This window comes from Aeromonas sp. Lyrl_2 (genome assembly GCF_051948815.1).
Classification (GTDB): domain Bacteria; phylum Pseudomonadota; class Gammaproteobacteria; order Enterobacterales; family Aeromonadaceae; genus Aeromonas; species Aeromonas veronii.
The window spans coordinates 1-57,671 of sequence record NZ_JAYJLJ010000022.1 but is presented as its reverse complement, the minus strand read 5'-3'; the positions used below and the strand labels follow the sequence as shown (position 1 = coordinate 57,671).

The following is a 57,671-nucleotide window of genomic DNA, read 5'->3' as shown; positions in this document are numbered from 1 at the left end:
ATTGAAAAGGGGGAGTGGCTCTATCTGGCGGCCCTGCTGCCCGCCCCCTACATGACCCTCGACGATACCGTGATGCCGAGCAACCAGGTGCGCTTCATCGCCCTGATGACGGTGTTCCTCTGCTTCTTCACCTTTATGCTGGTGCGCTGGCAGACCCGGCCGCTGCGCCGTCTCGCCAAGGCGGCGGTGAATCTGGGCAAGGATATTGATCAGCCTTCGCTCAAGGAGGAAGGAGCGTCGGAAATCGTGGCGGCGACCCGCGCCTTCAACATCATGCAGCACCGCATTCGTCGCTATATCGACGATAGAGAGCGGCTGTTCAGCTCGATTTCCCACGACCTCAAGACCCCCATCACCCGGCTGCGGCTACGGGTCGAACTGCTCGATGACGAGGTACAGATCGCCAAGTTCAACAAGGATCTCGACGAGCTGGAGCTGATGGTGAAAGGGGCGCTGCAGACGGTCAAAGAGACCGACATTCACGAGAATATCGAGGAGATCGACATCAACGCCCTGCTTGAGCAGATGGCGGAGTCGATGAACCTGCACGACGAGCGGCTGACCATCGAAGGCCATTGCAAGTGGCCCTATCGCGGCAAGCTGCTGGCGCTCAAGCGCTGCATCGGCAATCTGGTGGACAACGGCATCAAGTACGGCCAGCGGGTTCGCATCATCATCATGGATGACGAGGAGATGCTGATCCTCTTTATCATGGATGAGGGCCCCGGCCTGCCGGACGATCAGTTCGAGCGCATTTTCGAACCCTATTACCGGCTCAGCACGGATCAGGCTGGCACCGGCCTCGGCCTTGGCATCGCCCGCAACATAGCCCACGCCCACGGCGGCGATCTGGTGCTGGAAAATCGTCCGCAAGGTGGCCTGCAGGCCACGCTCTCCCTACCAAGGCAGTAACCTTATGAAGTGGTTGTCTTTTTCTGTCATCGCCCTGCTCTCTGCTCCCGTTGCCGCCTCCCAGGTGGAAGTGCTGCACTGGTGGACATCCGGCGGCGAAGCAAAAGCGGTCGAAGTGCTCAAATCCGAGTGGACCAAACAGGGCAACCAGTGGAACGACTTTGCAGTGCAGGGCGGCGGCGGCAAGAGCGCCATGACGGTATTGAAGAGCCGGGCACTGGCCGCCAACCCGCCCGAAGCGGCCCACCTCAAGGGTTACGAGCTCAAGGAGTGGGCCGGGCTCGGCTTCCTGCGCGATCTCACCCCCATGGCCGAACACCTCGGCTGGTACAGTCAGATGCCGCCCATGGTGCGTGCCACCCTCAGCCAGAATGGTGCCCTGATGGCGGTGCCCACCGGCATCCACCGGGTCAACTGGCTGTGGCTCAACCGCAAGATCTTCGAGCGCAACAAGCTGACTCCGCCCACCAGCTGGGCCCAGTTTGTCACCGTCGCCGACCAGCTTAAAAAACGGGGCATCACCCCGCTCGCCATCGGCAACGAGCCCTGGCAGCTGGCGGTACTGTTTGAAACGGTGGCGCTCGGTGAGGGGGGCAAGGAGTTCTACCGCAAGGCGTTCCTCGAGCAGGACAGCGCCACCCTGACCGGCCCCGACATGGTGCGGGTGCTGACCCGTTTCCAGCAGCTGCGTACCTATGTGCCGCAAAAATACGCCGGTCTGAAGTGGCATCAGGCCACCAATCTGCTGGAGAGCGGTGGCGCCGCCATGCAGGTGATGGGGGACTGGGTGAAGGGTGAACTGAGTGCCGGTAACTACCGGCCGGGTGAGGATATCGCCTGTCTGCCGAGCCCGGGCAGCGCCGGACTGTTCAGCTACAACCTCGACTCCATCGCCATGTTCAAACAGCGGGATCCGGCCCAGCTGCAGGCGCAGGGCGATCTGGCCCAACTGCTGATGACGCCGCAATTCCAGGAGGAGTTCAATCGGGTGAAGGGGTCTATTCCGGCTCTGACCAATCCCGACATGAGCAAGTTCGACCGCTGCGCCGTCCGCTCCTATCAGGATTTCCTGCTGGCGGAAAAGCAGGACAACCTGCTGCCCAGCATGGCGGAAGGGATGGCAACGCCGACCAATATGCGGCAGGCGATCCTCGATGTGCTGAGCAACTTCTTCAACGACCCCAAGGCCAACCCAGAGCAGACGGCGCTGCATCTGGAGCGGGCGATGCGCTCGACCCGCTGATCCGGGTACATTGCCAAACGGCAGAAATGACAAAGGCGGAATTGCTCCGCCTTTGTTGTTGAATCGCCATCCGATTCAGGATTGATCGTTCTCGTCCTCATCCTCGTCATAGTAATCGCTGAGCTCGATCCAGAGCCCCAACCCGACCATCACCATGGAGCCGAACCAGGTACCGGTATTCCCGATCGGGCTGCCCATCACTATCATGGCGAAGGACAAGAACCCCATGCCTGCATAGGCTTGTAATCTGCCGTAGGAGACCTGCATATTCACCTCCTTGTTGAATATGGTTCAATTTTTATATTACTCGTCCGGCGCAAGCTGGATAGGGTTGAATAACATTTCGGTTACATATGCTGGTTAATGGGTCGTTTGTTTGATTATTTTTTAGCCCTGAGTATCATTGGCAGCCGAATAGGTTGAAGGTTGATAATAGATGAGTGATTTATTCTGCGGCGCAACTCATGAGTTGGACGCAATCGGGCTTCGTTGCCCGGAACCCGTTATGATGGTTCGCAAGAAAGTGCGGCTGATGGCGGATGGCGAGACCCTGCTGGTCAGCGCCGACGATCCTTCAACCACCCGCGACATCCCCAGTTTCTGCCGCTTTATGGATCACACCCTGGTCGCCAGCGAGACAGAGCAGGCCCCCTACCGCTATCTGATCCGCAAGGGTCAATAAGCCCCCGTACCGGAGCACTCCATGACAACCATTACCCGAATCGGCACCACCCAGCGTTGGTCAGACGTGGTCATCCACAATGGCACCCTCTACGTGGTGGAAGTACCCGTCAGCGAAGAGGCCGACATCCACCAGCAGACCCGCGAAGTGCTGGCAAGCCTGCAACGCCTGCTGGAAGCCAACGGCTCCGGCGTCGACAAGATCCTGATGGCCAATATCTATCTCAAAGACATTGGTGACATCGCGGCCTTCAACGAACAGTGGGATGCCTGGATTCCGGCAGGCACCGCCCCCGTGCGCGCCTGTGTACAAGCCCGCTTAGCCCATGAAGGCTACAAGGTGGAAGTGCAGCTGACTGCGGCAGTCTAAGAGGCGCTTATCCCCCTCATCCCCGCCCCTTCTCCCACGAGGGGAGAAGGGAGCAAGCAACAAGGGGCCATTGCTCGCAACGGCTCCAATAGAAAGGCCCCGCCATTACTGGCGGGGCCTTTTCGTTACCGAAACCTGAGCGACTTAGGCGGTCGGGGTCAGGGTAATGGTCACGCGGCGGTTCTGGGCTTTGCCAGCGGCGGTGCTGTTGGTAGCAACCGGCTGATCCGGGCCTACGCCGGTGGTGGAGATGCGGCTGCCTGCTACGCCCTGACCAATCAATTGGGCAGCAACGGCATCGGCACGATCGCGGGAGAGCTTCATGTTCAGATCGCGGGAACCGGTGCTGTCGGTGTGACCGACCACGTTCAGACGGGTCTTGTCGAACTCGGCAACCACCATGGCCACGCCGGAGAGGGTGTTGGCACCGGCCGCTTTCAGCTGGGAGCTGGAGCTGTCGAAGGTCACGTTGTTCGGCATGTTGAGGATCAGCTCATTGCCATTGCGGGTCACGCTGACGCCGGTGCCCTGCAGCTTCTCGCGCAGCTTGGCTTCCTGCACGTCCATGTAGTAGCCGATACCGCCACCCAGCGCCGCGCCGGCAGCAACGCCGGTCAGGATGCCCTTCTTGCGGTCACCCTTGCTGGAAGAGAGCGCACCTACGGCCGCACCGGCAGCGGCGCCAGCCAGCGCGCCCCAGGCACCTTTGGAGGTCTGGGATTCACCTGTGTAGGGATTGGTGGTACAGCCGCTCAGGGCAACGGTCAGTGCCAGAGCTGGCACCAGGATCTTGGCTCGCATGAAAAAACCTCTGTGAAAACAATCCGGCACCATGCCGGGGGCCGGATTGTAACGCGCTGGCACGCCATTGTCTGACGCAAGCCTGAACAGATGGCGAGAGTGGTGTTTTTTTGGCCAATCGGCGGATGGTCAGCGCGGTAACTGACACTCGGCGTGGCAAGGACAGCTGACCAGATGATCATTCACCATCCCCACCGCCTGCATAAAGGCGTAACAGATGGTGCTGCCAACGAAGTTGAAGCCGAGCTTCTTGAGCGCTTTCGACATGGCATCCGACTCCGGCGAAGTCGCCGGAATATCGCCGTTGCCCTGGCGCTGGTGGACGATGGGGGCGCCGCCAACAAAGCCCCACAGGTAGTCGGCGAAGTCGATGCCTTCAGCCTCCAGCGCCAGATAGGCGCGGGCGTTTTTGATGATCGACTGCACCTTGAGCCGGTTGCGGATGATGCCGGTGTCCTGCATCAGCCGCTCTACATCCTGCTCGTCGAACCGGGCAATCTGCACCGGATCAAAGTCCGCATAGGCGCGGTAATAGCTCTCGGTACGCTTGAGGATGGTGATCCACGACAGCCCCGCCTGCTGGCCGTCGAGGCAGAGCTTGGCAAACAGCTCGCGGGCGTCATAGACCGGCCTGCCCCACTGTTTGTCATGGTATTCAATGTATTCCGGGTCCTTGGTCACCCAGGCGCAGCGCAGTTCCATTTCCTCTCCCTCGTTATTTCAGCGGTTTGCCCGACCCTGCCCACTCTGCAGGCGGCACTGCTCACATCATATACCGGACATCCCGCCCGACCAGCCAGGGCGCAGCACCATCCCGCGAATCCGCTGCAATTTCGCCTATTATCCGACCATGCCAGACGGTATACTCCCTCGGTTCACATTCAGCAAATCTTGCTCTGATTTTCACTTCGCGCGAAAAAAATTATGCAAAAATTCGATGTCAAAACCTTTCAGGGCCTGATCCTGCAGCTGCAGGACTATTGGTCCCGCCAGGGCTGTACCATCATTCAGCCGCTGGATATGGAAGTGGGTGCCGGTACTTCCCACCCCATGACCTGTCTGCGTGCCCTGGGCCCGGAGCCCATCGCCTGCGCTTACGTGCAACCGTCCCGCCGTCCGACCGACGGCCGCTACGGTGAAAACCCGAACCGCCTGCAGCACTACTACCAGTTCCAGGTGATCATCAAGCCTTCCCCCGACAACATTCAGGAACTCTATCTGGGCTCCCTGAAAGAGCTGGGCATGGATCCTGAAATCCACGACATCCGCTTCGTGGAAGACAACTGGGAAAACCCGACTCTGGGTGCCTGGGGTCTGGGTTGGGAAGTGTGGCTGAACGGCATGGAAGTGACCCAGTTCACCTACTTCCAGCAGGTCGGCGGCCTCGAGTGCAAGCCGGTCACCGGCGAGATCACCTACGGTCTCGAGCGTCTGGCCATGTACATTCAGGGCGTGGACAGCGTCTACGATCTGGTCTGGTCTGACGGCCCGCTGGGCAAGACCACCTACGGCGACGTGTTCCACCAGAACGAAGTGGAGCAATCCACCTACAACTTCGAACACGCCGATGTGGAGTTCCTGTTCCACTGCTTCGAGCAGTACGAGAAGGAAGCCCAGAACCTGCTGGCACTGGAAAAACCGCTGCCGCTGCCTGCCTACGAGCGCATCCTCAAAGCCGCTCACTCCTTCAACCTGCTGGATGCCCGCAAGGCCATCTCGGTCACCGAGCGTCAGCGCTACATCCTGCGCATTCGCACCCTGACCAAGGCCGTGGCAGAGGCATACTATGCCTCCCGCGAAGCGCTGGGCTTCCCGATGTGTCAGCGCAGTGAGAACAAGCAAGGTTAAGGAACGGACATGGCACAACATACATTTCTGGTAGAGATCGGTACTGCTGAGCTGCCGCCCAAAGCCCTGCGCTCCCTGGCCGAAGCCTTTGCCGACAACTTCAAAGCCGAACTGACCAAGGCCGATCTGGCCTTCGGCGACGTCGAGTGGTTTGCCTCACCGCGCCGTCTGGCGCTGAAGGTAAGCGAGCTGGCTGGCGAACAGCCGAGCAAGAGCGTCGAGAAGCGCGGCCCGGCCGTAGCGCAGGCGTTCGATGCCGAAGGCAAGCCGACCAAGGCTGCTGAAGGCTGGGCCCGTGGCAACGGCATCACCGTTGAGCAGGCCGAGCGTCTGGTCACCGACAAGGGCGAGTGGCTGGTTCACACCGCCAAGGTTGAAGGGCGTCCGGCCAAAGAATTGCTGGGCGAACTGGTCGCCTCCGCACTGGCCAAGCTGCCGATCCCGAAAATGATGCGCTGGGGCGACAAGACCATCCAGTTCGTGCGTCCGGTCTTCACCGTGACCCTGCTGCTGGATGGCGAGCTGGTTCCCGCCCACATTCTGGGTATCAACTCTGCCCGCACCATCCGCGGTCACCGCTTTATGGGCGAGAGCGAGTTCACCATCGACAACGCCAGCCAGTACCCGCAGATCCTGCAGGAGCGCGGCATGGTGATTGCCGACTTTATGGCGCGCAAGGCCAAGATCAAGGCTGACGTCGAAGCGGCCGCTGCCGCCTTCGGTGGCGTGGCCGATCTGGACGACGCCCTGCTGGAAGAAGTGACCGCACTGGTCGAGTGGCCTGTGGTGCTGACCGCCAACTTCGAAGAGAAGTTCCTGGCCGTTCCGGCTGAAGCGCTGGTGCACACCATGAAGGGTGACCAGAAGTACTTCCCGGTCTACGACAAGAACGGCAAGCTGCTGCCGAAGTTTATCTTCGTCACCAACATCGAGTCCAAAGACCCGAGCCAGATCATCAGCGGCAACGAAAAGGTGGTTCGCCCCCGTCTCTCTGACGCCGAGTTCTTCTTCAAGACCGACCTCAAGCAGACCCTGGCCTCTCGCCTGCCGCGCCTTGAAACCGTGCTGTTCCAGCAACAGCTGGGCACCGTCAAGGCCAAGGTCGAGCGTATCGAGACCGTCGCCGGCTTTATCGCCGAGCGTATCGGCGCCGATGTGGCTCAGGCCAAGCGTGCCGGTCTGCTCTCCAAGTGTGACCTGATGACCAACATGGTCGGCGAGTTCACCGACACCCAGGGTGTCATGGGGATGCACTACGCCCGTCACGATGGCGAAGACGAAGCAGTTGCCGTGGCCCTCAACGAGCAGTACATGCCGCGCTTTGCCGGTGATGCCCTGCCGTCCGGTCTGGTTGCCTGCGCCGTCGCGCTGGCCGACAAGTTCGACACCCTGGCCGGTATCTTCGGCATCGGCATGCTGCCGAAGGGTGACAAGGACCCGTTCGCCCTGCGTCGCGCCGCCATCGGTGCCCTGCGCATCATGACCGAGAAGCAGCTGGATCTGGATCTGGTTGAACTGGTTGAAGAAGCGGTACGCGTCTACGGCGACAAGCTGACCAACAAAACCGTCGTTACCGACGTGGTCGACTTTATGCTGGGCCGCTTCCGCGCCGCCTATCAGGACGAAGGCATCGGTGCCGACGTAGTGCTGGCCGTACTGGCCCGCCGCCCGACCCGTCCGCTCGACTTCGATCGTCGCGTCAAGGCCGTCAGCCACTTCCGCACCCTGGATGCCGCACTGGCACTGGCTGCCGCCAACAAGCGCGTGAGCAACATTCTGGCCAAGGTCGAAGGCGAACTGCCGACTGCCGTCAAACCGGAACTGCTGGTCGATGCCGCCGAGAAGGCGCTGGCCACCCAGGTTGCCGAACTGCAAGCCGAACTGGCCCCGCTGTTCGCCGCCGGTGACTATCAGGCTGCCCTCACCCGTCTGGCCGCCCTGCGCGAGCCGGTCGACACCTTCTTCAACGAAGTCATGGTGATGGCCGATGACGAAGCCCTCAAGGCCAACCGTCTGGCGCTGCTGAACAACCTGCGCAACCTGTTCCTGCAAGTCGCGGATATCTCGCTGTTGCAGTGATTTTGGTTGAGTGAGTGATATAAAAACGGCGCCGTTAAGGCGCCGTTTTTTTCATAAAAAGAAAATTCATTTGTATTTATTAATCGCAACTCGAATGCTCCTGTAATTCTCTGCTTTAAATATAGCCTTATATGGTATGTTGCATTTATTAGCTAAACCCCTTAACACAATATAATGCTCTGGAATTATCTTTGTGTATGCACTTCTTAACTTGTGAATATGTGAGTTTATAGCACTTTTCTCATCAATCGTGTCTGACACTATTGCGCATGCTAAAGCATTAAGTGCATTAAAATATCGTTCTCCAGCATTATTAATTATCATAAAAGTATTAAAATCACCTGACTGCGTAAGGTCAGACAGTGCATTGGTATATTCGTTCCCTGCCTCTATAACCTCTGATTCCAGGCGATTTGATCGATCTTGCTTTTCACATTTAATATCTTCTCTCTCTTTTTTTGTCATAAATACAGTTTTCACCGCAAATCCAGCAAAAAAAGAAAATAATGCAATTAAAATATCAACCCAATTGTCACTGCTCAACATCATCCTCATCCACCATTTTTTTCACCATAGCAAGCAAAGCCTCAATCGTGTCAACTTGTGATTTTCTAACAATACTTTCATTTACTTTAAAGCAATCTAATGCAGCCAGTTTCCCTGCATTTTCGATATCTAAGCCAGATACAATGTAATCATTTGTTTTACCATACCACTTACTTATTTCATCTTTTGTAGGGTGCTCGTCCAAACGATACTTTATAAATAGTTGATGCTCTAAAGAACGAGCCTGCTTCATAAGTTCATTAATATCCAAAACACCACCCCATCAGCTGTTGAAATTGCCTTTGACATTAGCCTTATCAAAGGACGGAAGGCAAGATTAAAGATTCTTGGACTCTCACCATTTTGACTGTAACTCGTAGGTTCGATTAGCGAAGCGTAATCGGACGTTCGCGTAAATGGATTCTCTCGCCATAACGGCCAGCCGAATTCCCCCCTCCGGCTGGCCGCCACTGTTTGACGGCAACAACCGCAATCAAAGCCTCTCGATCGTTCGATTACGCTGCGCTAATCGAACCTACAGGGGGGGGTAATGAGCTGTTATCATTTGAGACAGTGCCCAGGCCGCCACGCCCAAGAGGAAAGTCATGGATATACCTGCCGCCCCATCCCCCGCCATCTGCCAGCTGTGTCAGGAGAAAGCCGATCTCGACTTCGACTTCACCATGGCCTTTCAGCCCATCGTCGATTGCAGCCAGCGCACCATCTTCGGCTACGAGGCGCTGGTGCGGGGGCTCAACAACGAACCCGCGCAGAGCGTGATTGCCCGGGTCAACGATGGCAACCGCTACCGCTTCGATCAGCTGTGCCGGATCAAGGCCATCGCGCTGGCCGCCCGGCTCGAGATGCGGGGAATGCTGAGCATCAACTTTCTGCCCAATGCGGTCTACCGCCCGGAGCGCTGCATCCGCACCACCCTGCAGGCGGCCCGCGAGCATCTCTTTCCCATCGAGCAGATCATGTTCGAGCTGACCGAGGTGGAGCAGGTGCAGGATAGCCAGCATCTCCGCAGTATCGTTGATCACTATCAGGCCCTCGGCTTCAAGACGGCAATCGATGACTTTGGCGCCGGTTACTCGGGCCTCAACCTGCTGGCCGATTTTCACCCCAACATCGTCAAGCTCGATATGCACCTGCTGCGCGGCATCGACCATGACCCGACCCGGCAAGCCATAGTGCGCCACTGTCTGGCGCTGTTTGCCGATCTGCAGATCACCCCGCTGGCGGAGGGGATCGAGACCCGCGAAGAGATGGCCTGCCTGCGGGAGATGGGCATCAGCCTGATGCAGGGCTATCTGTTTGCCCGCCCCGGCTTTGAAACACTGCCCGAGGTGGATTTCGCCAGCTTGTAAGCAAATCGCTCTGCACTGACCCCTCAGCCCATACCCGCCCTAATAAGAAAACGGACACCCGAGGGTGTCCGTTTTTATGTCATATCACCTTGCCCCGAGGGGTTGTGTGCTGACGGTTTACAGATAGCTCTCATCGACGCCGATATGGGCCAGCGCAGCCAGTTCGAGCGGCGTCAGCTGGCTGGCAGAGTCGATCATGGTCGGCTCGCCACGGGCGGACTCGGGCAGTTGCAGCCGCTCCTTGAGCGCATCGGTCAGGCTGCCCACCAGATTGCCCATGCGGGTCAGGCGGGAGACCAGCACGGCCTCAGGGCTGCTTTCGCTATCGGCAAAGCCGGAGACCTGAGCCACCGCGAAGTCGCAGATAGCCCTGGCCCGATCACCAAAAGCCCCTTCCAGCTGTTGCAGCACCTGCCGTGCCTCGCTGTCGCCGAGACGCCCCAGCTCCGCCTGCATATGGCCGGTGTCAAAGCGCAATCGCGCCCCGGCATCTAGCCGTTCCTCTCGCGGCTTGAGCGCGGTATGGTCCACCCACGCCTGCTCGGTCTGACCGGCAAACTGCATCAGGCCGCCCAGCACCAACCGCTGGTTGGGGCGCGCCGAGGCGAGACTGTCGAGGGCATGACCAAGAGAAGAGCCCTTGGCATCACTGCCGCTGGCCAGCGAGAGCGCCAGAGTGCGCAGGGTTTGCAGATCGCCGCGGGTCTGCAACTTGGCCATGTGGGAACTGTTGATGGAGCCATCGGCAATGTGTTGATGCAGGGCATTGAGATCGCTGCTGCTCAGGGTCACCTCGGTCGAGGTTTGATCCCGCAGCAGGTAGCTGGCCTGATAGCTGATAAGATCCAGCGCCAACTTGTAGCCGGTGGCCGGGGTCTGCCGCGCCATGGCGACCTGTTCGCGGGCAGCCCCTTTGCTCTCACCGCTTTGGGCGGACGTCGCATCCGCAGTGGTGGTCGCGCTTTGCGCCGGTTCGCCAGCGATTTCAGCCTTGACGGCCCGCTGCAGGTCGGTCACTTCACCCATCGCGGTGTGCAGCTGGCTCATCGCCTCCTGCAGCAGTTCGGGGGTGGCGCTGGCGAGCAGCTCGGTCACCTTGCCCCCCACAGTGCCCCACTGCTGGAGCGGGATACCGGCGATGGGGCGGGCCAGCAGCCCGGCAGCCAACTCACGGAGTTGCGGCTGCTCGGAGCCGATGACAACGGCCTGCAACGCGGTGCAGAGCGAGCGCAGTGGGCCGTTGCCGGTCGCCAGAGTGGCGTGCTCCTTGCCCAGTTGTTCGGCGGCGATGTTGTTCAACACGTCCGCCTTGGCAAAGCCACCCAGCGAGCTACCAAATGCAGCCTGCTTCATCAGACGCTGAAGATCCTCGGGGGAAGTGGCGGTTTGCGCCTTCGGCGCTGCGGCACTCTTGCCGCTCCCCAGCAGGTTGCCGATCCACTCTTTGATGGCCACGAACGGACGGGCCAGTTGGGGCCCCAATCGCGAGAGCAGCCCCTGCCCTTTTTGCGGTTCGCTGCGGTTGCCCAGCAAGATCGCATCTTGCCCGGTAGCGACCTGACGCGCCTCCAGCTGGCCCATCCGGCCAACCCCTGTGGTTGCATCACTGTGGTGAGCGACGGCCTGTGTGCCGACGGTGTTTGCTTGAATCTGCATGATGATTGTCTTCTTGTGATGTTTCGCCGCCAGTCTAGGAGAGGCCATCAACAGGGACTATCGGGATTGGTCGCGATTTTTGTACTGAGCGCGGCGTACTATCTCGCTGACCGAAAAGCTAAAAAAAGAGAGCCACCATTAACAGTGCCGTTGGCGGTGACCTGCTCTAATGGCGCCATCATCAATCTGGAGCCATCAATGAACTCTCTTTATCACGCCGCCATCCACCAGCTGTTTCTCTCCCTCTCCCTGCCTGCGCCGCAACAGGAGGAGAGCGTCACCAGCCTGCAGATCGGCGAACTGACCTGTCACTTGACCGAACACCCGGCCGACTATCTGCTGATGTTTACCCGCCTCGACGCGGCCACCAGCGCTCAGGCGGCCGCCCAGAACCTGTTCAGTCAGGACCCGTGCAAGCCGGTACTGGGTTTCGATACCGAGAGCCTGACACCGGTACTGTGGAATCGCCAGCCCTTGCAACAGCTGGATCGCACCCAGATCCACCACCAGCTGGAGCAACTGGTACACGCCGCCAGCGAGATAAACAAAGGCCAGGACGGCACCATCCGGCCTTGAGCCATTGGCGTGACCACAACCCACGTCACCATAGAGGGGTAACTACACCTCTGGCCTGAGCAAACTGGGCAGCGGGCCCCCGGACTGGTATGGTTTTGCCATCAATTCATCAACGACCGAGACATCATGAAACGCAAAACCATGGCCCTGCTGCTGGGCACCCATCTGCTGGTCGCGGCGGCAGGCTTTGCCGCCGGTGTCTACACCCTGCCGATCCTGATCGCGCCACCCGCACCTGATACCGAGCAGGTCGCGGCCAGCCAGCAACAGGCGAGATTCCACGGCACTTTTCGCCGGGATCTGAAAGACAGCGATCGGCTGCACTGGGGGGAAGGCAAGGTGAGCATAGGGCCGGATGCCGTCAGCCTGATGGGCAAGCTGGCCCCCGGGCCGGACTACCAGCTCTACCTCTCCCCCGAGTTTGTCGAGACCGAAGCCGATTTTGCCCGCCTCAAGGATCAGATGGTGCGAGTCGGGCCGGTGAAGACCTTCGACAACTTTATCGTGCCGCTGCCCGCCACGATCGATCCGGCCCGCTACAGCAGCGTGATCGTCTGGTGTGAAACCTTCGGCCAGTTCATCACCGCCGCCCGTTATCAGGATCTGCGTCCGGAGCAGTAACCTCACCCCAGACCCGCACCATGCAAAAGGGCTGACATCGCTGTCAGCCCTTGGGCTATCCGCCCCTTCGTCATTAACGCTCCGGCTTGGTCATCTCCCGCAGCAGCTGATCGATGCAGCCCACTACCTGCTCTGAGTTCTGCTCGATCTCACGGTAGAGCGCCTCCGCCTCTTCATGCTTGTGCTGATTTTTCAGCTCGATAATCTGCTGGATCACCTGATGCAGTCTGGCGTGCGGGGCGGCCATCGCCCTGAAGGCGGGTTGATCGCCGCAGCATGCCTGCCCTTCGCTGAAGTACCAGTGGCCAAGGCGGCACTCCTTGTCACTGACCGCCTCGCTGCGCGACAACCCCTCCTGCCCATCCAGATAGGCTCGGACACGGGTCTTCCAGCCCATATGAGCGGCGCGGGCGCGACTCAGCACCATCCGCACGTTGGAACCATCCTGGAACTGCCCGGCCAGATCCCCCAGCTTGTCCACCAGGGTCGCCACATGGCTGGCGATATGGGCGGTATCCCGCGCCACCAGCGTGGTGGCCTGGGAGATCTCGTGGACGCTGACGATATTGCGGGTGATCTCGTCGCTCACCGAGGATTGCTCCTCCGAGGCCGCGGCGATCTGGGTGTTCATGTCGCGAATGCTGTTGACCGCCCCCTTGATCCGGCCGAGAGCTTCTCCCGCCTGATTGGCCCGCTCCACCGACTCCCCCGCCCGCGAGACGCTGTGTTCGATCATGGTCACCGTGGTGCCCACCGCCCGTTGCAACTGCTCGATGGTGCCGCGGATCTCGGCGGTGGAGTGCTGGGTGCGCCCGGCCAGCGAGCGCACCTCGTCGGCCACCACCGCAAAACCGCGCCCCTGTTCCCCGGCCCGGGCCGCCTCGATGGCGGCGTTGAGGGCCAGCAGGTTGGTCTGCTCGGCGATGGACTGGATCACAGCCAGCACAGAGCCAATCTGCTCGCTGGCCTTGGCGACCTCTTTCACCGTGTTGCCCGCGCTGGCGATCTCCTCCGCCAGCTGTTCGATCATGTTGACGCTCTGCTGCACCACCTCATCACCGGTGACCGCCTGATTGTCCGCTTCGTTGGCCGCTTCGGCCGCCTGTGCCGTGTTGTTGGCCACCTCGTGTACCGTGCTGGTCATCTCGGTCATGGCGGTGGCGAGCTGGGTGGTCTGCTCCTGCTGGCGCGTCATGCTGCCAAGGTTGCCTGCCGCACTGCGCGACAACCGCTCACTCTCGCCAGCCAGTTCGCCCAGAGTGGCGGTGAGCTGGCTGATGGTGTCGCGGATCTTGGCAACAAAGCCATTGAACGCCGACCCGAGGCGGCGGATCTCCTCCGGCCCCGCCACCGGCAGCTTGCTGCCGAGATCGCCGGAGCCATTGGCCAGCGCCTCCAGCGCCTTGACACTGTCGAGCAGCGGACGGCTAAGACGCGCCAGCAGCAGCACCAGCGCCACCGCAATCAGAGCGGTGCCAAGTAGTGCGATCATTACCATCTGCCAGCTCTGGCGTAGCAGTGCGGCTGCAACCTCACTGTGATCACGCGCCAACTCGATCACCCCGACCGTCTTGCCGGAGAAGTCGCGCAACGGTGCCGCCATCACCAGAAAATCGCTCCCCTGCTGCTTGATGGTGGTGAAGCGGCTCTCTCCCGCCAATACCTCCTGATACCAGTCCACCGACTCACCAAGCATGGAGGTACCAGTCAGCATAACGGGTTTACCCTGTTCAAACAGATAGATGGCAAGGCGACTGCCCTTGCCCAGCAGATCGGCAAACAGCGAGGTGTCGAGGGCGCGGCCAAACTCCACCGAGCCGACCGACTGACCATTGAAAGTGACCGGCACTACGCCGCGGATCCCGGTGCCGCCCTGACCGGTCTCCAACCCGCCGACCGGTTGATGATTGCGGTTCACCTCGACCACTGCCAACCGTGTAGTAGAGAGGTCGTCGCTATGATTTGCGGGCTTGTGTACCCGATAAAGGGAAGTAGCCGGGGGAATGTGAAAGTGAAACTGCTGGATCCCCTGCGCCTTGATAGCGGGCCAGAGCGGATCAAACAGATTGGCGAGGGTCTGCCAATCCTTGTCGGCCACCGCCTTGGCTGCATCCGGCCGCTGGGCGATCAGGGTCGCCGCCAGCACGGTTTCATGGCTGGTATTTTTGATCACAGCTTCCACGTTCTGGAGCTGGCTCCGCAGTGCAGCCTGCTCGGCCGCGAGCGCCCGCTGGCGATTTTCAAACAGATTAAAGGTAAGCAGCACCACGGCGAGCAATACGATGCCGCCGATTGCCAGCAGCGTGATCTGGTGACCCAGCTTGCGAGGGGGGAACATAAGACACCATCCTTGACAGTCATACCCAACCTACAGGATGGAACGGTTAAGTCGGGAGTCCATCAGAACTTAACCCTTTGTTGATATTGATCAAACGATTAACAGGCAAAATGCGAGGTAGGTCAAACGGGGGGAATATTCACTCACAAGGCCGAGATCGGCACTGCGAGCCACAGGTTGAAAGTATACCGCCCATAAACAAAAACCCCCTCGTGACAGAGGGGGTTTTTCGTTTTGGCAACGGGTGCGGATTAACGCAGCGGTTTGACCGAGCGACGGACGATCAACTCGGGCTGTACCGTCATCGATTCCACTTCCAGCTCCTTGTTGCGGATCCGGCTGACCAGATGCTTCACCGCCAGCTGGCCCAGTTCGGCCTTCGGGTGGCGGATGGTGGTCAGCGGCGGGCTGGAGAAGCGCGCCATCTCCACATCGTCGTAGCCGATGATGGAGATATCGTCCGGCACCTTGACTCCCGCTTCCCAGGCAGCGCAAATCGCGCCGATCGCCATGGGATCGTCGAAGGCAAAGACCGCGGTCGGACGAGGCTGCAGGGCCAGGATGCGCTGCATGGCATCGAAGCCGCTCTGGCTCTCGTAGTCCCCTTCAAAGATCTGTTCATCTTTGAGGGTCAGACCGTGCTCGCCCAGCGCATCACGCACCCCGTCCAGTCGCTGCTGGGTGGTCGGCTTGGAGAGCTGGCCAGTGATGCAGACGATGTCGCGGTGCCCCAGCTCCAGCAGATGGCGAACGGCCATGCGGGCGCCGATGCGGGCGTTGTCGTTGATGACGTTGGCGAAATCGCACTCCGTGCCCCAATCCAGTACCACCTGCGGCACGTTCTTGTGGATGCGCAGCATGTCACGCAACGGGGTGTCGATATCGGTACCCAATACCAGCAGTCCATCCACCCGTTTTTCCATCAGCATTCTCAGGTAATGCTGTTGGCGAGGCGGCTGGTTTTCGGTGTTGCAGAGGATCAGGCTGTAGCCCTGTTCGAAGCAGTACGCTTCAACCCCTTGCACCACTTCTGCGAAGAAGGGGTTTACGCTGGTGGTCACCAGCATACCAATGGTCTTGGTCGAATTTATTTTAAGACTGCGCGCTACCGAGTTGGGCGCGTAGTTGAGTTCTGCCACCGCCTCAATCACTTTCTGGGTCGCGTCTTCGCTGACCCGCCGAGTGTGGTTGAGCACATGTGAGACGGTGGAGATGGATACGCCTGCGCGCGAGGCGACATCCTTGATAGTGGCCATCTCTGTCTCCTGACTGTCAAAGGCGGAACATTAGCAGATTTCCCGAATAAAGGCTTGGTTTTAACGAGCTCTGCCACGGAATTGTCAATGCCGGCTAATTTAGGCGCTCATTTCTGTTTGCGCAAATGGATTGTGGTCAAAATGGGAGCGCTGTCAGAGTAAAATATCGCCAGATTAATCCTCTGGCGTTTGTCGGAATCGCCTATCATTACCAAGATGTTAAGTCAACAAATCAAAATTAAGCTCTGATTAGCCGAAAATAACAGGTCATTTATTTCAAAATACACCCATCCAACCCCCTCTGGTTAGTATCTTTAACAGCTTGTTATTGCCCCGTGAGGAATGATAGAACCATACCTATAGCCGGATGCACGGGATGTAGATCCGGAATGGCACACGGAAATGAAACAATCCACTGATTAAGGGACGAATCAATGCATAAGTTGAGCAAAATCACAGTTGGCGCAGCGGTTTCTTTGGCTCTGTTTGGATCGATCTCCATCGCCCACGCGGCAGACACCATCAAGATCGGTATCGCAGGCCCGGTCACCGGTCCGGTAGCCCAGTACGGGGACATGCAGTTCACCGGCGGCAAGATGGCGGTCGAGCAGATCAACAAGGCTGGCGGCATCAATGGCAAGCAGATCGAAGCCGTCATCTATGACGATGCCTGCGATCCCAAACAGGCGGTGGCCGTCGCGAACAAGGTGGTGAATGACGGTGTCAAGTTCGTGGTCGGCCACCTCTGCTCCGACAACACCCTGCCCGCCTCCGACATCTATGAAGATGAGGGGATCCTGATGGTTACCCCCGCCTCCACCAACCCCAAGATCACCGAGCGCGGTTACCAGCTGACCCTGCGTACCATCGGCCTGGATAGCGATCAGGGCCCGACTGCCGCCAAGTACATCATCGAGCAGGTCAAACCCCAGCGCGTGGCCGTTATCCACGACAAGAAGCAGTACGGTGAAGGTATCGCCTCCAGCGTCAAAGCCGCACTCGACAAGGCTGGCGTGAAGGTGGTGGCCTATGAAGGGATCACCGCCGGTGACAAGGACTTCTCTGCCCTGATCGCCAAGCTACAGAAAGAGAACGTCGATTTCGTCTACTACGGCGGCTATCACCCTGAGCTGGGCCTGATCCTGCGTCAGGCTGGCGAGAAGGGGCTGAAAGCCAAGTTCATGGGCCCGGAAGGGGTGGGTAACAAGGATATCTCCGCCATCGGCGGCCCGGCTTCCGAAGGCCTGCTGGTGACCCTGCCGAACAAATACGATCTGGTGCCTGCCAACGCCCCGCTGGTCGCTGCGTTCAAGGCCAAGGGTCAGGACTCCTCCGGCCCGTTCGTCTGGACCACCTATGCCGCGGTGCAGAGCCTGGCTGCCGGTATCGCCAAGGCGGGTGAAGATGACCCGGCCGCCGTTGCCGCCGCCATCAAGGCTGCGCCGATCGATACCGTGATGGGCCCCCTGACCTGGGCACCGAACGGTGACCTGAAAGGCTTCGAATTCGGTGTGTTCCAGTGGCACGCTGACGGTACTTCCAGCCAAGTCAAATAATCTGCCGATCGGGGGTGAGTACGCTCACTCCCTCCTCTCTTTGCGGGCAAGTACAGGGAACGCAGTATGTCCGAACACCTCCTCTATCTGGTTCAGCAACTGCTGAACGGATTAACCATAGGCAGCACCTATGCGTTGATCGCCATCGGCTACACCATGGTCTATGGCATCATCGGCATGATCAACTTCGCCCACGGCGAGGTGTACATGATCGGCTCCTATGTCGCTTTTATGGTGATGGCGGGGCTCATGATGATGGGCATCGACAGCACCTTTTTGCTGCTGGGCGGCGCCTTCCTGGTCAGTATCATCATCACCGGCACCTATGGCTGGAGCATCGAGCGGGTCGCCTACCGGCCACTGCGCGGTGGCAACCGGCTGATCCCCCTCATCTCCGCCATCGGCATGTCGATCTTCCTGCAGAACATGATGCGAATGGCACAGGGCTCACGGGATATCGCCATGCCCAGCCTGATCTCCGGTGGCTGGACCCTGGGGGGGGAGGATGGTTTTCAGGCCAGCCTCTCCTATATGCAGCTGATCATTTTCGTGGTGACCTTCATCACCATGCTGGCGCTGACCCAGTTCATCGGCCGCTCCCGCATGGGCCGCGCCTGCCGCGCCTGTTCGGAAGATATCAAGATGGCCAACCTGCTGGGCATCGACACCCACGTGGTCATCTCCATCACCTTCGTACTGGGGGCTGCGCTGGCCGCCGTCGCCGGGGTGCTGCTCGGCATGTATTACGGCGTCATCAACCCCTACCTAGGCTTTATGGCCGGTCTGAAGGCCTTCACTGCCGCAGTGCTGGGCGGTATCGGCAGCATTCCGGGCGCCGTACTGGGCGGCCTGCTGCTCGGCGTGGTTGAAGCGCTCACCGCCGGTTATCTCAGCACCGAGTACAAAGATGTGATGGCGTTTGCCCTGCTCATTTTTGTGCTGCTCTTTATGCCGACCGGCATCCTGGGTCGTCCGGAAGTGGAGAAAGTGTGATGAAACATCAATTTATCCACGCCTGTATCGCCAGCCTGGTGTTGCTGGTGCTCTCCTTCTGGCTGCTCGGCTTCAAACTGGAGACCGATGGCTCCAGCCTGCAGGTAGTGAGCCGCCTCGATGTGTCGCTGGCCTGGCTGCTGGGGGGAGCCACCATTGTTTTCTGGTTCCAGATGCTGCGCGGCCAGATCGCCAAGCTGTTTCAGGCCTCCATCAGCGGCTTCTCGGTCGGCTTCACCAAGCTGGTGCTGCCGAGCCCGGAAGAGGCGCCCAAGCTCTATAACCTCACCGCCGTGCTGGTGCTGCTGTTCGCGGTGAGCTGGCCCTTTATGGCCTCTCGCGGCGCCATCGATCTCGCCACCCTCACCCTGATTTACATCATGCTGGGGCTGGGGCTGAACGTGGTGGTCGGCCTCGCCGGTCTGCTCGATCTCGGCTATGTCGGCTTCTACGCGGTCGGTGCCTACAGCTATGCCCTGCTCAACACCTACTTCGGGCTGAGCTTCTGGGAGTGCCTGCCCATCGCCGGGCTGATGGCCGCCACCTTCGGCTTCCTGCTCGGTTTCCCGGTGCTGCGGCTGCGGGGGGACTATCTGGCCATCGTCACTCTGGGTTTTGGCGAGATCATCCGCATCCTGCTCAACAACATGACCACCCTGACCGGCGGCCCGAACGGCATATCCGGCATCCCCAAGCCAACGCTGGGGGGGCTGGAATTCAACCGCACCGTCAAGGATGGGGGCTTTGATACCTTCCACAACTTCTTCGGCATTACCTACAACGCCAACCACAAGGTGATCTTCCTCTACCTGATGGCGCTGGTGTTGGTGGTGGTGACCCTGTTTGTCATCAACCGTCTGCTGCGCATGCCCCTTGGCCGCGCCTGGGAAGCGCTGCGGGAAGATGAGATCGCCTGCAAATCGCTGGGGCTCAACCCCACCATCATCAAGCTGACCGCCTTCACCATCGGCGCCACCTTCGCAGGCTTCGCGGGGAGTTTCTTTGCCTCCCGGCAGGGCTTTATCAGCCCGGAATCCTTCGTCTTTATCGAGTCGGCCATCGTGCTGGCGATTGTGGTGCTGGGTGGCATGGGCTCCCAGATCGGGGTGGTGCTGGCTGCCATCGTGATGACGGTGCTGCCGGAGCTGGCCCGCGAATTCAACGAGTACCGCATGCTGATGTTCGGCCTCTTGATGGTGTTCATGATGATCTGGCGGCCACAGGGATTGCTGCCGATGACCCGTCCGCATCTGGAGTTGAAGAAATGAGTACACATCAGAAGTTAATGGAAGTCTCTGATCTGTCGATGCGCTTTGGCGGCCTGCTGGCCGTCAACGGGGTCAAGCTGGATATCGACAAGGGCGAGGTGATCTCCATCATCGGCCCCAACGGCGCGGGCAAGACCACCATCTTCAACTGCCTGACCGGTTTCTACTGTCCGAGCGGCGGCACCATCCGCTACAAGGGTGAGGAGATCCAGGGGCTGCCCGGCCACCTCATCGCCCGCAAGGGGATTGTGCGTACCTTCCAGCACGTGCGGCTGTTCAAGGAGATGACGGCGGTGGAGAACCTGCTGGTTGCCCAGCACCAGCACCTCAACACCAGTTTTATCGCCGGTCTGTTCAAGACCCCGGCCTTCCGCCGGGCGGAGCAGGAGGGGCTGGAGCGGGCCGCCTTCTGGCTGGATAAAGTAGGCCTCAAGGATCTTGCCAACCGCGCCGCCGGTAATCTGGCCTACGGTCAGCAGCGCCGCCTCGAGATCGCCCGCTGCATGGCGACCCGTCCCGAGCTGCTGATGCTGGACGAACCGGCCGCCGGCCTCAACCCGAAGGAGACCGACGAGCTGGACGAGCTGATCATGAGCCTGCGGGACGAGTTCGGGGTCTCGGTGCTGCTGATCGAGCACGATATGAAACTGGTGATGGGCATCTCCAACCGCATCTTCGTGGTCAGCCAGGGCACCCCGCTGGCCCACGGCAAGCCGGATGAAATCCGCAACAACCCGGCAGTGATCAAGGCCTATCTGGGCGAGTCGTAAGGACAAAATGATGTTAGAACTTCGCAACGTATCGACCCACTACGGCAAAATTCAGGCGCTGCACGATGTCAGCGTCGAGGTGAAAGAGGGGGAAATCGTCACCCTGATCGGTGCCAACGGCGCCGGCAAGACCACCCTGCTGATGACACTCTGCGGCGAGCCCAAGCCCAGCAGCGGCTCCATCTGGTTTGAGGGGGAACAGATCAGCTCCCTCACCACCGCCCGCATCATGCGCAAGGATATCGCCGTGGTGCCGGAGGGGCGCCGTATCTTCGCCCGCCTGACGGTGGAGGAGAACCTGCTGATGGGCGCCTTCTTCGTCGACAAGGCCGAGCAGCATGGCCTGCTGGATCAGGTGTTCACCCTGTTTCCGCGCCTGCACGAACGGCTGGAACAGCGGGCAGGCACCATGTCCGGCGGCGAGCAGCAGATGCTGGCCATCGGCCGTGCCCTGATGAGCAAACCGCGCCTGCTGCTGCTGGATGAACCCTCGCTGGGGCTGGCCCCCATCGTCATCCAGCAGATCTTCGACACCATAGAGCAGTTGCGGCAGAAGGGGATGACCATCTTTCTGGTGGAGCAGAACGCCAACCAGGCGCTCAAGCTGGCCGACCGCGGCTATGTGCTGGAGAACGGCCACGTGGTGCTGCAAGACACCGGTGCCGCCCTGCTGGCCAACCCGGCAGTGCGGCAGGCCTATCTGGGCGGTTAACCCACTGCCCCGCATGCCATATCAACAAGGGAGCCGCTGGCTCCCTTATCTTTTGTGGGGTTAGTTTGCGCCCAAGCTTGCGGTACACTGGCCCGTAATCAACCTATTCGCAGGACATCCCGATGGACCAGTTTGCCCATATCAATGCCCATGATGCCTACCAGAAACTGAGCTCGGGTGAAGCCCGTTTGGTGGATATTCGCGACCCGCAATCCTTTGAAGCGGCCCACGCGGTCGGCGCCTTCCACCTTACCAACGGCACGCTGGTGCGCTTTATGAATGAAGTGGATTTCGATACCCCGGTCATCGTGATGTGCTATCACGGCAACAGCAGTCAGGGGGCGGCCCAATACCTGCTGCAACAGGGTTATGACGAGGTCTACAGTCTGGATGGCGGCTTCGAGGCGTGGCGCCGGGAGTTTCCCATCGAGGCAGGCGAGGCATGATCCAGCTGCTGGTGCTCGACAACGCCCGCATGGCACAGGCGCTGGTAGACTATCTGGCGACCCTGGGCATCTCCTGCGAGCTGACCCAGTCCGAGCTAGGGGTCACCATCTGGCTGGCGGACGAGCAACGCCTCGCTCAGGCCCAGCTGGAGGTGAAGCGCTTTCTGGCCGAGCCGGGCCACCCGCGCTACATGGAGGCCTCCTGGCAATCCGGCCGCGCCGATGCCCGCATCGACTACAGCAAGGGGATGACGGACCCCATCACCGATTTCCTCCATCAGGCGGGGCCACTGACGCTGGTGGTCATCATCGCTTGTCTCGCCATCTACGGGATCGAGGCCATCGGCCTGCCCATCTACGATGAACTGGCATTCCACCCGACGCTGGCCCAGTTCACCGACTGGCAGGCGTGGCGTTATTTCACCCCCGCCCTGATCCACTTCTCGGTGCTCCATCTGGTGTTCAACTTGCTGTGGTGGTGGTATCTCGGCGGCCAGATCGAGCAGCGCCTCGGCAGCGGCAAGCTGCTGATCCTGCTGCTGGTGGGCGCCGCCCTGCCCAATATCGCCGAGTTCTTTGCCAGCGGCCCGCTGTTTGGCGGTCTCTCCGGCGTGGTCTATGCCCTGCTCGGCTACTGCTGGCTACGCAGCAAGCTGCAACCGGCCTGCGGCCTCACTCTGCCACCGGCGCTGATGGGCTTTATGCTGTTCTGGATGGTGCTCGGCTTCTTTGACATGCTCGGCACCAGCACCGCCAACATCGCCCACCTGACCGGCCTGCTGGTCGGCCTGCTGCAAGGCTGGCTGGATCGCAACCACCAGCCGGGCTGATTTTTCAGCAGCCGCAGAAACGAGAACGCCGCCCCGAAGGGCGGCGTTTTTTACGCGATGGGCAGTTACTGCTTGATCAGGGTGTCATCAGTTACCTTGACCGCCGCACCGCCACTCATAAAGAAGCTGGCGAACTGGGTCTGGATCTCGGTGGTGACCGCGCCAGCCTGATCGAAGTTCTCGTCAGGAGCCAGCAGCGAGCTATGGCCCCCTTTCAGGAAGCGCGCAGCATGGTGACCCGCCGGGAGCACGCCGGAACCCTTCAGCTCTTGCAAACCCAGCACCCGGAACAGCGGCTCGGTGCCACCCAGCGGCGCAGAGGCGATGCTGTTGGGGATCACCTGATCCAGCAGATTGAGCGCACCATCGCCAACAATTTCGGTCGCGAACAGCGGGAAGCTCTTGGCGATGCCACTGCCCAGATTGATCGGGTCCGCAGAGTCCAGCACTGACTGGGCGGCAAAGGTATAGCTCTGCAAGGTGCTCGCCGCACCCGCCTGCGTGGCCGCATCCAGACTGGGCAGGAACTCGTTGACGAAGCAAGTGGCGGCAGCCGTTTTGCAATTCGGTGCATAGGCGGTAAAGCCCGCTTTCAGCGCCGGACTGCCCGAGGTAAGCACGCTCATCTTGATGGTCGGCCCGAAGCTAGGCGAGTTGAGCAACAACGGCGCGATGCCGCCACCCGGCATCGCCAGACCACCGGTATCGAACTTGAACAGGGCATCAGCCTGAGCACTGCCGGTGGTCTGGTTGGCGACAGCCAGCAGATTGGCCCCGGTAATGGCACCGAGTGAGTGACCGAGGAAGTGAACTTTCAGACCGGCACCACCCAATTGGCCACCCAATCCCTGGGTGTTGGCCAGACCGACAGCCAGGCGAAGGCCAAGCAGATCGACCACGCTCTGTTTCAGATTGTCCCGCGCCACCGTCAGATAGTTGAGGTTCAGATAGGGGAGCGGGTTCTCCGATGTGGTCACCGTCGCCATGCTGTTGCTCAGGGCATAACCACGCTCGCCGTGCAGCGGATGATCGATCACTACCACAGCGACATTTTTGGCTGTTGGTGTGACTTGCAGACCAGCACCAATCTGGCCCAGCGCCAGCGCATAGGCGTTCTCCTTGATGGAGGTAACCCCGTGTTGATAGATGATCACATCGGTAATGGTATTGAGCGGTGCAGCGGCGAAGATCCGCAGCGGTACCGATTGTACTTCGCTCAGGGTAGGCAACGGGTTGAAACGGCCGATATTGCGCTCGGCATCCAGCGGCTTGCCACCGGAGGTGAGGGTCACCCCGATCAGCTTGCTCGCCTCGGTCAGCAGTTCACTCTGACGGCTCGGGTCGGTGATCAGCTCACCCAGCAATGCCGGGTCCACGCCCGCCCCGACCAGTCCACCGATCACCTCGCTATCACCCGCTTTCAGCGCGTTGGCGATGGCATAGAGGCTGGGAATGGCGCCGTGCCAGGATTGGGTTTTGGCCTTGTCCCATGAGCCAGCTATCGCCGGGGTAGAGAGGAAGTAAGGGAGTTTGACGGTGCCGGTATACACCTTGGTCACCGCTGCAACTCCGTTTAGGGTGGCATTAGCCGCCACAGCGGCAGCAATCGCATCACGATCTTTCTGCGGCAAGAATGGCTCATTCGCCAGCTGGGTCAGAAAATCCACCCCGCCATTAAGACCGTTGATGGTATAGGTTGCTGGCAGGCTGGTGTTGCCCTTGGCATCCTGTTTCCAGACGAACGCAGCATCCAGACCATTTTCGACTACCTTAGCTGCTGCCCCCTTCACCGCCAGCAGCACATCGGCACCAGATTGGGTGGCAAACCAGTCGGAGAAGATCACCCGATCGCTGGTGATCCCGGTGGCCGCCTTGAACAGACCTTCCTGCAGCGAGATCAGGCCGTTGATGGTCTGCTCCTGCGTGGTTGCGCCAGCCGTCGATCTGAAGCTACTGTAATCGCCGCCCGCCTTGAGCGGTGTGCCGCGACTGTCCTTGAGGGCATCGGTCGCCACGATCATGTAGTAAGAAGAGGGATTGAGCGGCTTGAGCGGAACCAGATTGAGCTTGCCGTCCCCGCCAGTGACCACAAAGTCGGTCCCATAAACCAGTGGCTTGCCGCCCTTGACTCCGTTGGGTTGCAGAGTGACCGGATCCAGCGTGAGCTCGAGCAGGTAGAGGGGTGCAACGGCAGAGGCATACTCGCTGGCCGCCGGTGCCGGCACAGAGACACCGGTCACGGTCGCCGGTACCAGCTGGACGGGTTGGGTGGTTGACCAGCCATCCAGGGTGGAGAGGGCAGATACCGGGTTCGACAGATCAGCAGTTTCTGTCGAAAACTTCAGGGTACCGTCGCTGGCACGGGGGGCCAGCACGCTCGGGCGCACCCCGTTGGCACCACTCAAGGTATAATCGAGGGAGCTGGTGGTGTCTCCCTTGTTGTCATCTCCACCACATCCGGCCAGCAGGGCGCTGACAACAGCTGCATAAATTAGCTTCTTCTTCATTTTTTATTCTCTTTTTATAAGGTTGTTATCCATCACAAGCCAACGGGGTCATCACGACCTCGACTGCAAAACGTTAACATAAAACCAACACCAAATAAGACTCATGCCGGACAGTTCTGGCTCAGCTTTGTGGTGCATGTCATGGTTTCAGGTTAACAAAGGGGCGCAAGGGTAGCAGTTGTGGCCCCATCACCAGACCCGACCAGCCAGCGGGCACCATCACGACTAAAAAGCCGCTGCGATCTCGGCAAAGTGAGGGAATTGTCGGTAGAATGTCCGCCAACGCTTAAGGAGGACATCATGATCGACCCGAAGAAACTGGAAGAGATCGCCAAGCAGGTGCACAACTCCCTGCCGCCCGGCATTCGCAGCATGGGTGAAGAGGCCGAGAAGAAGATGCGTCAGGTACTGCAAGCCCAGCTGGGCAAGCTGGATCTGGTCAGCCGCGAAGAGTTCGACGTGCAGACCAAGGTGCTGTTGCGTACCCGTGAAAAACTGGCCGCCCTCGAAAGCAAGCTGGCTCAGCTCGAGCAGCAGCTCGGCGCCAAAGGCGAATAACGAAAACCCCAGCTCGGCTGGGGTTTTTGCTTTGTATTGAACCTGTAAAAAACATCACACCTGAAGCAGATACCAGGCCCGCTTGCCGCGAGCCTTGGCCTCATACATGGCACGGTCGGCCACCTCCAATGCCTGCCGGAAGCTCAATGGCTCCTCCTCCCACAGGGCGATGCCGATACTCAGCCCCACCCGTTGCGGGCAACCGGGTTTGGGCACATAGCCGTGCATCCGGCTGATCAGGGCGTCAGCCAGTTGCGCCAGGCCATGGCTCGACACATCCCGGTGCAGATGCACCACAAACTCGTCGCCGCCGTAACGGCCACATAGCGCCGAGCCAGGCATAATAAGGCGCAGCCAGTCCGCCATCTGCTGCAACACCAGATCGCCGCAGGCGTGCCCCAGCTGGTCGTTGATCCCCTTGAAATCATCCAGATCGATAAAGAGCAGCGCCCCCGCCCCTTGCGGCTGCAGCTGAGCAAACGCCTTGCCAAACCCCTGCCGGTTGAGCAAGCCGGTCAGCGCGTCGCTGTTGGCGCGCTCCGCCAGTCGCTGCTCATAAGCCTTGCGCTGGGTGATATCGATATGGGAGCCCATGATCCGCAGCGGCTTGCCATCGCCATCCCGATCGACGACCCGTCCCCTATCCCACAGCCAGGTGATCTCCCCGGCCGGGCTGATGGTGCGGTATTCGGCTTCGTAGAAGGGAGTTTTCCCCTCAAGGTGGGCAAAGTAGCTGCCCATGGCATGGGCGCGATCGTCGGGATGGAGCTTGGCGCTCCACTGCTCGAAATGAGGGGCCATGTCACCGGCCTGAAAGTTCTGCAGATTGAAGACCCGCAGCTCGCCGGTGGGAATGGTGCCCTGCCAGAGACAGATGCCGGTGCCATCGAGGGCGGCATTGAGCTTCTCCTGCAACAGGCCATTTTCATGCTGCAAAGCGGCGATCTCTGCCTGCAAACGGGCCATTTCACCGCCATGAGGGGACGGGATCAGCGTTGCGACCCGTTCAACAGAGCCGGTCTCTCCCCTGTCATCCTCCGCTGATGCCCTGCCCTCTTCACTCAACACTGCGCCTCCTTGTGCTTGCTCTATGGATGCTCTTGTCAATCCCCCACAAAGATGCCATCAGCTAGGCTCGATTAGTAGCCACTCATAGCCAAAATATTGAAAAATAATGGGATAACGCCGCGATAATCCAACCATTCGGTACGATCAGGTACTGCGGCGGCCACAAAAACAAAAGCCCCCGGCAAAACCGGGGGCTGCGTCATCCAGACGGGGATCCCGTCAGATAAATTCGTAGGCGTCACCAAAGATGCGCTCCGGCTCGGCGCCGAGGATCTTGAACTCCTCCCGCGCGGCACCCGCCATCTCGAAACGGCCGGCGACATAGATGTCGTAGTCGTGGAGACTGACGAAATCATCCATGATCGCCTTGTGCACCAGCCCGCTCTTGCCGGTCCAGTCAGCATCAGGCTCCTGCACCACCGGGATAAAGGTGAGCGGCGCATAGTCACGCTCCCACTGCTGCATCTGCTCCAGCTCATAGAGCCAGTGAGCCTGACGCACACCCCAGTAGAAGAACACCGGGCGCTTGCTGCCCGTGTCAATCAGGTACTCCAGAATGGAGCGGGCGTAAGAGAAGCCGGTGCCGCCCGCCATCAGGATCAGCGGACGGGGAGACTCATCGCGCAGGAACGCCTTGCCAGCCGGCAATTCGACCTCGATCTCCCCCTGCTCGCGCATGCGGGCCAGCACCTGACCGGCGTAGGCGTTCTCGGGAGTAGCACCGATTTGCAGCTCCAGCACGCCCGGGCGGGTCGGCGAGTTGGCGATGGAGAAGGGGCGCTTGTCCGAATCGCTCATCACCACCAGCAGATACTGGCCCGGCTTGAAGCTGATCGCTTGCTGCGGCGTCAAGGCCACATGCCAGATGGTGTCGACATATTCGCGCAGTTCCTCTACGCGGCATTTGATACGTTGCATTCTTGTCCTTGTGGCGGGCTCGCTCGGCCCGCTTCGCTCATTGTTTCACTATGGAGTGACGACCAGCAGCCCTGGCCCCGTCAGTCGAGAATACTCAAATCAGTGCGGATCGCATCACTTTTTGCAGCAAAGCTCTCATGTTTGCCTCATCCGAGGATATTGAGCTCATCCCAGATGGCATCCACCTTCTGCTTCACCGCCTCATCCTGAACTATGGGCTGACCCCACTCCCGATTGGTCTCGCCCGGCCACTTGTTGGTGGCATCCAGCCCCATTTTGGAGCCGAGGCCGGAGACCGGCGAGGCGAAGTCCAGATAGTCGATCGGGGTATGCTCGATCAAGGTGGTGTCCCGTGCCGGGTCCATCCGGGTGGTGATGGCCCAGATCACATCCTTCCAGTCGCGAGCGTTGACGTCATCGTCACACACCACCACGAACTTGGTGTACATGAACTGGCGCAGGAATGACCAGACTCCCAGCATCACCCGCTTGGCATGGCCCGGGTAACGCTTCTTGATGGTCACCACCGCCATCCGGTAGGAGCACCCCTCCGGCGGAAGATAGAAGTCCACAATCTCGGGGAACTGCTTCTGCAGCAGCGGCACAAACACCTCGTTCAGCGCCAGACCCAGCACCGCCGGTTCATCGGGCGGACGGCCGGTGTAGGTGCTGTGATAGATGGCATCGCGCCGCTTGGTGATGTGGGTGATGGTGAATACCGGGAACTCGTCCACCTCGTTGTAGTAGCCGGTGTGGTCGCCATAAGGCCCTTCCGGCGCCATCTCACCCGGCTCAAGATAGCCTTCCAGCACGATCTCGGCGCTGGCGGGCACCTCCAGATCGCAGCTGATGGCCTTGATCACTTCGGTACGGCTGCCGCGCAGCAGACCGGCAAAGGCATATTCGGAGAGAGTATCCGGCACCGGCGTCACCGCGCCGAGAATGGTCGCGGGATCGGCGCCAAGCGCTACCACCACCGGGAATCGCTCACCGGGATGGGCCTCCTGCCACTCGCGAAAATCGATGGCTCCGCCACGATGATCGAGCCAGCGCATGATCAGCTTGTTTTTGGCGATCTTCTGCTGGCGATAGATGCCGAGGTTCTGGCGTTTCTTGTAGGGGCCGCGGGTGATGGTGAGGCCCCAGGTGACCAGCGGCGCCACATCGCCGGGCCAGCAATGCTGGATCGGGATCTGGTCGAGATCGACCGCATCCCCCTCCTGCACCACCTGCTGGCAGGGGGCGGAAGAGAGGCGTTTGGTCGGCATGTTGAGCACCTGCTTGAAGATCGGCAGCTTCTCCATCAGCTCCTTGAATCCCTTTGGCGGCTCGGGCTCCTTGAGATAGGAGAGCCAGACCCCGACCTGACGCAGGGCGCCCACATCGGGCTGGCCCATGCCCATGGCAACCCGATCCGGGGTACCGAACAGGTTGGTCAGCACCGGCATGGTGTAGCCTTTGGGATTTTCGAACAGCAGAGCCGGGCCACCCGCACGCAGGGTGCGATCGCTGATCTCGGTCATCTCCAGATAGGGATCTATCTCGCGGGTGATGCGCTTGAGTTGTCCGTTTTGTTCCAGCTGCGCGATGAAATCACGCAAATCCTTGTATTTCATGCAAGTTCCCAACCGGGTTCAGGAGGTCACGCATTATAACCCTGGCTGCCCATCGGGTGTACCCGAATCGGGTAGCAGACTCGGCGCAATGGGTGGCATGTCACGCTGGCCGAGGCGTCTGGCCAGCGCAGAGAGCAGTTGGGGCTCGTCCACTTCCATCAACAGACCGGCCACCAGCGCCCCGTATTGACGGTTGGAGAGTTCCGCCAGCAGGTATTTCTGGGCTTGCGGCGGCAAGGGGGAGAGTCCGCTCAGCTGCCGCAGGGCGGCTCCCTTCAATCCCTCATTGCCACTGGCGGCAATCAGCAGATCGCTGGCAGCACTGCCGTGATGAAAGCGGCTGATGGTAGAGAGTGCACGCAGCGCATCCTGATCTGCCGGCCGCCGCCACAGCATGCCATAGAGCGCCGGTTCGCCGGTGCGCTGCAACAGATGGAACAACAGGTGATTATCGGGCAGATAGATATTCTGGCTGGCCAGCGCTTGCGCCTCCCGCATCCAGATCGGTTGCGGCAAGGTATCGAGGGCCAGCAACAGGGCTTGCTGCTGCATGGCGAGATCGGGGTTACTGCTGTAGTAGATGGACTTTAGCTGGAAGCTGCCCTGGGCAAGCTGCTGCCGATAGCGCTGCATCAGTGATTGCAGCTGCCACTCCCCCAGCAACTGACGGGCCTGCGCGGCAAAATCATAGACAGGTTGCTGCACCAGAAAACCGTCGACCTGCTGCTCCATGAGCCACTCGGGGGCCTTGTCGGCCTGAGCCTCGACCCACTGTTGCAACGCAGGAGATGCTGGCGTGGTAGCGGGAATATCCCGCAGCAGCTGCAACAGCAGGAACTCCCGCCGCTCGCGACTCAGGGTCGCCAGCAGAGAGTCGATGGCTGCGAATTGCCCCTCCTGCAGACGGCCCGCCAGATAGCGCTGGTGAGTCTGCAACGTCTCGGCTGTCACCGCGACCGGTGCACTTTGCGCGCAAGGTGGCATTGCACTCAGCAACCCCAGCAATAACCAGAAAACAGGCTTCATGACGTCTCCATCCATGTGACATCGGGATCTCATACTACTAGGGCGACCGGAAAACAGATAAACAAAAACCGCGACCAGGGCCGCGGTTTCGTCATTTTCTGACCGGACTTACTTCTGCTGGCGCCGCATGGCGTCGAAGAACTCGTCGTTGGTCTTGGTCATCGCCAGCTTGTCGATGAGGAATTCGATACCGTCGATCTCGCCCATCGGGTGGACAATCTTGCGCAGGATCCACATCTTCTGCAGCTCGTCACCTGAGGTGAGCAGCTCTTCCTTACGGGTGCCTGAGCGGGTGATGTCGATGGCCGGGTAAACGCGCTTCTCGGCAATCTTGCGCGAGAGGTGCAGTTCCATGTTGCCGGTACCCTTGAACTCTTCGTAGATAACCTCGTCCATCTTGGAACCGGTATCGATCAGCGCGGTGGCGATGATGGTCAGGCTGCCGCCCTCTTCAACATTACGCGCGGCGCCGAAGAAGCGCTTGGGACGGTGCAGGGCGTTGGCATCCACACCACCGGTTAGTACCTTGCCGGATGACGGGATAACGGTGTTGTAGGCGCGAGCAAGACGGGTGATGGAGTCCAGCAGGATCACCACGTCTTTCTTGTGTTCGACCAGGCGCTTGGCCTTCTCGATCACCATTTCGGCAACCTGAACGTGACGGGAAGCAGGTTCGTCAAAGGTGGATGCGATCACTTCACCTTTCACCATCCGCTGCATCTCGGTAACCTCTTCCGGACGCTCGTCGATCAGCAGAACGATCAGTTCACAGTCCGGGTGGTTGTAGGCGATGCTCTGGGCGATGTTCTGCAGCAGCATGGTCTTACCGGCCTTGGGCGGCGCCACGATCAGGCCACGCTGGCCTTTACCGATGGGGGAAGCCAGGTCCAGTACACGGGCGGTAATATCTTCGGTAGAGCCGTTACCCCGTTCCATACGCAGACGTTCGTTGGCATGCAGGGGGGTAAGGTTTTCAAACAGGATCTTGTTGCGGGAGTTTTCCGGGCGGTCGTAGTTGACCTCGTTGACCTTGAGCAGTGCGAAGTAGCGTTCGCCCTCTTTCGGTGGCCGGATCTTGCCGGAGATGGTATCGCCGGTACGCAGGTTGAAGCGGCGGATCTGGCTCGGGGAGACGTAGATATCGTCAGGGCCTGCCAGATAGGAGCCATCTGCACTGCGCAGGAAGCCGAAACCATCGGTCAGGATTTCCAGCACACCGTCGCCAAAGATATCTTCACCACCCTTGGCGTGCGCCTTGAGGATGGCAAAAATGATGTCTTTCTTGTGCGCCCGAGCCAGATTTTCCAACCCCATGGATTCGCCAAGCTTGACCAGCTCGGACACAGGAGTGTTCTTTAATTCAGTCAGATTCATAGTGGTGAAAGTCTGTAAGCAAGGATTGAAATGAGGAGACAGTCTGCTGGATTGATGCTGATCGGATTTGATTGCCAGGCTGTGGTTAGCAAAGAGTCAGGCAAAAAGGTTAGCAAACGAGCGATAAACTAGCACCAATCGGGATGAGCGTCTAGGTGATAAAACACAAGGAGCGCATTATTGCAATGCGCTCCTCTTTAATTATTACAGGTTGCCGTCCAGGAACTCTTTCAGCTGAGTCTTGGACAGTGCACCGACCTTGGTCGCTGCCACTTCGCCATTCTTGAACAGCAAGAGGGTCGGGATACCACGAATGCCGTACTTGGGCGGAGTATCAGAGTTATGGTCGATGTTCAGTTTGGCTACGGTCACGCGACCTTCGTACTCTTGGGCAACTTCTTCCAGGATCGGGGCAATCATCTTGCACGGACCACACCACTCGGCCCAGAAGTCGACCAGAACGGCGCCATCGGCTTTGATTACATCTGCCTCGAAGCTGGCATCGCTCAGCTGAACAATCTTGTCACTCATCTCCAACTCCAGTCAGTAATTAAGGCTTTATTGACATATCAACAAAGGCAATAGTTGCCCTATTTGAAATGATCCTGTTTATTATTGCAAGCCTAACCTGATAACCTACCGCCATGAGCAAAACACACTTAACGACCGACAAATTCGCCCAAATGGGCCTCGAACCCGAAGTTCTGGCTGGTCTGGAATCAAAGGGATTTCACTATTGCACGCCCATCCAGGCACTGTCTCTGCCACTGCTGGTAGAAGGTCATGACCTCGCCGGTCAGGCCCAGACAGGAACCGGCAAGACCATTGCCTTCCTGGCCGCGACATTCAACTATTTGCTGACTCACCCGCTGACCAAGCCCCGTCTGGTTAATCAACCCAGAGCCATCATCATGGCACCCACCCGGGAACTGGCAGTACAGATCTATAACGATGCCGACAGCATCGCTGCCTCTACCGGCCTGAAACTCGGCCTCGCCTACGGTGGCGAAGGTTACGACAAGCAGCTGGCCGTGCTGGAGCAGGGCGTCGACATCCTGATCGGCACCACTGGCCGCATCATCGACTACTTCAAGTCCAAGGTGATCGATCTGAGCAACATTCAGGTCGTGGTACTGGACGAAGCGGATCGCATGTTCGATCTGGGCTTCATCAAGGACATCCGCTTCCTGTTCCGCCGCATGCCGCCCGCGACCGAGCGTCTGAGCATGCTGTTCTCCGCCACCCTCTCCCTACGTGTGCAGGAGCTGGCCTACGAACACATGAACCACCCGGAACATGTGCAGGTAGAGCCGGAGCAGATGACCGGCGTGCGGATCAAGGAGGAGCTGTTCTACCCCTCCAATGAAGACAAGATGTTGCTGCTGCTCTCCCTGATGGAAGAGGAGTGGCCGGAAAAAGCGATCGTCTTCGCCAACACCAAGCATGTCTGTGAAGACGTTCACGCCTGGCTGGAAAACGACGGCCACCGCGTCGGTCTGCTGACCGGTGATGTGCCACAGAAGAAGCGGATGAAGATCCTCGAGGATTTCACCAAGGGTGCGCTCGATATTCTGGTCGCCACCGACGTGGCCGCCCGTGGTCTGCACATCCCTGACGTGACCCACGTTTTCAACTATGACCTGCCCGACGACGCCGAAGACTATGTACACCGTATCGGTCGTACCGGTCGTGCCGGCAAGAGCGGTCACTCCATCAGCCTGGCCTGTGAAGACTATGCCTTCAACCTGCCGGCCATCGAGGAGTACATCCACCACGCCATTCCGGTCAGCAAATATGATCGCGAAGCGCTGCTGGATGACGTGACCCCGCCGAAACGGGTGTTCCGCAACCGTCAGCCAGTGAACCGCAACATGCGGGATCGTCAGGGCGGTGGCAACAGCAACAACCGTCGTCGTCCGCCGCGCAAGAGCTAAGGACAGGCCCGTTGCACAACTCGCCTCTCTATGCCGCTATCGACCTCGGCTCCAACAGCTTTCATATGCTGGTGGTGCGCGAGGTCGCCGGTGCCCTGCGCACCGTCGCCAAGGTCAAGCGCAAGGTTCGCCTTGCCGCCGGGCTCGATCCGGAATTTCGTCTCAGCCGTGCCGCCATGGAGCGGGGCTGGGACTGTTTGCGTCTCTTCTCCGAACAATTGCAGGACATTCCGGCCGACAATATCCGGGTGGTGGGCACCGCAACCTTGCGGCTTGCCACCAACGTCGACGAGTTCCTCAGCGAAGCGGAACGGGTACTCAACCACAGCATCGAGATCATCTCGGGCGAGGAAGAGGCCAAGACCATCTACGAAGGGGTCTCCTGGACCTCTGCCGGGGAAGGCAACCGGCTGGTGATCGACATCGGCGGTGCCAGTACCGAACTGGTGATCGGCGAACATAGCGAAGCAAAACTGCTCAACAGCTTGCACATGGGCTGCGTCACCTGGCTCAACAATCACTTCGGTGATGGCGAGCTCTCCGAAGCCCGTTTCGAGCAGGCGATTGCTGCCGCCAAGGCGGTGCTGGAGAAGGTGGCGGATGATTACCGTGCCCTTGGCTGGCGTACCTGTGTCGGCGCCTCCGGCACGGTGCAGGCGCTGCAAGAGATCATGCTGGCGCAAGGGAAGAGCGAACGGGTCACCCTGCCGAAACTGCAGGAGCTGATGGGTCAGGCCATCGCCTGCGGCAAGCTTGACCGGCTGCAACTGGAAGGGCTGGCGGCCGAGCGGCTGACCGTGTTCCCCTCCGGCCTCGCCATCCTGATCGCCATCTTCGAAACCCTCGATATCGAGAGCATGACCCTCGCGGGTGGCGCCCTGCGTGAAGGACTGATCTACGGTCTGCTGGGCAACAATCACGACTGTGATGCCCGGGATCGTACCGCCGACAGCCTGATCAGCCGCTATCAGCTGGATAAAGAGCACGCCGAACGGGTGCGCGATACCGCCGTCGAGGCGTTCAACCAGCTGCAACCGGCCTGGCGACTCTCCAAACGCTACGGTCGCCCGATCTTGCGTTATGCCGCCCTGCTGCACGAGATCGGCCTCTGTATCGAGTACAAGAAGGCGCCGCAACACGCCGCCTACATCATCGACAACATCGATATGCCGGGCTTTACCCCTGCGCAAAAGAAGCTGTTGTCGGCCCTGCTGTTCAACCAGCGGGACGAATTCAAGCTGGAACCGCTGGAAAAGCAGGGTGCTGTCACCGGTCGTCAGGCGATCCGGCTGGCCCGTATCCTGCGCATCGCCCTGATCCTCTGCATGCGCCGCACCCAGGGCACTGTGCCCAGCTTCACCCTGCAGGCAGAAGAGGAGTCACTGACCCTGACCCTGCCCAAGGGCTGGATGGATGAACACTACCTGCGCGCCAGCGAGCTGCGGCTCGAGGTGGAACGCCAGCAGAAGATGGGCTGGCCGACCCGCGTACAGGAAGCCTGACTCAGCAACCCGCCTGTTTTGGAGCCGATCATGCCGGATTATCAACCCATCAGCTGCGATCTCTACGACTGGCTCGAAATTGCTGCCAGCTGGCAACTACCGGTGACCCTCACCAGCCGCGATGGTCGCCAGCGGGATGACAAGATCCGCACCATCGAAGCCAGCGAAGGGGTCGAGTATCTGCTGCTGCACAGTGGCGAGCGGCTCAGTCTGGCAGAACTGGCGACCCTGCGCCTGAACTGGCAAGGGGAAGAGAAGCTGATCCGCTTCGCGCCAACCAACTGAATCCAATACGAAAAAGGAGGGCCAACATGACGTTGGCCCTCCTTTTTGCATCTGCGCCTCACACCGGCCGTTAACTCGCCGCCAGCGCCGCCATCACATAGACATCGAAGCGGTTGCTCTTGGTCTCAATGGCCATGCTGGGCTTCTGTTCGTTGAGCCAGCCGGCGTAGTCCGGCCGCTTCACCACCACCCGCTTCTCTGCCATTTGAAGCGCAGCTGGCAGCAGAGCATCAGCATCAAGATCCGGCCCCACCAGCGACTGGAACACCCGCATCTCCTTTTTCACCAACGCTGACTTCTGCTTGTGGGGGAACATGGGGTCGAGGTAGATCACCTCGGGCCGCTCCGGCAGCGCCAGCAGATTGTCCACCGCCGGGCCTTGCAGCAGGTGCATCCGCTCGCTGACCCAGGGGCCAATCTCGGGATCCTGTGCCGCCCGCGCCAGCCCATCCTGCAACAGAGCGGCCACCACAGGGCTGCGTTCGATCAGGGTCACCTTGCAGCCGAGGGAGGCGAGCACGAAGGCATCGCGCCCCAGCCCGGCGGTGGCATCCACCACGGTCGGTGTGGCACCGGCCTTGAGCCCCACCGCCTTGGCGATGGATTGACCGCGACCGCCGCCAAACTTGCGGCGATGCGCCACCGCCCCTTCCACGAAGTCCACATAGACAGCCCCCAGCTTGGGCTCATCCAGCTTGCGCAGTTCCAGTCTCTCTTCAGTCAGTACCAGCGCAAACGGAGCCGGAAACTCCACGTCGGCAAGGCGTAAACGCAGGGCGTCGAGCTCGCCATCACGGGCGGGGACTTCACTGAAAACCTGAATATGGGGCATAGGAGACAGACTCATGGCACGTACAGAAGCGGCCATGATAACAGAAGCGGTGGATCAGCTCACGACAGTGAGGTTCATCCCCTGACGGTTGAGAGCGAGGTAATCAATGAGATCGTCATAGGCTAGCGGGCGGCTGAGCAGATAACCCTGGGTAAAGGCGCACCCTTTCTGGCAGAGGAAGTTGAGTTGCTCGCGGGTCTCTACCCCCTCGATCACCACCTGCATGCCGAGGTTGTGCACTATGTTGATGATGCCGTCGAGCAGCATCCTATCCTGCTCGTTGAAGGGGATATGGCGCACGAAGGAGCGGTCGATCTTGACCAGATCTACCGGGAAGGTGCGCAGATAGTTGAGGGCCGAGTAGCCGGTACCGAAATCGTCGATGGCCAGCTTGCAGCCCGCCTCGCGCAGGGCATCGATCCGCACCCTGTGCTGATCGCTGCTCTCCATCAGCAGAGATTCGGTGATTTCGATGACGATGTCGGCAGGATCGAGCCCGAAGTGCTGGATCACCTTGAGCCACTCGCTCGCCTCGGGGTCGATGGTCTGGAACTCCATGGTGGAACGGTTGATCGACATCTGCAGATCAGGGAAGCCGGATTGCTGCAACCGCGCCAGATCCCGGCACGATTGCCACAATACCAGCGCACCCAACCCCTGAATCAGACCTGCCTCTTCCGCCAGCGGAATAAACTCGGCAGGAGATACCTGCCCCCAGTGGGGGTGATACCAGCGCACCAGCGCCTCCAGCTTGGCGACCCGTCCGCTGCGATTGTCCCAGATCGGCTGGTAGGCCATGGTCAGCTGCTCCAGCTTGATCGCTTCGGCCAGATCCTGCTGCATCTGGTGGCGCTGGCGCACCTCTTCCCGCATGGATGAGCAGTAGGCTCCGAGCAACCGTCCCTGCCGCTTGGCCGCAAACAGCGCCTGTTCGGCATTTCGCAGCAGCTCGTCGCTCTCGCTGCCATCGACCGGACAGAGAGTCATGCCGATGGTCGCGGTCACATAGAGGTGCTGGTTGGCCAGCATAAAGGGGCGGGCGAAACTGCCGATCACCTGCTTGGCAAACACCTCGGCCTGACGGCGGGTGACGATGCCGGGCACCAGGAACGCGAACTCGTCGCCACCGATGCGGGCCACCAGATCTTCGGTGCGCACCCGGCTCACCAGTCGATCCGAGACCTCCCGCAGCAGGGCATCGCCAGCATGGTGATCCATGCTGTTGTTGACCGCCTTGAAGTTGTTGAGGTCGAGCACCATGAGCGCGAAGCGCTCGCCCCGCTCGCAGAAGCGGGTGAGGCAGCGGCCAAACAACCAGCGGTTGGGCAGGCTGGTGAGGTTGTCGTAGTTGGCCTGGGTCGCGATCTTCTGCTCGGCCACTTTGGTCTGGGAAAGATCGCTGAAAATGGCGATATATTGCTGAATTTTGCCGGCTTCGCGCAGGGTGCTGATCATCAGCTGCTGCGGATAGAGCTTGCCGTTCTTGCGCTTGTTCCACACCTCGCCACGCCACACCCCCACCCGCTCCAGCGCATGGTACATGTCGGCATAGAAGGTCTGATCGTGCAGCCCGGACTTGAGCATGCTGGGACGCTGGCCCCGCACCTCGTCGCTGCTGTAGCCGGTGATCTGCTCGAAGGCCGGGTTGACCGAGATGATGCGGCTGTCGGCATCGCACACCAGAATCGCTTCGGAGAGGTTGTCGTAGACCCGGTGAGAAAGCTTGAGCTGCTCCGCATGGCGCTTGAGGGGATCGATATTCTCCAGCAGCACCATCAGGTAGTCCGGCTGCTGCTGCTCGTCGCGGATCAGGGTGACAGTCACCCGCCCCCACAGGATCTCGCCCCCCTTGCAGAAGTAGCGCTTCTCCTGGGTGAAACTGCTGCGCTCGCCGCGCCGGATCTCTTCGTAGCACTCAAGGCTGCGCTGCCAATCCTCCGGGTGATTGATGTCGGAGATGGAGCGATGAAGCAGCTCGTCGAGGGGATAACCCAGCATCTTCTCGATGGCCGGGTTGGCCCAGAGAATGCGGCCGGTGAGATCGAGCTTGCCGATCCCCACCGGGGCCTGAAACAGCATGCTCTGCAGCACATGAGGGGTATCAGGCAAGAGTTGCGGCAGCTGGCGTTGCAGCATCAGCGCCAGTTCACGACCGGCCAGCGGCCCCAGCAACCGGAGCAGCCCCATCACCTTGGTCATATTGGCCTGCGGCTGACGATAGAGCAGGCAGCAGATACCTATGGTCCCGCCATCCGCATCCTTGAGGGCGATCCCGGCGTAGGCCTGGGCTTGCCACGCATCGGCAAGCGGCATCGCGGGGAACAGCTGCAACAGACGATCGCTGAACCAGGCTTCCCCCTCCTGCCAGGTAATGGCATCGGGAGAGTCAGTGATTGGCAGCGTCAAGGTATCGGGGTCAAGAGAGGAGGGATGGGCAGCCTGAACCGTAAGATGGGAAGCATTTGATTCCCTGCTGGCGATCAGGACGACATCAGCCATCACAGCAGCGGCGATTTCACTCACAAAGGTATCGAAATATCCCTGGCCGCTCGAATGAGCCAGACTTGAGATGATTTGATAGACGGAATCGAGTGCTCGCCTCATGGCAAGTGGCTTTCTCTCCTTGAAGGTTAGAACACGACTCTACTGAAGAGCTGTGAGCAGTGCAAATATGCAATCAGCAAGATATTAAAAAGCCTTGAAAAAAGGGACCAAAAGGTCCCTTTTTGTCGCAGAAATCACGACTCGATCCCACTATGCCGCAAAATAGTGTACCTGGTTGAAGCTCACACAGGCGGCGGGTCAGGAATCTCAGGCAGCGATCCCGCTGTGTCGCAACAGCGCATCCACCTTGGGCTCACGACCACGGAAGGCTCGGAACAGCTCCATCGGCTCCTTCGAGCCTCCCTTCTCCAGAATATTCTTCAGGAAGGATTGGCCGGTCGCCGGGTTGAAGATCCCCTCCTCCTCGAAGCGGGAGAAGGCATCGGCAGAGAGCACCTCAGCCCACTTGTAGCTGTAGTAGCCCGCCGCATAGCCGCCCGCGAAGATGTGGGAGAAGCTGTGCTGGAAGCGGTTGAACGCTGGCGGCGTCATCACAGCTACCTGACTGCGCACCTCATCCAGCAGCGCCGGAAGCTGTGCCGGATTGGCCGGATCAAACTCCTGATGGAGACGGAAGTCGAACAGGGCGAACTCCAGCTGGCGCAGCATCTGCATCGCCGCCTGGAAGTTGCGGGCGGTCAGCATCTTCTCCAGCAGATCGGCAGGCAACGGCTCGCCGGTCTCGTAGTGGCCGGAGATAAAGGCCAGCGCCTCGGACTCCCAGCACCAGTTCTCCAGGAACTGGCTCGGCAGCTCTACCGCATCCCAGGCCACGCCGTTGATACCGGCGACACCGGCCACATCGATGCGGGTCAGCATGTGGTGGATGCCGTGGCCAAACTCATGGAACAGGGTGACCACTTCGTTGTGGGTAAACAGCGCCGGTTTGCCATCCACCGGGCCGTTGAAGTTGCAGGTCAGGTAGGCCACCGGCTTTTGCAGCGAGCCATCCTGACGGTAGCGACGACCCAGACAGACATCCATCCAGGCCCCGCCCTGCTTGTGCTCGCGGGCGTAGAGGTCGAGATAGAAGCTGCCGCGCAGTTCGTCATCAGCGTCGAAGATATCGTAGAAGCGCACATCAGGGTGCCAGGTGTCGATGCCGAGGCGCTCGCGCACCTTCATGCCGAACACCCGCTTCACCACTTCGAACAACCCCTTCACCACCTTGCTGGCGGGGAAGTAGGGGCGCAGCTGCTCGTCGGAGATGGAGAACTTGTGCTGCTTGAGCTTCTCGGCGTAGTAGGCGAGATCCCAGGCGGCCAGCTCGCTCTGACCATGCTGCTCGGCGGCGAAGGCGCGAATCTCCTCCAGCTCGGCCTTGCCTTGCGGCAGGGATTTGGCCGCCAGATCGGTGAGGAAGCTCACCACCTGTTCGGTCTTGTCCGCCATCTTGGTGGCCAGGGAGAGCTCGGCATAGTTGGCGAACCCCAGCAACTGAGCCAGTTCGCGGCGCAGGGTGAGCAGCTCGCTCATGATGGCGGAGTTGTCCCACTTGCCCGCATTGGGGCCCTGATCGGAGGCGCGAGTGGTGAAGGCTTCGTACATCTCTGCCCGCAGCTCGCGGTTGTCGGCATACATCATCACCGGCAGATAAGAGGGGATATCCAGCGTGAACAGCCACCCCTCTTTGCCTTTAAGTTCAGCCATCTGACGGGCAGCGGCACGCACGCTGTCGGGCAGACCGGCCAGTTCGGCTTCATCGGCCACCAGCTTGTGCCAGCCCTGGGTTGCGTCCAGCACGTTGTTGCTGAAACGGGAGGCCAGCTCGGAGAGGCGGGCCTGAATCTCGCCGTAACGCTGCTGCGCCTCGGCAGGCAGACCGATACCGGAGAGGCGGAAGTCACGCAGGGTATTCTGGATCTCCTTGCGCTGGGCGCCGCTCAGCAGCGGGAAATCATCGCTCTGGGAGAGGGCCAGATAGGCCTGATAGAGCCCTTCATGCTGACCGACATAGGTCTGGAATTCGGAGAGCAGCGGCAGGCAGGCATCATGGGCCTCGCGCAGCGCTTCGCTGTTGAGTACGGAGTTGAGGTGGCTGACCGGTGACCAGATCCGTGACAGGCGGTCATTTACCTCTTCCAGCGGGGCAATCAGGCTATCCCAGGTATGGGGATCACGCTGGGCCAGCACATCGCTGATCTTCTGCTTGCAGTCAGCAATCGCCTGAATCACGGCAGGCTGAACCTGCTCCGGCTTGATCTGGCTGAAAGGGGGCAGCGAATCCATTGTCAGCAAAGGGTTATTCATCCCGGTTACCTCTTGTTTGGTCTTGAACAGACCGCTTTAGCAGCTCTGTATGGCTTTCTAACATGTGGCCAAGCCACGCAATAATCAAGCGGGAATCCGCCGCAACCCTGTACTTTTCCAGCCATTGCGACCCGGATCTCTGCCGTTGCTGCAGTTTTGCCATCAACAGCCAGTAACAGGATGAATCTGTGGGCCTTTTTTGGCTCTTATCGCTACTTTCAAGGGGCAAAAAGCCGCCATTTACCGGCGCTACAGCTGCCAGCCAAGTACAGTCATGCTCAATCATGGAAACGGAAAAAATGTGGTAGCTGTAACAAATTATCAATATTTTTCAGTCAATTAGAATCAAAACCAACTATTGATTAATTTATTTTCAAGCATCTATCATAGGCAACCTGCCATGCAGGTCACTTGATTCTCTGTGCTGCACAGAAATCGGGTGAAAAAGGCAAAGTGACCCGAAAGGGCGCGACGCAAAGCCACCGGTCTAAGGGAAAACACCTATGACAGCGGGGCTGCCCCCGGGAGCGTTCGGCCATAGCTGGACGCTCCGTTTGTACTGTATGGAGATATCAAGATGAACAAATTGAAGTTATCCCTGCTGGGCTGTCTGCTCGGCATGGGCGCCCCCATGGCATATGCCGCCAGTGCCGGTCAGGCGATGGTCAATCCCCAGTCCGGCGTAGTGGTCGGCTATTGGCACAACTGGTGTGACGGTTCGGGCTACAAGGGCGGTATCGCCCCCTGCGTCAAGCTCGACCAGGTCAACCCGCAATACAACGTGGTCGATGTCTCCTTCATGAAGGTGTATGGCAGCGATCCCATCCCCACCTTCAAACTCGACCCGGCTATCGGCATGAGCGAAAGCCAGTTTATCGAGCAGATTGCCGAGCTGAACCGTCAGGGCCGTTCCGTGCTGCTGGCGCTGGGCGGTGCCGATGCGCACATCGAGCTGCGCAAAGGTCAGGAGCAGGCCTTTGCCGACGAGATCATCCGTCTGGTGGAGACCTATGGCTTCGACGGGCTGGATATCGATCTGGAGCAGGCCGCCATCACCGCCGCCGACAACCAGACCGTGATCCCGGCAGCCCTGCGTCTGGTCAAGGATCACTACCGCGCCCAGGGGAAAAACTTCCTCATCACCATGGCGCCGGAGTTCCCCTATCTGACCCAGACTGGCGCCTACATCCCCTATATCCGCAATCTGGAAGGCTACTACGACTGGATCAACCCCCAGTTCTACAACCAGGGTGGTGACGGTATCTACATCGATGGGATCGGCTGGATTGCCCAGAACAACGATGCCCTGAAAGAAGAGTTCATCTACTACATGGCGGATTCGCTGAGCAACGGAACCCGCGGCTTCTACAAAATCCCCCATGACAAGCTGGTGTTCGGCATTCCGACCAACATCGACGCCGCCGCCACCGGCTATGTGCTGGATCCGCAGAAGCTCTACAACGCCTTCAACCGCCTGAAGAGCGAGGGGCAACCGCTGCGTGGCGTGATGACTTGGTCCATCAACTGGGACATGGGCCGCAACGCCGCCGGTCAGTCCTACAACGAATCCTTCATCAAGAGCTACGGCCCCTTCATCCACGATCAGGAGATCACGCCCCCGGTCGACAACGGCAAGCCGGTGTTCAGCGGCCTGAGCGATACCCGCATCAAGCAGGGTACCGCCTTTGATCCGCTGGCCGGTGTCAGCGCCAACGACAAGGAAGATGGTGACCTGACTGGCCAGATCCAGGTAGAAGGCTCGGTAGACAGCCAGCGCATCGGCCTCTACCCCCTCACCTACAAGGTGAGCGATCGCGACAACAACGTCACCGAGCAGGTACGTACCATCGAGGTCTACAGCATGAAGCCGGTGTTCAGCGGTGTCACCGACACCACGCTGGAACTGGGTACCGCTTTCGATCCGATGACCGGCGTCAGCGCCCATGATGAAGAAGATGGCGACCTGACCGCCCAAATCAAGGTCAGCGGCAACGTCGACAGCAGCAAGGTCGGCCGCTACACCCTCACCTATCAGGTGAGCGACAGCGCCGGTCAGCAGGTAACCCAGCAGCGCAACGTGACCGTCAGGGAGCAAGGCGCCGTCTGTGAAAACAGCTGGGATGCCAAGAAGGTCTACGTGGGCGGCGACATCGTCAGCCACAACGGCAAGAACTGGCTGGCAGGCTGGTGGACCCAGAACGAAGAGCCGGGCACCACGGGTGACTGGGGCGTCTGGCGCGTACAGGGCGACAGCGACTGCGGCGGCACAACGCCACCCGCCGAAGGCAGCAGCGACTTCACCGTCAGCGCCATGGGTTCCGACTACACCATAGTTAACGGTCAGGTCTCCATCCGCTTCAACATCACCACAGCCAACCCGGTGCAGATCTCTGCCACGCTGGAGCAGAACGGCCACAGCTATGGCAACACCACCAGTCTGGTGAACGGCACCAGCGCACTGGTTTTGCAGGGCAGCAATGTGACCGATGGTAGCTATGAAGTGGTGATCACCGGTCTGGCTGACGGCCAGCAGCCGGTGGTGCAGCGCTTCCCGGTTGCACTGACCGAAGAGAGCAGCAGCGGTGGCGAAGGTGACTACCCGGCCTACGCCCCCAACACCGGCTATCAGGCCGGTGATCGGGTCAGCAATGCCGGTGGCAACTACGAGTGCAAACCCTGGCCCTACAGCGGCTGGTGTGGCGGCTCGATCAGCCACTATGCGCCGGGTACTGGCAGCGCCTGGAGCGATGCCTGGATCAAGCTCTGACCTTGCCCCAACCACTAACGGGGGCCGACAGGCCCCCGCCCATATCCTGCCCGTCGGCCACGCTGCCGATGGGCAGGATGCACTGACCCGGACGGGTTAGCCTCTCTCTTTTACATGCTTGCCAACCACCAAAAAACATCCAACAACAACCAAGATAAGGAAATCACCATGCCAAGAACCACCAAGCTTGCCACCCTGCTCGGTTTGCTGCTATCGGCCCATGTCGTGGCCGATGAGCGCGAACAAGCCTATTTCAAACAAACCTATCAGGAGCACTACGAGCAGATGACGGCGCGCCTCGCCGCGCTGCATCAGAGTGCGGCTGACGAGCAGAACGTGATCATCAAGGATGGCAAGCGCCACCTTGCCATCAGCGGCCTGCTCTACCCGCTGACGGCGGACAACCACATCCTGTTTGATCTGCCCAAACCCCACTTTTTCGACGAAACAGCCATTCGTAACGTCTTTGATTTCTTTGATGAGGAGTGGGAGCTGACCTGGTACGACGGTGGGGTCGTAGCAGTCAACAAACGCTTTGGCAACTATGACTACGGCAACGGCTGTCTGCTGGAGTACTTCCCCCACGGCCAGATCCAGAATGGCGAACGCACCCGGGTGGTGATGGAGACCAGCTCCTGCAGCGTCAACTCGTTTGCCACCTCGCTGCAATATCTGGACAAAGGCGAGGAGCTGACGGCCGACCAGCTGGGGCTGGACGCCAGCCTGATCACGGCGGTCGAGCGCTATCAGGATCGGCTCTATGTCAGCCAGAACGGCAATCCGGGCCATGTGGCCATTATCGATATCCCGAGCCGCCAGCAGATTGGCGAGATCCGCGGCACCGAAACCGGCAGTGCCACGGCCTACAACCAGGTCAGCGAACTGTTTGTCCGCAACAACCTGCTCTACGTGGTCTCGCGCTACTCGCACCGGGTCGATATCTTCGATCTGGCCGATGAACATCGCCATGTCACCACCCTGGGAACCGGTCGGGATTCCGGCAGCAACAGCCTGCACCGCGCCCAGGCCGTCTTTGCCAATCAGGATTACGTGCTGGTGGCCGATGCGCTGAGCGAGATCAAGGTCTACCGCCAGCAGGATGTGACGCCAGAGAACAGCCTCCAGACCCCCATCGCCGGTCGGCTCGCCTTTGAAGGAAAATACAGCCACCGTCTGGTGCAACTCCATCAGGTGGGTGACTATCTCCTGGCCCACACCGCCGGCAAAAACTACTACATCTATGACCTGCGCAAACTGGCTGATGCCATCGCCAGCAACATCCCGCTGGCGCCTGAGCAGGTGATCGCCGACAGCAATCTGCAAAAAATCGACATGGATGGCGATCGGCTGGTGGTGAACTTCAAGGACCGCATCGAGTGGCATGATGCCGATACCCTGATCGCCAACGACTTTCAGTTCAAGCAACCGACCTTTACTGTCCGGGAGATCAACCAGCAGCCTGTAGCTGCGCTGAAAGATCTCCAGCTGGCGGGCTCGGCACTTATCACCGCCAACGAGCGCGGCCTGGGTTTCAACCAGCTGCTGAGCAAGGAGATCAGCTTCACGGCCGACGAGCAGTTGCCGGCTCGCCCGCTGATCTTCGATCAGCTGATGCCGGCCGCAGTCAGCTACATACTGCGCAATGACGAACCCTACGAGGTGCTGATCGATCGCGCCCAGCGTTCGGTCAACATCAATTCGCTGGTCAAGACCGAGCTGCTTGATAACGACACGGTGCGCATCACCAACTATGCCGCCAGAGAGCTGCATGACATCAATATCGAGTCACGCCTGAACGGTATCAACAAGTGGCTGATCCTGGGCCAGCTCGATCGCCTGCCCGCCTATGCCCAAATCACCCTGCCACTGAGCGCCTTTGGCGAGCAGGGACGCTTCAACAGCGCCAGCCGCGATGGTGTGTTTGATCTCAACAACCTGCTCGACAACAGCATCAATCTGCCAGCCCAGTTCGAGCACAGGTTCAGCTCCAACTCGGATCCGTTTGCCCAGAAGCTGGCACGCCTCAAGCCAAGCTGGAACGTGCGCTTCGCCACCAACACCAGCGGCTCCTGGCGCCCCATCAATGCCCTCTACGCCCGCGAGTGGCTGATCATCGCCACCAACCTGGCATACATGGTCTCGACCGAGGAGTTCAAACACGTCTGGTACAACTTCAAGGCGGTGAACGGCTACGAGATGTTCGGCAATGGCGGCAACAGCTATGTGCCAAACGGGATCTTTACGGCAGCCGATTATGACTACTACTACCACAGCCTGATGAAGCGCCCCTACCTCAACCTGGGGATCACCGCCATGGGGGGCGGGCTGGGGAGTGGTGGCATCACCGGGGTCGATACCTTTAACTTTGTCAGCCACTACTACGGCAGCTGGGGCATCATTGCCCACGAATTTGGCCATGGCTTCGATGGGAAGTCCTACAGCCATGAGAGCGCGTTTGCCCGTGGCAGCCATGGCTGGCATCCCCTGATGACGGGCATGGCCAACTACCATATCCGCAAGGGCGACCTGCCCTATCTGGACGATGATCTCAACGGTTTCCACAAGCCGGAAAACGACATCTATCGCTACAACTCGGTCAGCCAGGGGGCTCGCAAGCACCGCGCTGACAGCCACATGTACTATACCGACCACTACTTCATGCAATTCTCCACCATGCCGCAAGGCTGGGTAGCCAACGGCAGCGACTTCAGTGCCGGGCAGCTGGCAGCCCTGAACAATCAGGAGCGACTGCTGATGGGCTGGATCCCCAAGGAGTCGGAGAAAGGCAATCTCTGCCGGTTCACCTTCCAGGATGGCGAGCAGTACTACGGCTACGTCGAACAGCAGGCTGATGGTCTGCTCTGTGATGCCGGATCCCTGATCCGTTATCGACAGCCCGATGGCCAGTTTGTGCCGCTGGTCTCGGCCATCAACCAGTTTGACTGGCTGTCACTCCACCACAAGGGCAAGCTGGATCAGCCAGTGCTGCACCAGAATGGTCGCCAGCTCTGCTACAAGAATGTGGCGGGCTTTTACGGTATCGGCTTCGTCAATGACAACAAACAGTGCACCCAGTTGCCCAGCGTCTATCAGACCAATGGCAAGCACTGGCTGACCAGCTCCGGCTGGACCGGTCTGACCTACCTGAGCGGAGACTTCATCCTGCCCACGACCGGTAGCAGCAGTGACTTCACCGTCACCGATCTGGCGGCCGAATATCTCATCGTCAACGGCGCGATCGACTTCAGCCTCACGCTGACCACCGCCAACCCGGTGACCGTCACCGCGACCCTGTTGCAAGATGGCAATCCGGTCGCCACCGGCAGCGCCCTGATCGATGGTCAGGGTTCCCTGCAACTGGCACAGTCGGGCCTTACGACAGGCAGTTACGAGCTGCTGTTGGCGGGCATGGCAGAGGGGAGCAAGCAGGGCTTCGAGCGCCGCTTCACCCTGGCATTGGTGGAACAGGCTCCGGGGAGTGACAGTGACGGTGGTAACGGCAGCTACCCGGCCTATGTTGCGGGCACCGCTTATCAGAGTGGCGAACGGGTCAGCAACGCCGGTGGCAACTACGAGTGCAAACCCTGGCCCTACAGCGGCTGGTGTGGCGGCTCGATCAGCCACTATGCGCCGGGTACCGGCAGCCACTGGAGTGATGCCTGGATCAAGCTGTAATCAGCCGCTCGTGACCAAAAGAGAGCCATAACGACAGAGGGGGAGCCATCGGCTCCCCCTCTCGTTTATCTCTTCAACCCGGCTTAACGGGCATCTTCTTTCAGCCACTGCGCTACGCGCTTGGCGAAGTAGGTGAGGATGCCATCGGCCCCGGCCCGCTTGAAGCAAAGCAGAGACTCCATGATGGTCTCCTTCTCTTTCAGCCAGCCGTTCTGGATCGCCGCCATGTGCATGGCGTACTCGCCGCTCACCTGATAGGCAAAGGTCGGCACGCCGAACTGATCCTTCACCTGACGAACCACGTCCAGATAGGGCATGCCCGGCTTGACCATCACGCTGTCGGCCCCTTCCTGAATATCCAGCGCCACTTCGTGCAGGGCTTCGTTGCTGTTGGCCGGGTCCATCTGATAGGTAGCCTTGTTGCTCTTGCCAAGGTTGCCGGCAGAGCCAACCGCATCGCGGAACGGGCCGTAGTAGCAGGAGGCGTACTTGGCGGAGTAGGCCATGATCTGGGTGTTGATGAAGCCGTTCTCTTCCAGCGCGGCGCGGATGGCACCGATGCGGCCATCCATCATGTCGGACGGCGCGACTATATCGACCCCGGCTTCGGCGTGGGAGAGTGCCTGCTTGATCAGGATCTCGGTGGTGATGTCGTTCAGCACATAGCCTTCGTCATCGATGATGCCGTCCTGCCCGTGGGTAGTGAACGGATCGAGCGCCACGTCGGTGATGACCCCGAGCTCCGGGAAGCGGGCCTTGAGGGCACGCACGGTGCGCTGAGCCAGCCCGTTCGGGTTGTAGGCCTCTTCCGCCATCAGGCTCTTGCTCTCCAGTGGAGTGACCGGGAACAGGGCAATAGCAGGTACGCCCAGCTCCACCAGCTCGGCGGCTTCCTCCAGCAGCAGATCGATGGAGAGACGCTCCACCCCCGGCATGGAGGGAACGGCTTCCCGACGGTTCTCCCCCTCCAGCACGAACACCGGATAGATGAGATCGTTGACGGTCAGTACGTTCTCGCGCACCAGACGACGGCTGAAATCATGTTTGCGCAGACGGCGCAGGCGGCGGCCCGGAAAGGCGCCCGGAAGAGTTGTAGCCATGAATCACTCCTGGAGAGGAAGTTGGAAGAACGCGGCGGAGGTGGCCCGGGTATGGGCTAGCAAGGCCTCGGGCGCTTCACCACGACAGGCCGCCACCACCTGGGCGATGTGCGGCAAAAAAGCGGGTTCGTTGCGTTTCGGGCGCGGTTTCAGGTCCCGCGGCACCAGATAGGGGGCATCGGTCTCGATCATCAGCCGACCGGCCGGAATGCGAGCCACCTGTTCGCGCAGCAGCTGACCGCGGCGCTCGTCGCAGAGCCAGCCGGTCACCCCGATATGCAGCCCCAGCGCCAGACACTCGTCCAGCTCCTCGTCGGAACCGGTGAAGCAGTGCAGCACGGCTCCCGGCAGTCTGGGCAACCAGGGACGGAGGATCTCGATAAAACGGGCGTGGGCATCGCGACAGTGGAGAAACACCGGCATCCCGAGCTCATCAGCCAGTGCCAGCTGGGCGTCGAATACCGCATCCTGCACCGGGCGGGGGGAGAAGTCGCGGTTGTAGTCGAGGCCGCACTCGCCAATAGCCACCACCTGCGGCAAGGCTGCCAGCTCGCGCAGGGCGGGCAGGGTCGCCGCATCGACACTCTTGGCATCGTGAGGGTGTACCCCGGCGGTGGAGAAGCAGTAGCCCGGCCAGCGGGCGGCCAACTCTGCGCTCTCGCGGCTGCCGTCCAGATCGGTACCGGTCAGGATCAGCGCTTCCACTCCGGCGGCACGGGCACGGGCCACCAGCTCAGCCTGCTCGCCGGCGAACTGGCTGCTGGTCAGGTTTAAACCGATATCGATCATGGGATGAGACGTTCCGAACAAAAGGAATGCATATCAGGTATTTGAAAACCATCTACCGAATGGGGTCTTACCATACGCCTCGAACGGGAGCATGAAAAGAGGAAGGGAGCCTCAGCTCCCCTCGTTCTGCCATTCCTGCGGACTTCGTCATCCTCTCGCCGTCCGGCAAACAGGTGACGAACAGAGCCTCAGCTCTCCCCATCCGGTTGTTCCTCATCCTCTTTTTTCACGTAGAAGCGGGCGAAGAACAGACCTATCTCCCACAGCGCCCACATCGGAATGGCGAGCAGGGTCTGGGAGAAGACATCAGGCGGCGTCAGCAGCATGCCGACCACAAACACCCCGACGACAACGTAAGGACGTTTCTCCTTCAGGTTTTGCGGTGTGGTCACGCCAGTCCAGCAGAGCAGTATGGTGGCCACCGGAATTTCGAACGCCACCCCGAACGCGAAGAACAGGGTCAGTACGAAGTCCAGATAGCTGGCGATGTCGGTCGCCACCGTCACCCCGGCAGGGGCGGTACTGGTGAAGAAACCGAACACCAGCGGGAACACCACGTAGTAGGCGAACGCCATGCCCGCATAGAACAGCAGGGCACTGGAGACCACCAACGGCATGATCAGCCGCCGCTCATGCTGGTACAGACCGGGGGCGATAAAGGCCCAGGCCTGATAGAGCAGATAGGGGATCGCCACGAAGAAGGAGACCACCAGGGTCAGCTTGATCGGCGTCAGGAAGGGGGTCGCCACATCCGTCGCGATCATGCTGGTCCCTTCCGGCAGCTGGCTGAGCAGCGGCTGGGCCACGAAGTCGTAGATGTTGTTGGAGAAGTAGATCAGCGCCAGAAACACCACCAGAATGGCGGTAATGGAGCGCAGCAAGCGGGTTCTCAGCTCAACCAGATGGCTGATCAGGGGTTGTTCGGCCTGACTCATGGCTTCACCTCCCCTTTTACTGCGGAATCGCTGACCGGCACCGGCTCACTCTCTCGCTGGCTATTGACCGGCGGCACGTCGTGGCTCAGCAGCACCGCAGGCTCCACCGGCGTGGCAGGCTCAGCCTGGGCGACCGGCTCGGGGCGCGGCGGACGGATCTCGTTCTCCACCTGATAGGGGCGATTGACCGACTGGGCCGCCGCCTTGAGCTGTTCGATGGACTCCTGCAGCTCGGGGCTCAGGTTGCTCATCTGCAACTGTTCGGCCTTCTTGAGGTCGTTATGCAGCTCTTGCAACTTGAGCTCCTGCTCCAGCTCGGACTTGACCGAGTTCGCGGTCGAACGAATGAGGCGGATCCAGTGGGTAGCCGTGCGGATGGCAACCGGCAGCCGCTCGGGCCCCAGTACCACCAGTGCTACCACACCGATAACGACCAGCTCCCAAAAACCGATATCGAACATGGCTTAGGCCTGGTCTTTGTCTTTCTGTTTGGCGGTCTCACTGCTCTGAGTGGCCGCTTCGTTCAGCTGTTTCGGGGGAAACTCGGCATCTTTCTGCTCGGCCTTGGCATCAGCCGGCTCGTCGGAGAGGGCTTTCTTGAACCCTTTGACCGCCGCACCCAGATCACCGCCAATACCGCGCAGTTTCTTGGTACCGAACAGCAGCACGACGATGACTGCAATGATCAACAATTGCCAAATACTGATACCACCCATGATTTTCTCTCCAGAACAGGCGCCTGACGGCGCGGTTGTTGATTAATGGGAACGGGTTCGCAACCAGCCGACCAGCCAGCAGAGGGCTGCACCGGCGAGACTGGCTTGTCCCCACTCAATGTGTTGTTTTTGGGTCAGCAAGAATACACCCGCCAATAGCAGGCTGGCTCCAACCCCTAAGAGGTAGCGGGCCTGCCCCTGTCGACGGCTGTGACGGCGGAACTCGGCAAACATCTGGTCGAAATGACGCTGCTGATGACGGGTCTGGCGCAGGGTCTCATAGACCAGCTCCGGCAGCTCCGGCAGCTTCTCGGCCCAGAATGGCGCCTTCTCCTTGATGGCGTTCAATACCGACTTGGGCCCCACCTGTTCGTGCATCCAGTTTTCGAGGAACGGCTTGGCGGTCTGCCACAAATCGAGCTGCGGGTAGAGCTGACGCCCCAACCCTTCCACATAGAGCAGGGTCTTTTGCAGCAGCACCAGCTGTGGCTGCACCGTCATATGGAAGCGGCGGGCAGTGTTGAACAGATTGAGCAGCACGTGACCGAACGAAATTTCGGAGAGCGGCTTCTCGAAGATGGGCTCCAGCACGGTGCGAATGGCAAACTCGAACTCGTCCACCTTGGTGTCTGCCGGTACCCAGCCCGACTCCACGTGCAGCTCTGCCACCCGGCGATAGTCACGGTTAAAGAAGGCGAGGAAGTTCTCCGCCAGATAGCGTTTGTCTTCCCGATTGAGGGTACCGACGATGCCGCAGTCGATGCCGATCCAGAGCGGGTTTTCCGGATGTTCGTAAGAGACGAAGATGTTGCCCGGGTGCATATCGGCATGGAAGAAGCTGTCGCGGAACACCTGGGTGAAGAAGACCTCCACCCCGCGCTCGGCCAGCAGCTTCATATTGGTGCCGTTGGCTTCCAGCGCTGGAATGTCGGAGACCGGGATACCGTAGATGCGCTCCATCACCAGCACCTGCTCGCGGCAGAGATCCGTGATGATTTCAGGCACATAGAGCGCCTCGGAGCCGGTGAAGTTGCGGCGCAGCTGGATAGCGTTGGCCGCTTCGCGCATCAGATTGAGCTCGTCGAGGATGGTCTTGCGATACTCCTCCACCACCTCGATGGGGCGCAGTCGCGCGCTCTGGGGCACGAAGCGGGCCACCAGACGGGCCAGCGCCTGCATCAACCGCAGGTCGGCCTCGATGACCGGCTCGATGTCGGGACGGATCACCTTGATGACGATCTCGCGGCCACTCTCCTTCAGGCGGGCGGTATGCACCTGCGCGATGGAGGCCGACGCCAGCGGCGTCTCGTCAAAGTCATCAAACAGGGTTTCGATGGGACAACCCAGGCTCAGCTCGATCTGCTGGCGCGCAGCCTGACCACAGAAGGGGGGCACCCTGTCCTGCAGCAGGGCCAGCTCCTCGGCGATATCCGGCGGCAGCAGGTCGCGGCGGGTCGAGAGCATCTGGCCAAACTTGATGAAGATGGGGCCAAGAGCCTCGAAGGCGAGGCGGATGCGGGCACCGCGGCTGAGTTCCGGTTGCTTGTTCTTGAGCCAGAACAGGGAGCGACGGGCCAGACGACCCGGCCAGGGTTGATAGCGGGCGGGCACCAGTTCGTCGATGCCCTGCTCCAGCAGGATGGTGATGATGCGATAGAGGCGTTTGAACTCCTTCGGGGTCATCAGGTCACCTGCTGTTCGAAGCGGGCCAGCCGCAGTTCGACGGCCTTGAGCTGCTGGGCCAGCACCTCGACGTCATCGTTGAAGCTCGCCACTTCCAGCGGGCCGGGCGCGAGGCGGGCCTCTTCGGTCAGATATTCCGCCAGCTGGCTGCGGGTACGGCACAGCTCGCGGCCGACCAGACGACGCGCCTGACGGGCACCGCTGAACAGGGTGTGGGCAACGACATCGCCGGTATAGCGCGACAGCTCCTCTTCCCAGTCGATATCCAGCTCACCCAGCAGCACGCTGAATGCCTGCACCAGCTGGGGATCACCGCTCAGATCCAGCTTCTCCTCGCGGATATAACGGGTCAGGGCGGACGGGTCTTTCAGCAAACCGAGGGCGGTCAGCGACAGACTGAGCACCGCATCGGCCTCCCCTTCATGCTGGGCCAGCACATCCAGCCGACGCTCGGAGAAGACGAACCAGAGCGGCTTGAGTTCACGCAGCTCCAGCTTTAGCACCTTGCCCACCAGTTTGCGCAGCCGCTCCGGACTCTGTTTGTCCAGCGCCAGCAACTGGTTGAGGCTGGTTTCGATCACCGCGGTGACCATGGCATCCATCGGCATAGGCAACCTTAAAACTTGTAACCGCGGTGCAGGGCGACCACACCCTGAGTCAGATTGAAGTACTCCACCTGCTCGAACCCGACATTTTCCATCATGCCGGCCAGGGTCTGCTGATCCGGGTGCATGCGGATGGACTCTGCCAGATATTTGTAGCTTTCACTGTCGTTCGCGACGATTTCGCCCATTTTCGGCAGCAGTTTGAAGGAGTAGAGGTCATAGAGCTTGGCGATCACTTCGCTGACCGGCTTGGAGAACTCCAGCACCAGCAGACGGCCACCCGGCTTGAGCACCCGGAACATGGAGGCGAGCGCCTTGTCCTTGTCGGTGACGTTGCGCAGGCCGAAGCCGATGGTGATGACGTCGAAGTGGTTATCCGGGAAGGGGAGCGCCTCGGCATTGGCCTGCACGTAGGAGACGTTGTTGGCGACCCCCAGATTGCGCAGCTTGTCGCGGCCCACTTTCAGCATGGAGTCGTTGATATCCGCCAGCACCACCTGACCGGTCTCGCCGACGATGCGGGAGAACTTGGCGGTCAAGTCACCGGTACCACCGGCCAGATCCAGCACCTTCTGGCCCTTGCGCACACCGGAACAGTCGATGGTGAAGCGCTTCCACAGGCGGTGGATGCCGAACGACATCAGATCGTTCATCAGATCATACTTGGCTGCCACCGAATGGAAGACACCTGCTACCAGAGTTTCCTTCTCGGTCGCGGCCACGGTTTTAAAGCCAAAATGCGTTGTCGTTGCTTGTTCTGACATCCCTTAAACACCCATAGAGCAAAGAATGGCCGCCAGTTTACCAGAGCCACTGGCGTCCGGACACCTTAAACCCGGCTCGCAACCAACTGCATGCCCAGCACCACCATGGCCAGACAGAGGAAGAGATTGAGACCGATATTGAGCAGCGCTTTCAGATAGGCTCCATGTTGAGCCAGCACTACCGTATCGAGGGCAAAGGAAGAAAACGTGGTCAGGGCACCGAGGATCCCCACCATCAGCAGCGGCTTCATCGGGTGCTCTACCACATGACCATGACTGATGAGGGCGAATGCCACCCCCATGATGAAAGAGCCCACCACGTTGACCACCAGAGTCCCGTAAGGAAAGTGGCGCCCCAGCAGCAAGGCCATCAGTTCGGCAATCCCAAAACGAAGGCAGGCGCCGATGGCGCCCCCTGCAGCAACATAGAACCAGGTTTGCATGGTGTCACTCCCTCAGGGTCAGACCGCCATTATGTCGCAATGGCGGCCCTTGTGCCCAGAGGCGGAACTAATCGTCATCCAGCCTGATTGAAATCTCAGCGGCGAAAATCGATGGACTCGGGCTGACCCAGCACGATCTCGGTCTGGGCCGGGCGGGTCTGGGCAATCACCTTGCCGTGACGGATCGAGTAACGCACCGGCACCTGACGGCGCACCGCATCGAAGCCGTTCTCGGCGGGCAGGATCAACAGGTTGGCCGGTTTGCCCACCTCGATACCATAGCGATCCTGCACATTCAGGGTGCGGGCGCTGTGGCTGCTGATCAGCTTCAGACCGTCGTTGATCTGCTCGTAACCCATGATCTGGCAGACATGCAGCCCCATGTGCAGCACTTGCAACATGTTGGCGGTGCCCATGGGATACCAGGGATCGAACACGTCGTCGTGACCGAAGCAGACGTTGATGTTCGCCTCCAGCATCTCCTTCACCCGGGTAATACCGCGACGTTTGGGATAGGTATCGAACCGTCCCTGCAGGTGAATGTTCACCAGCGGATTGGCCACGAAGTTGATGTCTGCCATCTTGAGCAGACGGAACAGGCGGGAAGCATAGGCGCCGTTGTAAGAGTGCATGGCGGTGGTGTGACTGGCCGTCACCCGATGGCCGATCCCCCGCTCGTAGGCCTGGGTCGCCAGCGTCTCGATAAAGCGAGACTGTTCATCATCGATCTCGTCGCAGTGCACATCGACCAGAACCTGATACTTCTCGGCAAGATCGAAGATGTAGTGCAGACTTTCGACCCCATATTCCCGGGTAAACTCAAAGTGGGGGATCGCGCCAATCACGTCGGCACCCAGCTTGAGTGCCTCCTCCAGCAGTGCCTTGCCATTCGGGTAGGAGAGGATCCCCTCCTGCGGGAAGGCAACGATCTGCAGCTCTACCCACTCCTTCATCTCCTCCCGCACTTCCAGCATCGCCTTGAGCGCGACCAGATTGGGATCGGAGACATCGACGTGAGTACGGACAAACTGGATGCCGTTGGCGATCTGCCACTTCAGCGTCTGGATGGCGCGCTGTTTCACATCCTCATGGGTCAGCAGCGCCTTGCGCTCGGCCCAGCGCTCGATCCCCTCGAACAGGGTGCCGGAGAGGTTCCAGCTCGGCTCGCCCGCCGTCTGGGTGGTATCGAGGTGAATGTGGGGTTCGATAAAGGGAGCGATCGCCAGACCGCCCTCCCCGTCCAGCACCCGACCGGCGACGGCATGTTCGTCATGGGGTTCGATGGCGGTGATGACCCCATCCTGACAGCGGATCTGCCACAACCCTTCCCGATCGGCCAAACGAATATGTTGAATCAGCATTTGCTAGCTTCCTGTACCAGAACCGGCCGCTGGGTGAGGCGAACCAGAATGAAATAGGTGAAGGCGGCGCCCAATACCGCGTTGAGTGGCACTATGCCCGGCAGCCACTTGCCGACAGCCACCCCGACTGCCGTGGCAACCAGCGCCTGCCAGCGCACCGTCTCGAACTGCTGATCGGCAAACTGACGGTAACGCTCACGATTGAGCAGGAAATCCATGATGATAATGCCACCGATCGGCGGAATTGCCGTACTCAAAAAGGCCAGCCAGCCGACAAAGTTGTTGTAAAGCCAGAGGGCGCAAGCCGTACCGATGAGGCCGTTGATCACACTGAGCGGCTTGCTCTTGAGGCCGGTAATGTTGGCAAAACCGAGGCCGGAGGCATAGAGCGCGTTGTCGTTGGTGGTCCAGATATTGAGGCCCAGCACCAGAATGGCGGGGATCAGCAGTCCCTGCATCAGCATCACTTCCGAGATATCGGCCTGACCGGTCACGGCCGCACCGGCTGCGCCGAAGACGAACATCAGAGTGTTGCCCAAAAAAAACGCCACCATGGTAATCATGACGGCGCCCCAGGGTTTGCGACCAAAGCGAACAAAGTCGGCGGTCAGGGTTCCTGCACTGATAAAGGAACCAACCACCATGGTCAACGCCGTGGTGAACTCGATGGGATTGCTTGGTTGTACCTGCTGCAGTGCAGCCATGCCACCGGTCGAGGTCACCGCCAGCCAGACCGAGTAGCCACCGAGCAGGGCGATAGCCGGCACGGCCACAAAGCTCAGCACCATCAGGGCGGAGATGCCGAAGTAGACGGTCACCGTCATCAACATGCCCGAAATGGCGATCAGCCAGTTCACATCTATGCCGGTCGCCTTCTGCACCGGCAGGGCAAACATCGCCACGCCAACGCCAAACCAGCCGACCTGAGTACCGCCGAGCAGCAGGGATGGCAGCCAGGAACCTTTCACCCCAAAGGAGTAACGAGCCAGCAGATGGGTAGAGAGGCCGGTTGAGGCACCGATATAACCGAGACAAGCGGTGTAGATACCCAGCAACAAGTTGCCGATCAGTACCGCCTTGATGAAGTCATCGAATACCAGCCCGGTACCAAGCGCACCACCGGTCCACATGCTGGCAGAGAAGAAGGTCAGGCCGAGCATCACCAGCATCAGCGAAAGCACACCTTTGCGCCCTTTGGCGGGTACCGCCCCCAAACAGTATTCGTTATCCTGCGCCATGCTCTCTCTCCACGTAATAGGCAAAACGCGCCGGATTTTACATGTAAAACGTTTTACGTCAATCGATCATGGTTAAATCTCTGGATAAAACCATCAATAGCAGTCAAATGAGTAACACATTAGGACTCAAACCAGCAGATAAACAGTGTCGACTGCAAGCAGAGGGGGTTGCGGGAATGGGAATGTAAGGGGATATCACAAAAATGACAGATGCAAAAAAGCCTCCCTTTTCAGGGAGGCTTTCTATTT

General features: G+C 59.9%; 51 protein-coding genes and 1 riboswitch (1 of these 52 running past the window's edge). Of the genes, 22 read left to right on the top strand and 29 right to left on the bottom strand.

Features of this window, described 5'->3' with window-relative positions; genetic code table 11:
* Both VF684_RS17460 and VF684_RS17455 read left to right on the top strand, forming a co-directional pair.
* A protein-coding gene (locus tag VF684_RS17460; protein WP_005339474.1) for an ATP-binding protein crosses the window boundary here: on the top strand, positions 1 to 912 show its 3' portion. The gene continues 534 nt to the left of window position 1, outside the view; 912 of the gene's 1,446 nt are visible here — the last part of the coding sequence; the start codon falls outside the window, past its left edge; it ends in the stop codon at positions 910 to 912.
* 4 nt (positions 913 to 916) lie between these two features.
* Positions 917 to 2,155 (top strand): ABC transporter substrate-binding protein, encoded by a 1,239-nt coding sequence (locus VF684_RS17455; RefSeq protein ID WP_139440682.1) that lies wholly within the window; start codon positions 917 to 919, stop codon positions 2,153 to 2,155.
* A gap of 75 nt (positions 2,156 to 2,230) precedes the next feature.
* Here the strand turns inward: VF684_RS17455 and VF684_RS17450 are convergent, their stop codons facing one another.
* On the bottom strand, positions 2,231 to 2,422 hold the full coding sequence (locus VF684_RS17450) for a hypothetical protein (RefSeq protein WP_005339471.1): 192 nt from the start codon (positions 2,420 to 2,422) through the stop codon (positions 2,231 to 2,233).
* 169 nt (positions 2,423 to 2,591) lie between these two features.
* Between VF684_RS17450 and tusA the strand changes: the two genes are divergently transcribed.
* Both tusA and VF684_RS17440 read left to right on the top strand, forming a co-directional pair.
* Positions 2,592 to 2,837, top strand: coding sequence for a sulfurtransferase TusA (gene tusA / locus VF684_RS17445; protein ID WP_005339470.1), 246 nt, complete (start codon positions 2,592 to 2,594; stop codon positions 2,835 to 2,837).
* Positions 2,838 to 2,858: 21 nt separating this feature from the next.
* On the top strand, positions 2,859 to 3,206 hold the full coding sequence (locus tag VF684_RS17440) for a RidA family protein (RefSeq protein ID WP_021229265.1): 348 nt from the start codon (positions 2,859 to 2,861) through the stop codon (positions 3,204 to 3,206).
* Positions 3,207 to 3,350: 144 nt separating this feature from the next.
* Here VF684_RS17440 and VF684_RS17435 read toward each other — a convergent pair whose 3' ends face one another.
* Complete coding sequence (locus tag VF684_RS17435; RefSeq protein WP_005339468.1) at positions 3,351 to 4,007, bottom strand: OmpA family lipoprotein; 657 nt, start codon at positions 4,005 to 4,007, stop codon at positions 3,351 to 3,353.
* Positions 4,008 to 4,136: 129 nt separating this feature from the next.
* Positions 4,137 to 4,709 (bottom strand): DNA-3-methyladenine glycosylase I, encoded by a 573-nt coding sequence (locus tag VF684_RS17430; RefSeq protein WP_139440683.1) that lies wholly within the window; start codon positions 4,707 to 4,709, stop codon positions 4,137 to 4,139.
* 222 nt (positions 4,710 to 4,931) lie between these two features.
* Between VF684_RS17430 and glyQ the strand changes: the two genes are divergently transcribed.
* Positions 4,932 to 5,855, top strand: a complete 924-nt coding sequence (glyQ, locus tag VF684_RS17425; protein WP_005339464.1) for a glycine--tRNA ligase subunit alpha — start codon at positions 4,932 to 4,934, stop codon at positions 5,853 to 5,855.
* 9 nt (positions 5,856 to 5,864) lie between these two features.
* On the top strand, positions 5,865 to 7,934 hold the full coding sequence (gene glyS / locus VF684_RS17420; protein WP_201998793.1) for a glycine--tRNA ligase subunit beta: 2,070 nt from the start codon (positions 5,865 to 5,867) through the stop codon (positions 7,932 to 7,934).
* Between the two features lie 66 nt (positions 7,935 to 8,000).
* On the opposite strand, the gene VF684_RS17415 is transcribed toward glyS, so the two are convergent.
* Both VF684_RS17415 and VF684_RS17410 read right to left on the bottom strand, forming a co-directional pair.
* Positions 8,001 to 8,483, bottom strand: coding sequence for a hypothetical protein (locus tag VF684_RS17415; protein ID WP_201998795.1), 483 nt, complete (start codon positions 8,481 to 8,483; stop codon positions 8,001 to 8,003).
* Positions 8,467 to 8,751, bottom strand: coding sequence for a hypothetical protein (locus tag VF684_RS17410; RefSeq protein WP_201998797.1), 285 nt, complete (start codon positions 8,749 to 8,751; stop codon positions 8,467 to 8,469). The genes VF684_RS17415 and VF684_RS17410 overlap by 17 nt, the downstream gene beginning before the upstream one ends.
* A 334-nt stretch (positions 8,752 to 9,085) precedes the next feature.
* Here VF684_RS17410 and VF684_RS17405 point away from each other — a divergent pair, with 334 nt between their 5' ends.
* Positions 9,086 to 9,850, top strand: a complete 765-nt coding sequence (locus tag VF684_RS17405; RefSeq protein ID WP_201998799.1) for an EAL domain-containing protein — start codon at positions 9,086 to 9,088, stop codon at positions 9,848 to 9,850.
* Positions 9,851 to 9,967: 117 nt separating this feature from the next.
* Here VF684_RS17405 and VF684_RS17400 read toward each other — a convergent pair whose 3' ends face one another.
* A complete protein-coding gene (locus VF684_RS17400) occupies positions 9,968 to 11,506 on the bottom strand; it encodes an ADP-ribosyltransferase (RefSeq protein ID WP_139440687.1) in 1,539 nt (512 codons plus the stop codon).
* A gap of 198 nt (positions 11,507 to 11,704) precedes the next feature.
* Between VF684_RS17400 and VF684_RS17395 the strand changes: the two genes are divergently transcribed.
* Positions 11,705 to 12,082, top strand: coding sequence for a CesT family type III secretion system chaperone (locus VF684_RS17395; protein ID WP_139440701.1), 378 nt, complete (start codon positions 11,705 to 11,707; stop codon positions 12,080 to 12,082).
* 126 nt (positions 12,083 to 12,208) lie between these two features.
* The gene (locus VF684_RS17390) at positions 12,209 to 12,703 is read left to right on the top strand and encodes a DM13 domain-containing protein (protein WP_040069868.1); all 495 of its coding nucleotides are present in this window, start codon (positions 12,209 to 12,211) and stop codon (positions 12,701 to 12,703) included.
* A gap of 73 nt (positions 12,704 to 12,776) precedes the next feature.
* On the opposite strand, the gene VF684_RS17385 is transcribed toward VF684_RS17390, so the two are convergent.
* Together VF684_RS17385 and VF684_RS17380 are read right to left on the bottom strand one after the other, a co-directional pair.
* Entirely contained in the window at positions 12,777 to 15,041 is a 2,265-nt protein-coding gene (locus tag VF684_RS17385) for a methyl-accepting chemotaxis protein (RefSeq protein WP_139440688.1), read from the bottom strand.
* A 251-nt stretch (positions 15,042 to 15,292) separates the two neighbouring features.
* Positions 15,293 to 16,297, bottom strand: coding sequence for a substrate-binding domain-containing protein (locus VF684_RS17380; RefSeq protein ID WP_005342437.1), 1,005 nt, complete (start codon positions 16,295 to 16,297; stop codon positions 15,293 to 15,295).
* Positions 16,298 to 16,731: 434 nt separating this feature from the next.
* Here VF684_RS17380 and VF684_RS17375 point away from each other — a divergent pair, with 434 nt between their 5' ends.
* The 7 genes from VF684_RS17375 to glpG all read left to right on the top strand — a co-directional run bounded on the left by VF684_RS17375 (position 16,732) and on the right by glpG (position 22,872).
* On the top strand, positions 16,732 to 17,853 hold the full coding sequence (locus tag VF684_RS17375; RefSeq protein ID WP_162516125.1) for a branched-chain amino acid ABC transporter substrate-binding protein: 1,122 nt from the start codon (positions 16,732 to 16,734) through the stop codon (positions 17,851 to 17,853).
* A gap of 66 nt (positions 17,854 to 17,919) precedes the next feature.
* Complete coding sequence (livH, locus tag VF684_RS17370) at positions 17,920 to 18,846, top strand: high-affinity branched-chain amino acid ABC transporter permease LivH (protein WP_005339439.1); 927 nt, start codon at positions 17,920 to 17,922, stop codon at positions 18,844 to 18,846.
* Positions 18,846 to 20,114 carry a high-affinity branched-chain amino acid ABC transporter permease LivM gene (locus VF684_RS17365; RefSeq protein WP_043825923.1) on the top strand — a complete coding sequence of 423 codons (1,269 nt, stop codon included), beginning with the start codon at positions 18,846 to 18,848 and terminating at the stop codon, positions 20,112 to 20,114. Before livH ends, VF684_RS17365 begins: the two co-directional genes overlap by 1 nt.
* Entirely contained in the window at positions 20,111 to 20,884 is a 774-nt protein-coding gene (livG, locus tag VF684_RS17360) for a high-affinity branched-chain amino acid ABC transporter ATP-binding protein LivG (RefSeq protein ID WP_005339435.1), read from the top strand. The genes VF684_RS17365 and livG overlap by 4 nt, the downstream gene beginning before the upstream one ends.
* Before the next feature lie 10 nt (positions 20,885 to 20,894).
* Positions 20,895 to 21,596, top strand: coding sequence for an ABC transporter ATP-binding protein (locus tag VF684_RS17355; RefSeq protein ID WP_005339433.1), 702 nt, complete (start codon positions 20,895 to 20,897; stop codon positions 21,594 to 21,596).
* A gap of 122 nt (positions 21,597 to 21,718) precedes the next feature.
* The gene (glpE, locus tag VF684_RS17350; RefSeq protein WP_201948262.1) at positions 21,719 to 22,042 is read left to right on the top strand and encodes a thiosulfate sulfurtransferase GlpE; all 324 of its coding nucleotides are present in this window, start codon (positions 21,719 to 21,721) and stop codon (positions 22,040 to 22,042) included.
* The gene (gene glpG / locus VF684_RS17345) at positions 22,039 to 22,872 is read left to right on the top strand and encodes a rhomboid family intramembrane serine protease GlpG (protein WP_005342430.1); all 834 of its coding nucleotides are present in this window, start codon (positions 22,039 to 22,041) and stop codon (positions 22,870 to 22,872) included. The genes glpE and glpG overlap by 4 nt, the downstream gene beginning before the upstream one ends.
* A gap of 65 nt (positions 22,873 to 22,937) precedes the next feature.
* On the opposite strand, the gene VF684_RS17340 is transcribed toward glpG, so the two are convergent.
* On the bottom strand, positions 22,938 to 25,379 hold the full coding sequence (locus tag VF684_RS17340; protein WP_440174352.1) for a VolA/Pla-1 family phospholipase: 2,442 nt from the start codon (positions 25,377 to 25,379) through the stop codon (positions 22,938 to 22,940).
* A 300-nt stretch (positions 25,380 to 25,679) separates the two neighbouring features.
* Between VF684_RS17340 and ubiK the strand changes: the two genes are divergently transcribed.
* Entirely contained in the window at positions 25,680 to 25,937 is a 258-nt protein-coding gene (gene ubiK, locus VF684_RS17335) for a ubiquinone biosynthesis accessory factor UbiK (RefSeq protein WP_005339429.1), read from the top strand.
* 54 nt (positions 25,938 to 25,991) lie between these two features.
* On the opposite strand, the gene VF684_RS17330 is transcribed toward ubiK, so the two are convergent.
* The 6 genes from VF684_RS17330 to trxA all read right to left on the bottom strand — a co-directional run bounded on the left by VF684_RS17330 (position 25,992) and on the right by trxA (position 32,470).
* On the bottom strand, positions 25,992 to 27,005 hold the full coding sequence (locus VF684_RS17330; protein ID WP_139440691.1) for a GGDEF domain-containing protein: 1,014 nt from the start codon (positions 27,003 to 27,005) through the stop codon (positions 25,992 to 25,994).
* Positions 27,006 to 27,224: 219 nt separating this feature from the next.
* Positions 27,225 to 27,923: an NAD(P)H-flavin reductase gene (gene fre / locus VF684_RS17325; RefSeq protein ID WP_042054686.1), complete on the bottom strand. Its 699-nt coding sequence runs from the start codon at positions 27,921 to 27,923 to the stop codon at positions 27,225 to 27,227.
* A gap of 146 nt (positions 27,924 to 28,069) precedes the next feature.
* Positions 28,070 to 29,539 (bottom strand): 4-hydroxy-3-polyprenylbenzoate decarboxylase, encoded by a 1,470-nt coding sequence (gene ubiD, locus VF684_RS17320; RefSeq protein WP_005339421.1) that lies wholly within the window; start codon positions 29,537 to 29,539, stop codon positions 28,070 to 28,072.
* Between the two features lie 33 nt (positions 29,540 to 29,572).
* Entirely contained in the window at positions 29,573 to 30,565 is a 993-nt protein-coding gene (locus tag VF684_RS17315) for a hypothetical protein (RefSeq protein WP_139440692.1), read from the bottom strand.
* A 108-nt stretch (positions 30,566 to 30,673) separates the two neighbouring features.
* Entirely contained in the window at positions 30,674 to 31,939 is a 1,266-nt protein-coding gene (gene rho, locus VF684_RS17310) for a transcription termination factor Rho (protein ID WP_005339417.1), read from the bottom strand.
* Positions 31,940 to 32,143: 204 nt separating this feature from the next.
* Entirely contained in the window at positions 32,144 to 32,470 is a 327-nt protein-coding gene (trxA, locus tag VF684_RS17305) for a thioredoxin TrxA (protein ID WP_005339416.1), read from the bottom strand.
* A gap of 113 nt (positions 32,471 to 32,583) precedes the next feature.
* Here trxA and rhlB point away from each other — a divergent pair, with 113 nt between their 5' ends.
* The 3 genes from rhlB to VF684_RS17290 are packed head-to-tail and all read left to right on the top strand — an operon-like array spanning position 32,584 to position 35,660.
* Complete coding sequence (gene rhlB, locus VF684_RS17300) at positions 32,584 to 33,873, top strand: ATP-dependent RNA helicase RhlB (RefSeq protein ID WP_005339414.1); 1,290 nt, start codon at positions 32,584 to 32,586, stop codon at positions 33,871 to 33,873.
* An 11-nt stretch (positions 33,874 to 33,884) separates the two neighbouring features.
* Complete coding sequence (gene gppA / locus VF684_RS17295) at positions 33,885 to 35,375, top strand: guanosine-5'-triphosphate,3'-diphosphate diphosphatase (RefSeq protein ID WP_069528582.1); 1,491 nt, start codon at positions 33,885 to 33,887, stop codon at positions 35,373 to 35,375.
* Positions 35,376 to 35,405: 30 nt separating this feature from the next.
* On the top strand, positions 35,406 to 35,660 hold the full coding sequence (locus VF684_RS17290) for a Rho-binding antiterminator (RefSeq protein ID WP_108613501.1): 255 nt from the start codon (positions 35,406 to 35,408) through the stop codon (positions 35,658 to 35,660).
* Positions 35,661 to 35,730: 70 nt separating this feature from the next.
* On the opposite strand, the gene VF684_RS17285 is transcribed toward VF684_RS17290, so the two are convergent.
* The 3 genes from VF684_RS17285 to prlC form a co-directional block, all read right to left on the bottom strand.
* Positions 35,731 to 36,492: a class I SAM-dependent methyltransferase gene (locus VF684_RS17285; RefSeq protein WP_234921554.1), complete on the bottom strand. Its 762-nt coding sequence runs from the start codon at positions 36,490 to 36,492 to the stop codon at positions 35,731 to 35,733.
* A 54-nt stretch (positions 36,493 to 36,546) separates the two neighbouring features.
* Positions 36,547 to 39,096: a putative bifunctional diguanylate cyclase/phosphodiesterase gene (locus VF684_RS17280; protein ID WP_019446319.1), complete on the bottom strand. Its 2,550-nt coding sequence runs from the start codon at positions 39,094 to 39,096 to the stop codon at positions 36,547 to 36,549.
* A 207-nt stretch (positions 39,097 to 39,303) separates the two neighbouring features.
* Positions 39,304 to 41,346, bottom strand: a complete 2,043-nt coding sequence (gene prlC, locus VF684_RS17275; RefSeq protein WP_042054692.1) for an oligopeptidase A — start codon at positions 41,344 to 41,346, stop codon at positions 39,304 to 39,306.
* Between the two features lie 437 nt (positions 41,347 to 41,783).
* Positions 41,784 to 41,869, top strand: a riboswitch (cyclic di-GMP riboswitch).
* A 54-nt stretch (positions 41,870 to 41,923) separates the two neighbouring features.
* Here prlC and VF684_RS17270 point away from each other — a divergent pair.
* Entirely contained in the window at positions 41,924 to 44,113 is a 2,190-nt protein-coding gene (locus tag VF684_RS17270) for an immunoglobulin-like domain-containing protein (RefSeq protein WP_139440694.1), read from the top strand.
* A gap of 168 nt (positions 44,114 to 44,281) precedes the next feature.
* Complete coding sequence (locus tag VF684_RS17265; protein WP_139440695.1) at positions 44,282 to 47,788, top strand: hypothetical protein; 3,507 nt, start codon at positions 44,282 to 44,284, stop codon at positions 47,786 to 47,788.
* Positions 47,789 to 47,871: 83 nt separating this feature from the next.
* Here the strand turns inward: VF684_RS17265 and hemB are convergent, their stop codons facing one another.
* From hemB to codB, 11 genes are all read right to left on the bottom strand, one after another.
* Entirely contained in the window at positions 47,872 to 48,888 is a 1,017-nt protein-coding gene (gene hemB / locus VF684_RS17260; protein ID WP_005357271.1) for a porphobilinogen synthase, read from the bottom strand.
* Positions 48,889 to 48,891: 3 nt separating this feature from the next.
* Positions 48,892 to 49,677 (bottom strand): TatD family hydrolase, encoded by a 786-nt coding sequence (locus VF684_RS17255; protein ID WP_139440696.1) that lies wholly within the window; start codon positions 49,675 to 49,677, stop codon positions 48,892 to 48,894.
* 188 nt (positions 49,678 to 49,865) lie between these two features.
* On the bottom strand, positions 49,866 to 50,612 hold the full coding sequence (tatC, locus tag VF684_RS17250; RefSeq protein WP_139440697.1) for a twin-arginine translocase subunit TatC: 747 nt from the start codon (positions 50,610 to 50,612) through the stop codon (positions 49,866 to 49,868).
* Complete coding sequence (gene tatB / locus VF684_RS17245; protein WP_139440698.1) at positions 50,609 to 51,073, bottom strand: Sec-independent protein translocase protein TatB; 465 nt, start codon at positions 51,071 to 51,073, stop codon at positions 50,609 to 50,611. The genes tatC and tatB overlap by 4 nt, the downstream gene beginning before the upstream one ends.
* A gap of 3 nt (positions 51,074 to 51,076) precedes the next feature.
* Positions 51,077 to 51,328: a Sec-independent protein translocase subunit TatA gene (gene tatA, locus VF684_RS17240; RefSeq protein ID WP_005339385.1), complete on the bottom strand. Its 252-nt coding sequence runs from the start codon at positions 51,326 to 51,328 to the stop codon at positions 51,077 to 51,079.
* Positions 51,329 to 51,370: 42 nt separating this feature from the next.
* Positions 51,371 to 53,011: a ubiquinone biosynthesis regulatory protein kinase UbiB gene (ubiB, locus tag VF684_RS17235; protein WP_113740660.1), complete on the bottom strand. Its 1,641-nt coding sequence runs from the start codon at positions 53,009 to 53,011 to the stop codon at positions 51,371 to 51,373.
* A complete protein-coding gene (locus VF684_RS17230; protein WP_021230987.1) occupies positions 53,011 to 53,619 on the bottom strand; it encodes a ubiquinone biosynthesis accessory factor UbiJ in 609 nt (202 codons plus the stop codon). The genes ubiB and VF684_RS17230 overlap by 1 nt, the downstream gene beginning before the upstream one ends.
* Positions 53,620 to 53,627: 8 nt before the next feature.
* The gene (gene ubiE / locus VF684_RS17225) at positions 53,628 to 54,380 is read right to left on the bottom strand and encodes a bifunctional demethylmenaquinone methyltransferase/2-methoxy-6-polyprenyl-1,4-benzoquinol methylase UbiE (RefSeq protein ID WP_005342396.1); all 753 of its coding nucleotides are present in this window, start codon (positions 54,378 to 54,380) and stop codon (positions 53,628 to 53,630) included.
* A 65-nt stretch (positions 54,381 to 54,445) separates the two neighbouring features.
* Positions 54,446 to 54,823 (bottom strand): fluoride efflux transporter CrcB, encoded by a 378-nt coding sequence (crcB, locus tag VF684_RS17220; RefSeq protein ID WP_005339378.1) that lies wholly within the window; start codon positions 54,821 to 54,823, stop codon positions 54,446 to 54,448.
* 95 nt (positions 54,824 to 54,918) lie between these two features.
* Entirely contained in the window at positions 54,919 to 56,184 is a 1,266-nt protein-coding gene (locus tag VF684_RS17215) for a cytosine deaminase (protein WP_440174351.1), read from the bottom strand.
* On the bottom strand, positions 56,178 to 57,422 hold the full coding sequence (gene codB, locus VF684_RS17210; RefSeq protein ID WP_139410868.1) for a cytosine permease: 1,245 nt from the start codon (positions 57,420 to 57,422) through the stop codon (positions 56,178 to 56,180). Before codB ends, VF684_RS17215 begins: the two co-directional genes overlap by 7 nt.
* Between the last annotated feature and the right edge of the window lie 249 nt (positions 57,423 to 57,671).

Coding starts and splice junctions, on each gene's coding strand:
- ubiK (WP_005339429.1), top strand. CDS start 25,680: ATGATCGACCCGAAGAAACTGGAAGAGATCGCCAAGCAGGTGCACAAC.
- livG (WP_005339435.1), top strand. CDS start 20,111: ATGAGTACACATCAGAAGTTAATGGAAGTCTCTGATCTGTCGATGCGC.
- VF684_RS17315 (WP_139440692.1), bottom strand. CDS start 30,565: ATGAAGCCTGTTTTCTGGTTATTGCTGGGGTTGCTGAGTGCAATGCCA.
- ubiB (WP_113740660.1), bottom strand. CDS start 53,011: ATGACCCCGAAGGAGTTCAAACGCCTCTATCGCATCATCACCATCCTG.
- VF684_RS17340 (WP_440174352.1), bottom strand. CDS start 25,379: ATGAAGAAGAAGCTAATTTATGCAGCTGTTGTCAGCGCCCTGCTGGCC.
- fre (WP_042054686.1), bottom strand. CDS start 27,923: ATGCAACGTATCAAATGCCGCGTAGAGGAACTGCGCGAATATGTCGAC.
- VF684_RS17365 (WP_043825923.1), top strand. CDS start 18,846: ATGAAACATCAATTTATCCACGCCTGTATCGCCAGCCTGGTGTTGCTG.
- ubiE (WP_005342396.1), bottom strand. CDS start 54,380: ATGTCAGAACAAGCAACGACAACGCATTTTGGCTTTAAAACCGTGGCC.
- VF684_RS17380 (WP_005342437.1), bottom strand. CDS start 16,297: ATGGCCACTATCAAGGATGTCGCCTCGCGCGCAGGCGTATCCATCTCC.
- VF684_RS17280 (WP_019446319.1), bottom strand. CDS start 39,096: ATGAGGCGAGCACTCGATTCCGTCTATCAAATCATCTCAAGTCTGGCT.
- VF684_RS17270 (WP_139440694.1), top strand. CDS start 41,924: ATGAACAAATTGAAGTTATCCCTGCTGGGCTGTCTGCTCGGCATGGGC.
- livH (WP_005339439.1), top strand. CDS start 17,920: ATGTCCGAACACCTCCTCTATCTGGTTCAGCAACTGCTGAACGGATTA.
- prlC (WP_042054692.1), bottom strand. CDS start 41,346: ATGAATAACCCTTTGCTGACAATGGATTCGCTGCCCCCTTTCAGCCAG.
- ubiD (WP_005339421.1), bottom strand. CDS start 29,539: ATGAAATACAAGGATTTGCGTGATTTCATCGCGCAGCTGGAACAAAAC.
- tatB (WP_139440698.1), bottom strand. CDS start 51,073: ATGTTCGATATCGGTTTTTGGGAGCTGGTCGTTATCGGTGTGGTAGCA.
- VF684_RS17435 (WP_005339468.1), bottom strand. CDS start 4,007: ATGCGAGCCAAGATCCTGGTGCCAGCTCTGGCACTGACCGTTGCCCTG.
- VF684_RS17375 (WP_162516125.1), top strand. CDS start 16,732: ATGCATAAGTTGAGCAAAATCACAGTTGGCGCAGCGGTTTCTTTGGCT.
- glpE (WP_201948262.1), top strand. CDS start 21,719: ATGGACCAGTTTGCCCATATCAATGCCCATGATGCCTACCAGAAACTG.
- rho (WP_005339417.1), bottom strand. CDS start 31,939: ATGAATCTGACTGAATTAAAGAACACTCCTGTGTCCGAGCTGGTCAAG.
- hemB (WP_005357271.1), bottom strand. CDS start 48,888: ATGGCTACAACTCTTCCGGGCGCCTTTCCGGGCCGCCGCCTGCGCCGT.
- VF684_RS17385 (WP_139440688.1), bottom strand. CDS start 15,041: ATGTTCCCCCCTCGCAAGCTGGGTCACCAGATCACGCTGCTGGCAATC.
- glyS (WP_201998793.1), top strand. CDS start 5,865: ATGGCACAACATACATTTCTGGTAGAGATCGGTACTGCTGAGCTGCCG.
- VF684_RS17255 (WP_139440696.1), bottom strand. CDS start 49,677: ATGATCGATATCGGTTTAAACCTGACCAGCAGCCAGTTCGCCGGCGAG.
- VF684_RS17405 (WP_201998799.1), top strand. CDS start 9,086: ATGGATATACCTGCCGCCCCATCCCCCGCCATCTGCCAGCTGTGTCAG.
- crcB (WP_005339378.1), bottom strand. CDS start 54,823: ATGCAAACCTGGTTCTATGTTGCTGCAGGGGGCGCCATCGGCGCCTGC.
- VF684_RS17265 (WP_139440695.1), top strand. CDS start 44,282: ATGCCAAGAACCACCAAGCTTGCCACCCTGCTCGGTTTGCTGCTATCG.
- VF684_RS17390 (WP_040069868.1), top strand. CDS start 12,209: ATGAAACGCAAAACCATGGCCCTGCTGCTGGGCACCCATCTGCTGGTC.
- VF684_RS17440 (WP_021229265.1), top strand. CDS start 2,859: ATGACAACCATTACCCGAATCGGCACCACCCAGCGTTGGTCAGACGTG.
- VF684_RS17395 (WP_139440701.1), top strand. CDS start 11,705: ATGAACTCTCTTTATCACGCCGCCATCCACCAGCTGTTTCTCTCCCTC.
- VF684_RS17285 (WP_234921554.1), bottom strand. CDS start 36,492: ATGCCCCATATTCAGGTTTTCAGTGAAGTCCCCGCCCGTGATGGCGAG.
- glyQ (WP_005339464.1), top strand. CDS start 4,932: ATGCAAAAATTCGATGTCAAAACCTTTCAGGGCCTGATCCTGCAGCTG.
- tatC (WP_139440697.1), bottom strand. CDS start 50,612: ATGAGTCAGGCCGAACAACCCCTGATCAGCCATCTGGTTGAGCTGAGA.
- VF684_RS17430 (WP_139440683.1), bottom strand. CDS start 4,709: ATGGAACTGCGCTGCGCCTGGGTGACCAAGGACCCGGAATACATTGAA.
- VF684_RS17355 (WP_005339433.1), top strand. CDS start 20,895: ATGTTAGAACTTCGCAACGTATCGACCCACTACGGCAAAATTCAGGCG.
- tusA (WP_005339470.1), top strand. CDS start 2,592: ATGAGTGATTTATTCTGCGGCGCAACTCATGAGTTGGACGCAATCGGG.
- VF684_RS17450 (WP_005339471.1), bottom strand. CDS start 2,422: ATGCAGGTCTCCTACGGCAGATTACAAGCCTATGCAGGCATGGGGTTC.
- VF684_RS17415 (WP_201998795.1), bottom strand. CDS start 8,483: ATGATGTTGAGCAGTGACAATTGGGTTGATATTTTAATTGCATTATTT.
- glpG (WP_005342430.1), top strand. CDS start 22,039: ATGATCCAGCTGCTGGTGCTCGACAACGCCCGCATGGCACAGGCGCTG.
- VF684_RS17455 (WP_139440682.1), top strand. CDS start 917: ATGAAGTGGTTGTCTTTTTCTGTCATCGCCCTGCTCTCTGCTCCCGTT.
- VF684_RS17230 (WP_021230987.1), bottom strand. CDS start 53,619: ATGCCGATGGATGCCATGGTCACCGCGGTGATCGAAACCAGCCTCAAC.
- VF684_RS17215 (WP_440174351.1), bottom strand. CDS start 56,184: ATGCTGATTCAACATATTCGTTTGGCCGATCGGGAAGGGTTGTGGCAG.
- tatA (WP_005339385.1), bottom strand. CDS start 51,328: ATGGGTGGTATCAGTATTTGGCAATTGTTGATCATTGCAGTCATCGTC.
- trxA (WP_005339416.1), bottom strand. CDS start 32,470: ATGAGTGACAAGATTGTTCAGCTGAGCGATGCCAGCTTCGAGGCAGAT.
- rhlB (WP_005339414.1), top strand. CDS start 32,584: ATGAGCAAAACACACTTAACGACCGACAAATTCGCCCAAATGGGCCTC.
- VF684_RS17400 (WP_139440687.1), bottom strand. CDS start 11,506: ATGCAGATTCAAGCAAACACCGTCGGCACACAGGCCGTCGCTCACCAC.
- VF684_RS17290 (WP_108613501.1), top strand. CDS start 35,406: ATGCCGGATTATCAACCCATCAGCTGCGATCTCTACGACTGGCTCGAA.
- codB (WP_139410868.1), bottom strand. CDS start 57,422: ATGGCGCAGGATAACGAATACTGTTTGGGGGCGGTACCCGCCAAAGGG.